This window comes from Vibrio sp. PNB23_22_6 (genome assembly GCF_052877535.1).
In genome coordinates, this window is record NZ_JBNFXP010000008.1 from 1 (window position 1) to 57,671 (window position 57,671).

49 protein-coding genes, 1 tRNA gene, 1 pseudogene and 1 riboswitch (1 of these 52 running past the window's edge) are annotated in these 57,671 nt (G+C 45.4%); of the genes and pseudogenes, 28 read left to right on the plus strand and 23 right to left on the minus strand.

The annotated features are described in order from the left end of the window. Window positions 1-141 precede the first annotated feature (141 nt). Window positions 142-1,467: a Na+/H+ antiporter family protein gene (locus ACVA54_RS08390; protein ID WP_099079485.1), complete on the minus strand. Its 1,326-nt coding sequence runs from the start codon at window positions 1,465-1,467 to the stop codon at window positions 142-144. A 28-nt stretch (window positions 1,468-1,495) separates the two neighbouring features. After that, complete coding sequence (gene rnt / locus ACVA54_RS08395; RefSeq protein WP_099079486.1) at window positions 1,496-2,140, minus strand: ribonuclease T; 645 nt, start codon at window positions 2,138-2,140, stop codon at window positions 1,496-1,498. 337 nt (window positions 2,141-2,477) lie between these two features. Between rnt and motY the strand changes: the two genes are divergently transcribed. Next, window positions 2,478-3,359: a flagellar protein MotY gene (gene motY / locus ACVA54_RS08400; protein WP_099079487.1), complete on the plus strand. Its 882-nt coding sequence runs from the start codon at window positions 2,478-2,480 to the stop codon at window positions 3,357-3,359. 83 nt (window positions 3,360-3,442) lie between these two features. On the opposite strand, the gene gloA is transcribed toward motY, so the two are convergent. The 9 genes from gloA to ACVA54_RS08445 all read right to left on the minus strand — a co-directional run bounded on the left by gloA (window position 3,443) and on the right by ACVA54_RS08445 (window position 11,121). Continuing rightward, entirely contained in the window at window positions 3,443-3,859 is a 417-nt protein-coding gene (gloA, locus tag ACVA54_RS08405; protein ID WP_099079488.1) for a lactoylglutathione lyase, read from the minus strand. Between the two features lie 31 nt (window positions 3,860-3,890). Further along, window positions 3,891-4,532, minus strand: a complete 642-nt coding sequence (gene nth / locus ACVA54_RS08410; RefSeq protein ID WP_446642674.1) for an endonuclease III — start codon at window positions 4,530-4,532, stop codon at window positions 3,891-3,893. 79 nt (window positions 4,533-4,611) lie between these two features. Next, window positions 4,612-5,304 carry an electron transport complex subunit E gene (locus ACVA54_RS08415; RefSeq protein ID WP_099079490.1) on the minus strand — a complete coding sequence of 231 codons (693 nt, stop codon included), beginning with the start codon at window positions 5,302-5,304 and terminating at the stop codon, window positions 4,612-4,614. Continuing rightward, window positions 5,297-5,935, minus strand: coding sequence for an electron transport complex subunit RsxG (rsxG, locus tag ACVA54_RS08420; RefSeq protein WP_099079491.1), 639 nt, complete (start codon window positions 5,933-5,935; stop codon window positions 5,297-5,299). Before rsxG ends, ACVA54_RS08415 begins: the two co-directional genes overlap by 8 nt. Before the next feature lie 7 nt (window positions 5,936-5,942). Next, the gene (gene rsxD / locus ACVA54_RS08425; RefSeq protein WP_446596515.1) at window positions 5,943-6,989 is read right to left on the minus strand and encodes an electron transport complex subunit RsxD; all 1,047 of its coding nucleotides are present in this window, start codon (window positions 6,987-6,989) and stop codon (window positions 5,943-5,945) included. After that, window positions 6,989-9,514, minus strand: a complete 2,526-nt coding sequence (gene rsxC / locus ACVA54_RS08430; protein WP_446649521.1) for an electron transport complex subunit RsxC — start codon at window positions 9,512-9,514, stop codon at window positions 6,989-6,991. The genes rsxD and rsxC overlap by 1 nt, the downstream gene beginning before the upstream one ends. Window positions 9,515-9,522: 8 nt before the next feature. Further along, window positions 9,523-10,116 (minus strand): electron transport complex subunit RsxB, encoded by a 594-nt coding sequence (gene rsxB / locus ACVA54_RS08435; RefSeq protein ID WP_099079494.1) that lies wholly within the window; start codon window positions 10,114-10,116, stop codon window positions 9,523-9,525. Window positions 10,117-10,119: 3 nt separating this feature from the next. Beyond that, window positions 10,120-10,698 carry an electron transport complex subunit RsxA gene (gene rsxA / locus ACVA54_RS08440; protein WP_099079495.1) on the minus strand — a complete coding sequence of 193 codons (579 nt, stop codon included), beginning with the start codon at window positions 10,696-10,698 and terminating at the stop codon, window positions 10,120-10,122. A gap of 347 nt (window positions 10,699-11,045) precedes the next feature. Then, a tRNA-Asn gene (locus tag ACVA54_RS08445) sits at window positions 11,046-11,121 on the minus strand. A 555-nt stretch (window positions 11,122-11,676) separates the two neighbouring features. On the opposite strand from ACVA54_RS08445, the gene uvrB reads away from it, so the two are divergent. The 3 genes from uvrB to luxU all read left to right on the plus strand — a co-directional run bounded on the left by uvrB (window position 11,677) and on the right by luxU (window position 15,765). Beyond that, window positions 11,677-13,707 (plus strand): excinuclease ABC subunit UvrB, encoded by a 2,031-nt coding sequence (gene uvrB / locus ACVA54_RS08450; RefSeq protein ID WP_446619263.1) that lies wholly within the window; start codon window positions 11,677-11,679, stop codon window positions 13,705-13,707. 316 nt (window positions 13,708-14,023) lie between these two features. Then, the gene (luxO, locus tag ACVA54_RS08455) at window positions 14,024-15,427 is read left to right on the plus strand and encodes a quorum-sensing sigma-54 dependent transcriptional regulator LuxO (RefSeq protein ID WP_446649522.1); all 1,404 of its coding nucleotides are present in this window, start codon (window positions 14,024-14,026) and stop codon (window positions 15,425-15,427) included. Beyond that, complete coding sequence (luxU, locus tag ACVA54_RS08460) at window positions 15,424-15,765, plus strand: quorum-sensing phosphorelay protein LuxU (RefSeq protein ID WP_119463638.1); 342 nt, start codon at window positions 15,424-15,426, stop codon at window positions 15,763-15,765. Before luxO ends, luxU begins: the two co-directional genes overlap by 4 nt. Window positions 15,766-15,840: 75 nt before the next feature. Here luxU and ACVA54_RS08465 read toward each other — a convergent pair whose 3' ends face one another. Continuing rightward, window positions 15,841-16,734, minus strand: a complete 894-nt coding sequence (locus tag ACVA54_RS08465) for a YvcK family protein (RefSeq protein WP_099079498.1) — start codon at window positions 16,732-16,734, stop codon at window positions 15,841-15,843. Window positions 16,735-16,909: 175 nt separating this feature from the next. Then, a riboswitch (molybdenum cofactor riboswitch) is annotated at window positions 16,910-17,043 on the plus strand. On the opposite strand from ACVA54_RS08465, the gene moaA reads away from it, so the two are divergent. The 12 genes from moaA to ACVA54_RS08525 all read left to right on the plus strand — a co-directional run bounded on the left by moaA (window position 17,032) and on the right by ACVA54_RS08525 (window position 28,517). Beyond that, a complete protein-coding gene (moaA, locus tag ACVA54_RS08470) occupies window positions 17,032-18,021 on the plus strand; it encodes a GTP 3',8-cyclase MoaA (protein WP_099079499.1) in 990 nt (329 codons plus the stop codon). It overlaps the preceding riboswitch by 12 nt. Window positions 18,022-18,120: 99 nt before the next feature. Next, window positions 18,121-18,633, plus strand: coding sequence for a molybdenum cofactor biosynthesis protein B (gene moaB / locus ACVA54_RS08475; protein WP_099079500.1), 513 nt, complete (start codon window positions 18,121-18,123; stop codon window positions 18,631-18,633). Window positions 18,634-18,659: 26 nt separating this feature from the next. After that, entirely contained in the window at window positions 18,660-19,136 is a 477-nt protein-coding gene (gene moaC, locus ACVA54_RS08480; protein WP_446649523.1) for a cyclic pyranopterin monophosphate synthase MoaC, read from the plus strand. Continuing rightward, entirely contained in the window at window positions 19,136-19,393 is a 258-nt protein-coding gene (gene moaD / locus ACVA54_RS08485) for a molybdopterin synthase sulfur carrier subunit (protein WP_099079502.1), read from the plus strand. Before moaC ends, moaD begins: the two co-directional genes overlap by 1 nt. 1 nt (window position 19,394) lies before the next feature. Further along, window positions 19,395-19,850 (plus strand): molybdopterin synthase catalytic subunit MoaE, encoded by a 456-nt coding sequence (gene moaE, locus ACVA54_RS08490; RefSeq protein WP_099079503.1) that lies wholly within the window; start codon window positions 19,395-19,397, stop codon window positions 19,848-19,850. A 555-nt stretch (window positions 19,851-20,405) separates the two neighbouring features. Continuing rightward, window positions 20,406-22,037, plus strand: a complete 1,632-nt coding sequence (locus tag ACVA54_RS08495) for an ABC transporter substrate-binding protein (RefSeq protein ID WP_099079504.1) — start codon at window positions 20,406-20,408, stop codon at window positions 22,035-22,037. A 107-nt stretch (window positions 22,038-22,144) separates the two neighbouring features. After that, the gene (gene oppB, locus ACVA54_RS08500; RefSeq protein WP_010449365.1) at window positions 22,145-23,065 is read left to right on the plus strand and encodes an oligopeptide ABC transporter permease OppB; all 921 of its coding nucleotides are present in this window, start codon (window positions 22,145-22,147) and stop codon (window positions 23,063-23,065) included. Window positions 23,066-23,080: 15 nt separating this feature from the next. Further along, entirely contained in the window at window positions 23,081-23,983 is a 903-nt protein-coding gene (oppC, locus tag ACVA54_RS08505) for an oligopeptide ABC transporter permease OppC (protein ID WP_119463635.1), read from the plus strand. 31 nt (window positions 23,984-24,014) lie between these two features. Further along, window positions 24,015-24,986, plus strand: coding sequence for an ABC transporter ATP-binding protein (gene oppD, locus ACVA54_RS08510; protein ID WP_172438122.1), 972 nt, complete (start codon window positions 24,015-24,017; stop codon window positions 24,984-24,986). Next, entirely contained in the window at window positions 24,983-25,975 is a 993-nt protein-coding gene (gene oppF, locus ACVA54_RS08515; RefSeq protein ID WP_310648443.1) for a murein tripeptide/oligopeptide ABC transporter ATP binding protein OppF, read from the plus strand. The genes oppD and oppF overlap by 4 nt, the downstream gene beginning before the upstream one ends. Window positions 25,976-26,167: 192 nt before the next feature. Continuing rightward, complete coding sequence (locus tag ACVA54_RS08520; protein WP_446649524.1) at window positions 26,168-27,109, plus strand: glutathione S-transferase family protein; 942 nt, start codon at window positions 26,168-26,170, stop codon at window positions 27,107-27,109. Between the two features lie 133 nt (window positions 27,110-27,242). Further along, window positions 27,243-28,517: an MgtC/SapB family protein gene (locus ACVA54_RS08525; RefSeq protein ID WP_446649525.1), complete on the plus strand. Its 1,275-nt coding sequence runs from the start codon at window positions 27,243-27,245 to the stop codon at window positions 28,515-28,517. Window positions 28,518-28,579: 62 nt separating this feature from the next. Here ACVA54_RS08525 and pta read toward each other — a convergent pair whose 3' ends face one another. Beyond that, window positions 28,580-30,745, minus strand: a complete 2,166-nt coding sequence (gene pta / locus ACVA54_RS08530) for a phosphate acetyltransferase (RefSeq protein ID WP_099079510.1) — start codon at window positions 30,743-30,745, stop codon at window positions 28,580-28,582. Window positions 30,746-30,878: 133 nt separating this feature from the next. Then, window positions 30,879-32,075: an acetate kinase gene (locus ACVA54_RS08535; RefSeq protein ID WP_099079511.1), complete on the minus strand. Its 1,197-nt coding sequence runs from the start codon at window positions 32,073-32,075 to the stop codon at window positions 30,879-30,881. 344 nt (window positions 32,076-32,419) lie between these two features. Between ACVA54_RS08535 and yfbV the strand changes: the two genes are divergently transcribed. The 5 genes and pseudogenes from yfbV to ACVA54_RS08560 form a co-directional block, all read left to right on the plus strand. Beyond that, complete coding sequence (gene yfbV / locus ACVA54_RS08540; protein WP_099079512.1) at window positions 32,420-32,872, plus strand: terminus macrodomain insulation protein YfbV; 453 nt, start codon at window positions 32,420-32,422, stop codon at window positions 32,870-32,872. Between the two features lie 344 nt (window positions 32,873-33,216). Next, window positions 33,217-34,182, plus strand: a complete 966-nt coding sequence (locus ACVA54_RS08545; protein ID WP_099079513.1) for an ABC transporter substrate-binding protein — start codon at window positions 33,217-33,219, stop codon at window positions 34,180-34,182. A 55-nt stretch (window positions 34,183-34,237) separates the two neighbouring features. Beyond that, window positions 34,238-35,173, plus strand: coding sequence for an ABC transporter permease (locus ACVA54_RS08550; protein ID WP_119463631.1), 936 nt, complete (start codon window positions 34,238-34,240; stop codon window positions 35,171-35,173). Next, window positions 35,170-35,964: an ABC transporter ATP-binding protein gene (locus ACVA54_RS08555; RefSeq protein WP_099079515.1), complete on the plus strand. Its 795-nt coding sequence runs from the start codon at window positions 35,170-35,172 to the stop codon at window positions 35,962-35,964. The genes ACVA54_RS08550 and ACVA54_RS08555 overlap by 4 nt, the downstream gene beginning before the upstream one ends. Before the next feature lie 74 nt (window positions 35,965-36,038). After that, window positions 36,039-36,315 (plus strand): annotated as a pseudogene (locus tag ACVA54_RS08560) (diguanylate cyclase); the annotation flags it as partial. Window positions 36,316-36,367: 52 nt separating this feature from the next. On the opposite strand, the gene dusC reads toward ACVA54_RS08560, so the two are convergent. After that, window positions 36,368-37,336: a tRNA dihydrouridine(16) synthase DusC gene (gene dusC, locus ACVA54_RS08565; protein ID WP_119463630.1), complete on the minus strand. Its 969-nt coding sequence runs from the start codon at window positions 37,334-37,336 to the stop codon at window positions 36,368-36,370. 151 nt (window positions 37,337-37,487) lie between these two features. Between dusC and ACVA54_RS08570 the strand changes: the two genes are divergently transcribed. After that, a complete protein-coding gene (locus ACVA54_RS08570) occupies window positions 37,488-38,096 on the plus strand; it encodes an SEC-C metal-binding domain-containing protein (protein ID WP_099079517.1) in 609 nt (202 codons plus the stop codon). Between the two features lie 78 nt (window positions 38,097-38,174). Here the strand turns inward: ACVA54_RS08570 and dsbB are convergent, their stop codons facing one another. Beyond that, window positions 38,175-38,711 (minus strand): disulfide bond formation protein DsbB, encoded by a 537-nt coding sequence (gene dsbB / locus ACVA54_RS08575; protein ID WP_099079518.1) that lies wholly within the window; start codon window positions 38,709-38,711, stop codon window positions 38,175-38,177. Window positions 38,712-38,795: 84 nt separating this feature from the next. Continuing rightward, window positions 38,796-40,382, minus strand: coding sequence for a Na(+)/H(+) antiporter NhaB (gene nhaB, locus ACVA54_RS08580; protein WP_446596521.1), 1,587 nt, complete (start codon window positions 40,380-40,382; stop codon window positions 38,796-38,798). Window positions 40,383-41,022: 640 nt separating this feature from the next. Here nhaB and fadR point away from each other — a divergent pair. After that, window positions 41,023-41,862: a fatty acid metabolism transcriptional regulator FadR gene (gene fadR, locus ACVA54_RS08585; protein WP_099079520.1), complete on the plus strand. Its 840-nt coding sequence runs from the start codon at window positions 41,023-41,025 to the stop codon at window positions 41,860-41,862. A gap of 62 nt (window positions 41,863-41,924) precedes the next feature. Here fadR and ACVA54_RS08590 read toward each other — a convergent pair whose 3' ends face one another. After that, entirely contained in the window at window positions 41,925-42,731 is an 807-nt protein-coding gene (locus ACVA54_RS08590) for a hypothetical protein (RefSeq protein WP_446642669.1), read from the minus strand. A 206-nt stretch (window positions 42,732-42,937) separates the two neighbouring features. Beyond that, on the minus strand, window positions 42,938-44,989 hold the full coding sequence (gene metG / locus ACVA54_RS08595; protein ID WP_099079522.1) for a methionine--tRNA ligase: 2,052 nt from the start codon (window positions 44,987-44,989) through the stop codon (window positions 42,938-42,940). 190 nt (window positions 44,990-45,179) lie between these two features. On the opposite strand from metG, the gene apbC reads away from it, so the two are divergent. The 3 genes from apbC (at window position 45,180) to ACVA54_RS08610 (ending at window position 49,350) form a co-directional block, all read left to right on the plus strand. After that, the gene (gene apbC, locus ACVA54_RS08600) at window positions 45,180-46,256 is read left to right on the plus strand and encodes an iron-sulfur cluster carrier protein ApbC (protein ID WP_099079523.1); all 1,077 of its coding nucleotides are present in this window, start codon (window positions 45,180-45,182) and stop codon (window positions 46,254-46,256) included. Between the two features lie 181 nt (window positions 46,257-46,437). Then, window positions 46,438-47,079 (plus strand): uridine kinase, encoded by a 642-nt coding sequence (udk, locus tag ACVA54_RS08605; protein WP_099079524.1) that lies wholly within the window; start codon window positions 46,438-46,440, stop codon window positions 47,077-47,079. A 183-nt stretch (window positions 47,080-47,262) separates the two neighbouring features. Then, a complete protein-coding gene (locus ACVA54_RS08610; protein WP_446649526.1) occupies window positions 47,263-49,350 on the plus strand; it encodes an AsmA family protein in 2,088 nt (695 codons plus the stop codon). A gap of 99 nt (window positions 49,351-49,449) precedes the next feature. Here ACVA54_RS08610 and cobO read toward each other — a convergent pair whose 3' ends face one another. Continuing rightward, window positions 49,450-50,055 (minus strand): cob(I)yrinic acid a,c-diamide adenosyltransferase, encoded by a 606-nt coding sequence (cobO, locus tag ACVA54_RS08615; protein WP_099079526.1) that lies wholly within the window; start codon window positions 50,053-50,055, stop codon window positions 49,450-49,452. 115 nt (window positions 50,056-50,170) lie between these two features. Between cobO and ACVA54_RS08620 the strand changes: the two genes are divergently transcribed. Next, window positions 50,171-50,623, plus strand: coding sequence for a low molecular weight protein-tyrosine-phosphatase (locus tag ACVA54_RS08620; protein ID WP_099079527.1), 453 nt, complete (start codon window positions 50,171-50,173; stop codon window positions 50,621-50,623). 70 nt (window positions 50,624-50,693) lie between these two features. Here ACVA54_RS08620 and ACVA54_RS08625 read toward each other — a convergent pair whose 3' ends face one another. Both ACVA54_RS08625 and rne read right to left on the minus strand, forming a co-directional pair. Then, entirely contained in the window at window positions 50,694-52,253 is a 1,560-nt protein-coding gene (locus ACVA54_RS08625) for a SulP family inorganic anion transporter (protein WP_099079528.1), read from the minus strand. 314 nt (window positions 52,254-52,567) lie between these two features. Further along, the gene (gene rne, locus ACVA54_RS08630; RefSeq protein WP_446596524.1) at window positions 52,568-55,627 is read right to left on the minus strand and encodes a ribonuclease E; all 3,060 of its coding nucleotides are present in this window, start codon (window positions 55,625-55,627) and stop codon (window positions 52,568-52,570) included. A 634-nt stretch (window positions 55,628-56,261) separates the two neighbouring features. On the opposite strand from rne, the gene rluC reads away from it, so the two are divergent. Continuing rightward, window positions 56,262-57,206, plus strand: a complete 945-nt coding sequence (gene rluC, locus ACVA54_RS08635; RefSeq protein WP_119463751.1) for a 23S rRNA pseudouridine(955/2504/2580) synthase RluC — start codon at window positions 56,262-56,264, stop codon at window positions 57,204-57,206. A 152-nt stretch (window positions 57,207-57,358) separates the two neighbouring features. Here rluC and ACVA54_RS08640 read toward each other — a convergent pair whose 3' ends face one another. Then, on the minus strand, window positions 57,359-57,671 hold the 3' portion of the coding sequence (locus ACVA54_RS08640) for a Maf family protein (RefSeq protein ID WP_099079530.1). Its footprint extends 269 nt past the window's final position; 313 of the gene's 582 nt are visible here — the last part of the coding sequence; its start codon lies beyond the right edge, outside the window — the gene reads right to left on this strand; it ends in the stop codon at window positions 57,359-57,361.

Here is a 57,671-nt window from a genome sequence, read left to right on the forward strand (position 1 = left end):
CCTGGGAGTATTTAGCAAGGTGTGAGAATAGGAAAAACTCTAAGTTAGAGTGCCACTAATCCAGGGAGGGTTACAAGATAACAAAAAGCCGCTGAATTCAGCGGCTTTTTCGTAACTAAGTGCATCAATGTATAGGCAATACTAAAGCACCATTGCGGCAATCCAACCGAAGATGATCAGTGGAATGTTGTAGTGGATAAAGGTTGGCACAACCGTTTCCCAAATATGCTCGTGTTGGCCATCTGCATTTAGGCCTGATGTTGGGCCTAATGTTGAGTCAGAAGCTGGAGAGCCTGCATCACCCAGTGCCGCAGCAGTACCGACTAGCGAAATCGTTGCCATCGGTGAGAAGCCAAACGCCAATGCAAGTGGGACATAGATAGTGGCTAGGATTGGAATGGTTGAGAACGACGAACCGATACCCATTGTGACCAATAGACCAACGACAAGCATAAGCAGTGCAGCAAGCGGTTTATTGTCACCAATACTAGTTGATAGCGATTGAACGAGCGTTTCTACGCCTCCGGTTTGCTTCATTACTGCAGCAAAACCCGCCGCCGCAATCATGATGAAGCCGATCATCGCCATCATGTGAACACCTTTAGTGAACACGTCATGCGTTTCTTTCCACGCAATCACACCACCAAACGTAAACACCATGAACCCAGCTAGTGCACCGATGATCATTGAGCCAGTGTAAAGCTGAACACTAAGAGCCGCGATAATACCGATCGCCGCAACAATAATGTGTTGCTTGTTAATGGCGTGTTCCGTTTCATGTACAACAGTCAATTCATTTTCTTTGTATTCTCTAGGCTTGCGGTAGCTAAAGAAAATTGCCATGAATAAGCCAAATAGCATACCTAAGCCAGGCAATAACATAGCCGTAGGAACTTGGCTCGCGACCACGCTCTCCAAACCATTTTCATGCAGGTTTTTTAGCAAGATATTGTTCAAAAATATACCGCCAAAGCCGACGGGTAGAACCATATACGGTGTGATCAAACCAAACGTCAGTACACAAGCGATCAGACGACGGTCAAGCTTGAGCTTGGCGAAGACACCAAGAAGAGGCGGGATCAAAATGGGAATAAAGGCGATGTGGACAGGAATTACGTTCTGAGAGGACATGGTGACTAATACTAGCGCCACCAATACTGCGTATTTCAAACCAGTGGTCGATGTCGAACTGTCTTTACCATTTATGCGTTTGATAACGTCCTTAGCCAGTAAGTCGGTGATACCAGATTTGGATATCGCAACGGCAAATGCACCGAGCATTGCGTAGCTTAGTGCAATCGTCGCACCACCACCAAGGCCACTTTCAAATGCAGCAACGGTGTCCCCAAGGCTCATTCCAGCAACAAGGCCACCAATAATGGCACTAAACGTGAGGGCGACCACCACGTTTACGCGCATCAATGCTAATACCAACATGACGCACACAGATATAACGACAGGATTCATACTTTTCCCAATATGTTGTGTTTATTTATTATTTTTCGTCAACAAGCGGCCAACCGCCTAGGGCCTTCCATTTATTGACAATGCCACAGAATAACTCTGCTGTCTTTTGTGTATCGTAAAGTGCTGAGTGCGCTTCACGATTATCGAATTCCATCTCAGCGGTTTTACAAGCTTTAGCGAGAACGGTTTGGCCATAAGCTAGTCCACTTAACGTTGCGGTGTCAAAAGTGGCAAATGGATGGAAAGGGATTCTTTTTAGTTTGCAACGCTCGTTTGCGGCATTAACAAAGCTTAAGTCGAACGCGGCATTATGAGCAACCATGATTGCACGAGAGCAATCTGCCGTTTTTTGCTCTTTACGGATCAACTTATAAATTTCTTTCAGTGCTTCTTGTTCAGAAACGGCACCACGAAGTGGGCTGAATGGGTCACGGATGCCATTGAATTCCAGCGCTTCTTTTTCTAAATTCGCGCCTTCGAAAGGTTCGATATGAAAATGAATGGTGGAGGCCGGATGTAGAACACCGTCTTCATCCATGCGAAGTGTTACTGCGCAGATTTCTAAAAGTGCGTCAGTTTGAGCATTGAAACCTGCGGTCTCAACATCAACTACCACTGGGAAATAACCACGAAAACGTTTTTTCAAGGTTAGAGCTTCATTTTCTATTGTCATGTTGGCTTATTTTAGTGTGACGAAGGCTGCATTATTGCAGATTCTGACGATGAGAAAAACTGCAATGTAGGAGAAAAATTGAATTCTGTATTGCTATTTGCCAATTACTGTTATGACCAAAAGAAGGCAATGGTCTCCTGCTATTCCTGTGATGTTATCTACCATTTTACACGCTTGCCATATCTTTATAACCAAGCATTTCGAGGTTACTTGGGTGTATCTAAGGCTATTAATCATGATGAAATCGGTATGTTGGCGGGTTTTTTGCATCTGTTCGCTTGTTTTTAATTGATTCAGAATAGCGGCAATTGACTGCCGTTTGAGAGATAGTACCTAGATGAATAAATGGCTAATAACCAGCGGTGTCATACTGTCATTACTTAGTGCAAGCAGTTTTGCGACAATGAGTAAGCGTTATGTCGCGATGCCGCAGCAGTCACAATGGGAAATGGTGGTAAACACGCCGCTTGAGTGTCAACTTGTACACCCAATCCCAAGTTTTGGTGACGCGGTATTTTTATCTCGTGCAAATAAGAAGATCAATTTGGATTTTGAGTTGAAAATGCGTCGCCCGATGGGAGAGACCCGTGATGTCAGTTTGGTGTCTATGCCACCACCTTGGCGCCCAGGTGATAATGCTGATCGTATTACTAATCTTAAGTTCTTCAAGCAGTTTGATGGCTACGTTGGCGGTCAAACCGCTTGGGGTATTTTATCTGAATTAGAAAAGGGACGTTACCCAACGTTCAGTTATCAAGATTGGCAGAGTCGCGATCAACGAATAGAAGTGGCACTTTCATCGGTACTGTTTCAGAGTAAGTTCAATGCATTTAGTGACTGCATTGCGAATCTACTGAAATACAGCTTTGAAGATATTGCATTTACGATTCTGCATTATGAACGACAAAGTGATCAATTGACAAAAGCGTCAAAGAAGCGCTTATCCCAAATTGCTGATTACGTTCGCCATAATCAAGACATTGATTTGGTGTTAGTGGCGACTTACACCGATTCCACTGACAGTAAGAGTGCAAGTCAAAGTTTGTCAGAGCGAAGAGCGGAGTCGCTTCGAACTTATTTTGAGTCGTTAGGTTTGCCTGAAGATCGTATTCAAGTGCAAGGATATGGCAAGCGCAGACCAATAGCGGATAACGGTTCACCAATTGGCAAAGATAAGAACCGACGAGTGGTGATTTCGCTTGGGCGCTCTCAGGTTTAATCTGAGAGGATTGATTGATAAACAAAAGGCAGGTATCAGACCTGCCTACAATAAAATGGCCTGTTTCAGAGGAGAGGAAGTACCTAGCCTTCTAGGCCCGAAGAAGCTTGCTTGTTCTGAATTAGCTCAATCATGTAACCATCTGGGTCTTTAACAAAGGCGATGTGAGTTGTCCCGCCTTTGACAGGACCTGGTTCACGAGTTACGTTACCACCTGCCGCTTTGATCGTGTCACAAGTCGAGTAGATGTTATCGACGCCAATCGCAATATGACCAAATGCAGAACCTAGGTCATACGCCGTGGTTCCCCAGTTGTACGTGAGTTCGATCACTGAGCCTTGAGACTCGTCACCGTAGCCAAGAAACGCGAGTGTGTATTTGTACTCTTTGTTTTCGTTAGTACGAAGTAGCTGCATGCCCATGACTTCAGTGTAGAACTTGATGGATTTGTCTAGATCACCCACGCGCAGCATGGTGTGAAGAATTCGACCGTTTGACATTTTTTGCTCCTAGCTATTGTTTCAGAAGAGGTTATTCGTCTGGATACACTTTTTCTTTAAATTCACATAGATCTTCAATAATGCAGCTACCGCAGCGTGGTTTTCTTGCCACACAGGTGTAGCGACCATGAAGGATCAGCCAGTGGTGTACATCAAGCTTAAACTCTTTTGGCACCACTTTAAGAAGTTTTTCTTCAACGTCGTCGACGGTTTTACCCATCGCAAACTTTGTACGGTTAGAAACACGGTAGATGTGCGTATCTACCGCGATGGTTGGCCATCCGAATGCGGTATTCAGTACCACGTTTGCGGTTTTACGACCCACACCTGGTAAGGCTTCTAGTGCGGCACGATCTTCTGGTACCTCACCGTTGTGTTTCTCTAGCAAGATTTTACAAGTTTTAATGGTGTTTTCTGCTTTTGAATTAAACAGACCGATGGTTTTGATGTATTCCTTTAAGCCATCCACACCCAAGTTAAGAATGCTTTGTGGCGTATTGGCAACGGGGTAGAGCTTGTCTGTTGCTTTGTTTACGCTGACATCCGTTGCCTGCGCTGAAAGCAGGACGGCTATGAGTAATTCAAACGGTGTGCTCCAGTTAAGCTCCGTCTGAGGATTGGGATTGTTTTCTCGTAGTCGTTCGAGAATTTCAATTCTTTTGACTTTGTTCATTGCTGACTTCCAAACCCGTCTTTGCGGTTTATGAAAAAGGCCCTACGAGTGGTAGAGCCTTGATTTTAGGATTCTTATATTATGCGTTAGTGACGCGAGCGCGCTCAATGGCTGGTTTTTCTTCTTTTGGCTGACGTGCCTGAATTGAGCTGTCGATAACGTTTTTCAACGCAATCAAAAGCCCGACGCCAATGAAAGCACCCGGTGGCAACAATGCCAATAAGAAGCTGCTATCGAAGTGGAAAACTTGAATACGCAGTGCGGCAGCCCAGTCGCCTAAGAGTAGGTCTGCACCATCAAACAGCGTACCGTTACCGACAAGTTCACGCATGGCACCAAGTACAACCAATACGGTTGTCATACCAAGGCCCATCCAGAAACCATCTAGCGCTGCTGGCAGTGGATCATTCTTAGACGCGTAAGCTTCTGCTCGGCCGATGATAATACAGTTGGTCACGATCAGTGGAATGAAGATACCTAATGATAGGTACAAGCCGTACGCGTAAGCGTTCATCAAGAGTTGAACACAAGTTACCAAGGCTGCGATGATCATAACGAAAACCGGAATACGAATTTCTTTAGGTACGTAGTTACGGATCAGTGAAACCGTCACGTTTGAGCCCACGAGAACCAACAAAGTCGCGATACCTAAGCCGAGCGCGTTAGTGATGGTGGAAGAAACCGCAAGTAGAGGACACAAACCCAGAAGTTGCACTAGGGCAGGGTTGTTGCTCCACATACCGTTTTTCATTAGCAGTTTATTGTCACTCATGGTTGCCTCCGGCACAGTCTAGGGGCTGATTCAAAATCTCATCACGAGACTTGTTTACATAGTTTACTGTGTTTTTGACCGCTTTCACTACCGCTCGAGGGGTAATGGTTGCGCCAGTGAACTGATCGAAATCGCCGCCGTCTTTGCGTACTCGCCAAGAATTCCAGTTATCTTCGGTGACTTGCTTATCTGTGAAGCTTAAGATCCAGTCTGTCACGCGCAAATCAATCTTATCACCTAAGCCTGGTGTTTCTTGATGGCTTAAGATACGAGTGCCCAGAATTTTCCCTTGGTTGTCGATACCTGTGATGATTTTGATTTCACCGTTGTAGCCATCTGGGGCGATGGACTCAATCGCCATTGCGGTCGGTTGACCATTTTTGGTCGCGATGTAAGTTGGCATTGAGCGAACCGTACCGAGGTCAGGAGCCGTTACCATAGTACACGCCGCAACAAGGTTGTTGTCATGCATTTCTTCAGGAATTACTTGGTTAAGAACCGACAGCAATTGTTTTTGTTCCTGAAGTTTAATTTGATCTTTTGTTAGGTACTGAGTCAGTGCCACAAGACCGGTTGTTGCACAGGCGAAGATCGCCAGTGTCAGACCATTTTTTCTAATAGCGGTTAACATGTTTACCTCAGTGACCGTAAGTTCTTGGTTTGGTGTAGTAGTCGATCAACGGTACACACATATTGGCAAGCAGAACAGCGAACGCAACGCCATCTGGGAATCCACCCCAACTACGAATAATGAATACCAACGCACCAATCACAGCGCCGAAAATCAAGCGACCTTTTACAGTCGTTGACGCTGAAACAGGATCGGTAGCGATAAAGAACGCGCCTAACATCGTTGCACCTGAAAGTAGGTGGAAGATTGGTGATGCGGTTTCTCCCGGCATGATCAAGTTAAATACGGTGCTAAACAGTGCCAAGCTACCTAGGAAACCAACAGGAATGTACCATTGGATGATGTGTTTCTTGATCATCACTAGGCCACCAACCAAGTAAGCTAGGTTTACCCATTGCCAACCGATACCTGCAAGTCCACCAAACATTGGTAACGCCAGCACCTCACTTGGCGTTGCACCGGTATGAATACCGGTTTTGAATGCATCTAATGGGGTTGCCATTGTCACGCCATCCACGCCGGCACGAACTTGTTGCAGCGACAAACCATCAAAATCATAACCAGTGAAGATCAAAGACAACGCGTCTGCAAAAGTAACGTGCTCAGACATCAATGAAACAGGCGCGCTCCAACTTGTCATCTGGACAGGGAAGGAGATGAGCAATACAACGTAAGCGACCATCGCTGGGTTAAATAAGTTTTGACCAATACCACCGTATAAGTGCTTCGCAATAACGATGGCAAAAATTAAACCGATGACCATGATCCACCAAGGGGACCATGGTGGGATCGCAACGGCTAATAGCCATGCGGTCACGATGGCACTGTTATCACGCAGTGCACGCATTGGTGAACGCTTACGCACAAGCATGACTAATGCTTCAAGTGACACTGCGATCGCAATCGCGAATACGAGTTGAATGATGGTGCCCCAACCAAAGAAGTAGGTTTGAGCCACTAAGCCAGGAATAGCACACAGGGCTACCCATTTCATCAAATCAGGCGTGCTGCGACGGCTGTGCGCGTGTGGTGAACTGGCAATAAAAAACGACATTACTCGTTCTCCTCAGTATTGTTCTTATTCGCTTCTTGCTGAGCTTTACGTGCTTTAGCGCGAGCAATGGCTGCGGCAACAGCGGCTTTCTTTGGATCCACTTCTGGTTCTTCAGAGGGTGCTTCCGCCTCTACAGATTCTGTTTGCGCTTCTTGCTGATCTTTGCGTGCTTTGGCGCGAGCAATCGCAGCAGCCACAGCGGCTTTCTTTGGATCCACTTCTGGCTCTTTAGTAGGCGCTTCTTCAACAGATTCTGTTAGTGCTTCTTGCTGAGCTTTACGCGCTTTGGCACGAGCAATCGCAGCGGCAACAGCGGCTTTCTTTGGATCTTCAGTTTGCTCAGCAGGTGTTTCCGTTTCTACAGATTCTGTTAGTGCTTCTTGCTGAGCTTTACGTGCTTTGGCACGAGCAATGGCAGCGGCAACAGCGGCTTTCTTTGGATCTTCAGTTTGCTCAGCAGGTGTTTCCGCTTCTACAGGTTCGGATGAGCCTTCTTGCTGAGCTTTACGTGCTTTGGCACGAGCAATGGCAGCGGCAACAGCGGCTTTCTTTGAATCTTCAGTTTGCTCAGCAGGTGTTTCCGCTTCTACAGGTTCGGATGAGCCTTCTTGCTGAGCTTTGCGCGCTTTCGCACGAGCAATCGCAGCAGCGACCGCAGCTTTCTTTGGATCGTCAGCTTGCTGTGTAGACGTTTCTGATTCGATAGATTCGGTTGAATCTTCTTGTTGAGCTTTCTTCGCCTTAGCACGGGCAATCGCTGCTGCCACTGTTGATTTTTTATCATCAGCATTATCCGCAGAACCATCGCCTTGTTCTTTTTGCGTTTTGCGCTCGCGAGCAAGACGTTTACGCTCTTCGCGTAGTTTAGCCATTTCTGAGTTATCAGGCTCGGCTGCACCAGATTGAGCCGCAGCAGCTTGTTTGGCTTTTGCTTTGGCAATCGCGGCCGCAACCGCTGGTTTCACTGTTGGCTCGGTTTTCGCTTCAGCATTCTCTTTTTGTGCTTTCACACGAGCGATCGCTGCGGCAATCGCATCGTCACCGCCAGATGCTTTCATGTCTTTACGACGCTCATCCGCGGCTTTCTTAAAGCGATTCTCACGTTCTGCTTTTTCGCGTTCCATACGCGCTTTCTTCTCTTCAAAGCGCAGCTTAGCTCGTTCAGCTGCTGCCGCTTCTTGAGCGCGAGTACGGATTTCAGCTTTCGCTTGACGGTAGTATTGAACCAGTGGAATTTCGCTTGGACACACAAATGCGCACGCGCCACATTCAATACAGTCTTTTAGGTTCAGCTCTTCTAGCTTTTCGTATTCTTGGCTTTTCGCGTACCACTGAAGTTGCTGCGGCAATAGCGATGCGGGACACGCTTCCGCACATTGGCTACAACGGATACATTCCATTTCGTATTGGTCAGAAGCGATCTCACGACGCTTCGGTGCCAAAATACAGTTTGTCGTTTTAGTGATAGGGACCTGAGCGTGGGGTAGGGTAAAGCCCATCATTGGACCACCCATGATTAGGCGTTGCAGTTTCTTATCTGCTTTGTAGCCAAACTCATCCAAAAGCGCTTGTACAGGCGTACCAAGTAGCGCCCAAACGTTGCGCGGTTGCTTGAAGGTTTTACCCGTCAGAGTCACGATGCGATTCACCATAGGTTCGCCGTCGATCACTGCCCGTTTAATTGAGTAGAGAGAACCAACGTTTTGGACCAAGATGCCAATATCCGCAGGGATAGCGCCGCTTGGAACTTCTTTATTGGTCAAAATCTTGATGAGCTGCTTCTCACCACCTGAAGGGTATTTGGTTGGGATAACGCGGATCACGATGTCTTTGTTCATCGCCGCTTGTTCCAGTGCTTTGATTGCTGCTGGCTTGTTATCTTCAATACCGATGATGGTCAGTTTTGGCTTGAGGATATGCTCAACAATCTCGATCCCTTGGAGCAGTTCGTCCGCATGCTCCTGCATGAGTTTGTCATCGGCGGTGATGTAAGGTTCACATTCTGCCGCGTTAACGATAAGAATTTCGGTGCGCGCAATACCCGATTGGATCTTCTTCGCCGTTGGGAAGCCTGCGCCACCCATGCCGGAAATGCCAGCAAGGCGAATCACATCGATCAATGCATCAGCGGATTCTTGAGTGTAATCGGCAACCGGCGTTTTTTCACACCAAGTATCGTTACCATCAGGCGTAATCACTGAGCACAGTTCGCTTAAACCCGATGGGTGAGCAACGGTTCGTGGTTCAATAGCCGTCACTTGACCAGAAGTTGGTGCATGAACAGGAACGGTGAAACCACTGTCTGAAGCTGTTAGCTGTTGACCTTTCAACACAGTGTCACCAACAGCAATCAATAAATTACCCGCTTTGCCAATGTGTTGTTTCAGAGGTAGGACGATTTCCGACGGAATGGCGGCATGAACCAATTCAGTTTTGTTGGATTGCTTTTTGTTTTCTGCCGGATGCACGCCGCCTGGGAAATCCCATAGCGAACCAGTACGAATTTGTTCAATCAAAGACAACATACGAAACCTTATTTAATTGAATCAGTCACGTTCGCTGCGTTGGCAGCATCCGTAATGTTAACTACTGGAATAGCGTTAAGCTTCCACTTCCAGCTCTCTGTGGTGGTTTCCACAGGAATCATCTCAATACAGTCAGTTGGACAAGGAGCAACACACAAGTCACAACCGGTACACTCGTCTTTGATAACGGTATGAAGTGCTTTGGTACCACCGACAATCGCATCCACCGGACACGCTTGAATACACTTGGTACATCCGATACACATGTCTTCATGGATGAAAGCAACGGTTTTGACTTTGTTATCGAGATCGTGTGCTGATTCTTCCGCTTCAACGCCCATCAGATCCGCCAGTTTTTCAATGGTTGCTTGACCACCAGGAGGACACTTATTGATTTTATCGCCGTTAGCGATCGCTTCAGCGTATGGACGACAGCCTGGGTAGCCACATTGACCACACTGAGTTTGCGGAAGAATAGAGTCAATTTGATCGACAATCGGATCCGCTTCGACTTTGAAGCGAATCGATGCAAAACCAAGGATGGCTCCGAAGACAGCGGCAAGAGCAGCAAGAACGATGATCGCAATTAAAATGGTACTCATCGTTTACTTCACCAAACCTGTAAAGCCCATAAAGGCAAGAGACATAAGGCCTGCGGTGATCATCGCAATCGACGCGCCTTTAAAAGGCACAGGCACATCAGCGGCCGCAATACGTTCGCGCATTGATGCAAATAGGATCAGTACGAAAGAGAAGCCAACGGCAGCGCCAAAGCCGTAAATGATCGATTCGATAAAGTTGTGGTTCTCGTTGATGTTAAGCAGAGCAACACCCAGAACCGCACAGTTTGTGGTGATCAATGGCAGGAAGATACCCAACAGACGGTAAAGTGTCGGGCTGGTTTTGTGCACAACCATTTCGGTGAACTGTACAACAACAGCGATCACCAAAATAAAGCTCATGGTTCGTAAATATTCGATGCCTAGTGGACGCAATACATAGCTTTCCACTAGGTATGCACACACAGACGCGAGCGTTAGTACAAAAGTTGTCGCTAAGCCCATGCCAATGGCTGTTTCCAGTTTTTTAGACACGCCCATAAAAGGACACAAGCCTAAAAACTTTACCAGTACAAAGTTGTTCACCAACACAGTGCCGACTAACAACAAAATATATTCGGTCATAGTTCATACGTTCTTAAAATCCGATCTCAATATTATCGTGTTTTGTGACACCAATAACAACCAGTGAACGATGTGGTTTTATGCACACGATGGAAAATTATACGTGTATGTGATGTGAGCGGATGAATTAATAAGAAATTGAAAAGTCTGATGAATGATTGTTAACAAAGAAAAACGCCATTACCACTGCTGATTTAACACGTAATTGTTTTGGTGTATTTGATAGGAAGAGCTAATGAAGTAAGTAAGACGGTGTGACAATTCGGTCTGCAGTCGTCTCTTGGAAAAGTCAGCCACCGCTAGATACGAAAAAAGCCGTGTCATATGACACGGCTCTATCGGGAATTTGGCTCCTCCTGCTGGGCTCGAACCAGCGACCTGCGGATTAACAGTCCGTCGCTCTACCAACTGAGCTAAGGAGGAATTGCTTTGCTTGAAAGCGGGACGAATCTTACCGAGGTGATACTAGGGTGTCAATACTAAAAAACATAATTTGATGAGAAAAAAATGAATTTCGGTCTTTACTTTTTCGCACTCATTGGCAGTAAAGGGCTAGTGATAGTTATCCACTAAAATTGTGGATAACTATGTTGATGAATTCTGAGTAACCTTGCTTATTATGCAGCTTGTTTTATTTACTCTGATGTTTCAGGTAAATGAATGTGTATAATAACTAGCTAAAACAATGATTTATTTTAATTGTGTCAAATTTATTCGAAGTGAATAAAAAACAGTTTTTTGGGGATAAAGATAGTTTTTGGGTATTTCTGGGGAAAAGGTGTGGACACTATAATGTGATGAGTTTGGGGATTCATCAACTAGGGCGGAGGACTATATCAGAGCCGCATGAAGAAGGCTAGAATAAAGTCAACAAAGTGCAAAATTTCATAACAATTGGCGATAAAACATAGCCTGGGATAGATTTCGCCTACAAAGGTGTATATATACAGACCAAGTGCAGTAGTTTCGAGGAAGGGTATGAGTAAAGTGTATGAACTGGTTTCTGATTATCAGCCATCAGGTGATCAACCAGCTGCCATTAAGCAGTTGCTAGAAGGGATAGATGCGGGCCTCGCTCACCAAACCCTTTTGGGTGTAACGGGGTCGGGCAAAACGTTCACGTTAGCAAATGTGATTGCTGAGTCTCAGCGACCGGTCATCTTGCTTGCCCCCAACAAAACGCTTGCTGCACAGCTGTATGGAGAAATGAAGTCATTCTTTCCTAATAACGCCGTGGAGTACTTCGTCTCTTACTACGACTATTATCAACCAGAAGCTTATGTTCCGACCACCGACACCTTCATTGAGAAAGATGCGTCGGTTAATGCACATATAGAGCAGATGCGCTTGTCGGCAACCAAAGCACTATTAGAACGTAAAGACGCCATTATTGTTGCTTCTGTTTCTGCTATCTATGGTCTGGGCGACCCAGAAGCTTACTTGCAGATGATGCTTCATTTGCGTCGTGGTGATGTGATCGATCAGCGTGATATGTTACGTCGTCTCGCAGAGCTACAATACTCGCGCAATGACGTGACGTTTGAGCGCGGTCAGTTCCGTGTTCGAGGGGAAGTGATTGATATCTTCCCGGCAGAATCAGATCAAGATGCAGTACGTATTGAGATGTTTGATGATGAGGTGGATTGTATCAGCGTATTCGATCCACTGACTGGCGTGGTCAAACAGCGTGATTTACCGCGTTATACGATTTATCCCAAAACGCACTATGTTACTCCACGAGATCGCGTACTTGAAGCGATCGAAAAAATCAAAGTTGAACTTGAAATGCGTAAAAAGCAATTGTTGGATAACAACAAGCTTTTGGAAGAGCAACGGATTAGCCAGCGTACCCAATTTGATATTGAAATGATGAACGAACTCGGCTTTTGTTCGGGCATTGAGAACTACTCTCGTTATTTGAGTGGGCGTGCTGAAGGTGAGCCGCCACCGACACTGTTTGATTATTTACCTCACGATGGCTTACTTATCATTGATGAGTCCCACGTGACCGTACCGCAGATTGGCGCGATGTATAAAGGGGATCGTTCACGTAAAGAGACGCTGGTAGAATTTGGTTTTCGTCTTCCGTCTGCGCTTGATAACCGCCCAATGAAATTTGAAGAATTTGAGTCAATCTCCCCACAGACCATATTCGTTTCTGCGACGCCGGGGAATTATGAACTTGAAAAGTCTGCGGGTGAAATTGCTGATCAGGTGGTTCGTCCGACAGGCCTGTTGGATCCTGAGCTGGAAGTTCGCTCCGTGACTACACAGGTCGATGACTTGTTGTCAGAGATCCGCATTCGTGCCGCGAAAGATGAGCGTGTTCTAGTCACTACATTAACTAAACGCATGGCGGAGGATTTAACTGAATATCTGCATGAGCATGATGTTCGTGTGCGTTACCTCCACTCTGATATTGATACAGTTGAACGTGTAGAAATCATCCGCGATCTACGTTTGGGTGAATTTGATGTGTTGGTGGGTATTAACTTGCTACGAGAAGGTTTGGATATGCCAGAAGTCTCGCTAGTAGCGATTCTTGATGCGGATAAAGAGGGCTTTTTACGTTCTGAACGTTCGCTGATTCAGACCATTGGCCGTGCAGCGCGAAACATTAGTGGTAAGGCAATTCTTTATGCCGATTCGATTACCAAATCAATGAAGAAAGCAATGGAGGAAACTGATCGTCGTCGTGAAAAACAAAAAGCCTATAACGCAGAGATGGGGATTGAGCCACAGGCGCTGAAACGGAATATTAAAGACATCCTGGAGCTGGGTGATATCACTAAGTCCAAGCGTCAGCGCAACAACAAGCAAGTGCCATTGTCAAAAGTGGCAGAGGATGCTCAGAATTACGAGGTCATGTCGCCCCAGCAACTTGAAAAAGAGATCAGTCGTTTGGAAGCCGCCATGTACCAGCATGCTCAGGATCTTGAGTTTGAACTAGCGGCACAAAAACGCGATGAGATAGAGAAACTTCGTGCACAGTTTATTGCAAATAGTTAACCCAATAGCTCACTCTTTACCCAAGCGCTAAGATGTGCTTGGGTATTTTCCACCAACAAAGTAGATAAAAAATAAGCCAATAGGGAGTAAGCTCTATTGGCTTGTTTTGTGAACAGCTTGTTGCGTTCACGAACAACGTCAGTTGGCGAGGTGACCCGAAGGGTCAATATACGCTCAGCATCGACTGTGCCAGTTTATAAACGCTTGATACTTAGATTCTTATGTTGATGTAGCCATATTATGAATTACGTGGATTTGCAAAATGCAATGCGCAATGCGATTATTGTGTGAAACACAACAAAAAGTTAGCTAGCATATGCAACAAAACCAATCTGGTCCGAAGTCACGTTACCTTTTGATGGTTGAAGATACCGCATCCGTTGCGGCACTGTACCGCTCTTACCTAACGCCATTAGGTATAGATATCCACATTGTTGGAACAGGTAGAGACGCAATTGAAAGCCTAAAACACCGGATTCCCGATCTCATTCTGCTTGACCTTCGTTTACCTGACATGACGGGCATGAACGTATTACATGAGGTCAAGGAAAGTCATCCAGACGTCCCGATCATTTTCATGACGGCTCATGGATCTATTGATACAGCAGTAGAGGCGATGCGTCATGGTTCGCAAGATTTCCTTATCAAACCTTGTGAAGCGGATCGTCTACGCGTTACTGTAAATAATGCGATTCGTAAAGCAACAAAAATGAAAAATGAATCGGATAATCCGGGCAACCTGAACTATCAAGGCTTCATTGGCAGTAGCCAAACGATGCAACAGGTTTATCGTACTATTGATTCAGCGGCCAGCAGTAAAGCGAGTATTTTTATTACTGGTGAAAGTGGCACTGGTAAAGAGGTGTGTGCAGAAGCGATTCATGCAGCAAGCAAGCGCGGAGATAAACCGTTTATCGCCATTAACTGTGCCGCTATCCCTAAAGATCTGATAGAGAGTGAGTTGTTTGGCCATGTGAAAGGTGCGTTTACGGGCGCCGCGAATGATCGCCAAGGGGCGGCTGAGTTGGCCGACGGCGGCACTCTGTTTCTGGATGAATTATGTGAAATGGATTTGGAACTGCAAACCAAATTGTTACGTTTCATCCAGACTGGTACATTTCAAAAAGTGGGCTCTTCGAAAATGAAGAGTGTGGATGTTCGCTTTGTGTGTGCCACCAATCGTGACCCATGGAAGGAAGTTCAAGAAGGTCGTTTTCGTGAGGACCTATACTATCGCCTGTATGTGATTCCATTACATTTACCACCATTGCGTGAGCGTGGGGAAGACGTGATTGAGATTGCTTATTCGTTATTAGGGTACATGTCTCACGAAGAGGGGAAGAGTTTTGCTCGTTTCTCGCCAGATGTCATCGATAAATTTAATCGTTACGAGTGGCCGGGTAACGTTCGTCAGTTACAAAACGTGTTGCGTAATATTGTGGTGTTGAACAACGGTAAAGAAATTACGCTGGACATGCTGCCACCACCATTGAACCAATCATTTGTAAGTCAATCGATGATAAGTGCTGTTCATCCAAAATCAATGACGACCTCAGATATTATGCCGTTATGGATGAGTGAAAAAATGGCAATTGAACAAGCGATACAAGCTTGTGATGGAAATATTCCCCGAGCTGCTGGTTATTTGGATGTCAGCCCATCAACCATTTATCGTAAGTTGCAAGCTTGGAATAGCAAGGTGGAAAGACAAAACGCATGAGCATGGGCGTATTAAATCAGCAAAAGATAGACGAACTTGCAGCCGAAATTGGTAGAGATAACGTACCGGTATTGCTTGAAATTTTCCTAGGGGAAATGGATAGCTATATCGTTCATTTATCTCAGAATCACCATACAGAACAGTTGGTGTATTTGAAAGAGATCAGTCATGCGTTGAAAAGCAGCGCTGCGAGTTTTGGTGCGGATCGGTTATGCGCTTTAGCCACTGATATCGATAAGAAAGCGAAAGCTGATGAACTAGGTGAAGACTGTGAAGAGATAGCGATGATGTTAGATTTGTTGCGCGTTACACGTGATGCTTATTGCTTGTGGACGTAATCATTTCGGATCCTCGCGTATAAAAATTCGAAGCCCTTCACGTTGGTGAAAGGCTTTTGCATGCAAGGAGGGGGCTTATTTTGCAAGTAATTGATTTTCAATCGCCAACTTCAGTTTTTCGCGGTCATGGCGCCAATCGCGATTGGTTGACGCTAGAGATTCAGTGACCACGTTCCACTTATCTAAAACTTGTGGTTCGGCTTCTTCTGCAAGTACGACATCGATTTTTCTTCCTTGGCACGCGCGTTCACACCACTCCAGTTTTTGCTTCATGGTCATACGACCTGCCGGACCGTATTCAGGGCTGAGATTGGCAACAAAAATCACTTTTGCTCTCTGATTTGCGGCAATCGCTTTTCCCAACTCTGGTAATAGTAATGGAGGCATAATGCTGGTTAGAAAGCTACCAGGACCAAGAATAATCGCATCGGCTTCGGCGAGCGCAGTTATTGCTTCTTTCGTAGCGGGCACTTCTGGAGAAAGGTCCAAACGGCGTAAATCGGTATCCATATCATCAATGTTGGTTTCACCGGTGACTAACTGACCGTTAACGGAAAGTGCAGTCAGATCCGATGGGTGCTCAGACATTGGCAGAATATTCACATCAACTTTCAACATATTGCGGATCAGGTTAATGGCGTCGAGTGGGCGGACCGATAGGTTGTCTAGCGCAGTAAGCATCAAGTTACCAAGGTTATGCCCGTCTAGTTCACCTGCTCCCTTAAAGCGATATTCGAACATCATGGAGCTGATCGAAGGGTCAGTAATGAGCTGGTTAATACAGTTACGAGTGTCTCCCCACGCAATACCACCTTGGCAGTGGCGAATACGCCCAGTAGAGCCTCCATTGTCGGTTGTTGCGACAATGCCAGTTGCGTTACCAGAAAAATCTTTGAGGGCCGCCAACATTCGGCCCAAACCGTGACCACCGCCAACGGCGACGAGTTTCTTATCGGTGTAGATATTCATTACGTTCTTCTAATCATTTGCTATAAAACGGCTACAATTTAACTTAATGATGGCGGTAAGGGTACTTAATAAGCGGTAAATTGTGTTTATAAAGCGTTTTTTTATGGCTTAAGTCTGGATTCCATTACGAATATTAAGTATTTTACTCAGCAAAGCTATCAGAGAGGCTTCTCTCTGGTTGCCATAACTCCGAGCTCACTATGCTAAGTCGAAGGATAGGCGTTTTGAGCCAGTGACATACTGTCACAAGGGCATGATTGGAAATGAGCATGCCTCCCGTGTTTGGAAAGGTGTTCCGTGGCGCAACAATTCGAAGACAAATTTCATCGTAAGTTCTATTACTTGCGTCTGTCTGTGACTGATGTATGTAATTTCAAATGTACCTATTGTCTTCCTGATGGTTATAAACCTTCGGGCAGTAAAAACTCGTCTTTTTTATCGCTTCCAGAGATCAAACGCGTCGTGAGAGCGTTTGCCGATTGTGGTACCTCAAAAGTACGTATTACAGGCGGTGAGCCGAGTTTGCGTAAGGACTTTACTGACATTATCCACTCTGTCGCAACCACGCCAGGTATCAAAAAAGTCGCAACAACGACCAATGGTTACCGCATGGCGAAGCAAGTTGCTGATTGGCGTGACGCTGGTCTGACACACATTAATGTCAGTGTGGATAGCCTTGACCCTCGCATGTTCCACCAAATCACTGGTGAAAATAAGTTCAAGGAAGTGATGAATGGTATCGAGCGCGCATTTGAAGTGGGTTATGAACAAGTCAAAGTTAACGTGGTACTGATGAAAGATCTCAACCACAACGAGCTGCCTGCTTTTCTTCACTGGATTAAAAATCGTCCAATCCAATTGCGTTTTATCGAATTAATGCAGACGGGAGAAATGGATGAGTTGTTTGCGAAGCACCATGTCTCTGGTGTCGCTATCCGAAATCAATTAATCGCTAACGGTTGGTTACTTAAAGTTCGCTCTCACAACGATGGCCCGGCACAGGTCTTCGTTCATCCGGATTACAAGGGTGAAATTGGCTTGATCATGCCGTATGAAAAAGACTTCTGTGAGAGCTGTAACCGACTTCGTGTATCGGCTATGGGTAAACTGCATTTATGTCTGTTCGGTGAACATGGCGTGGAATTACGTGATCTATTAGAACGTGACGAGCAAGAGAATGAATTGATTGAGCGTATTCAAGCGCAACTGCAAACGAAATCCGTTAGTCACTTCTTGCACGACGGCAATACCGGTATGACGCCTCATCTTGCGTCTATCGGCGGTTAATTCCAATCAGATTTTACACCGGGAGCTGACGTGGCTTCTAGTGATTTTTCCAGAATTGATACCTTGCGTATCAAAGCAAATTAGAGAATAGGTGAACAAATGGGTCACGCTGAAAGCAAATTCCAAGCTGCAAACATTGCCGTTCTTACGGTATCTGACACTCGTACTGAAGAAAACGATACTTCGGGTGGCTATTTAGTTGAGCATGCGAAAGAAGCGGGTCATAACGTAGTAGACAAGCAGATCGTGATTGATGATATGTACAAGATCCGTGCGATTGTTTCTCAGTGGATTGCGGACGAAAACGTACAAGCAATCATGATCACTGGCGGTACGGGTTTTACTTCACGTGACAGCACGCCAGAAGCTCTTAAGCCTCTATTCGACAAAGAAGTGGAAGGTTTTGGTGAACTATTCCGTATGGTTTCTTTTGAGGAGATCGGTACTTCAACGATTCAATCTCGCGCGATTGCCGGTTTTGCTAACCACACGGTTATCTTTGCTATGCCTGGTTCTACAGGTGCATGCCGCACAGGTTGGACGAAAATCATCAAGCAGCAGTTGGATGCAAGCCACCGCCCTTGTAACTTTATGCCACATCTATCTGTATAACCTTTCCTAAAAGCGAAGGAAAAACAATGACCCAATTTACACATATCAATGCGTCTGGCGAAGCAAACATGGTCGACGTATCTGCCAAAGCGGAAACCGTTCGTGAAGCACGTGCCGAAGCATTTGTACACATGGCGCCAGCAACACTGCAACTGATCGTATCTGGTCAACACCACAAAGGTGATGTGTTTGCGACTGCTCGTATCGCGGGTATCCAAGCGGCGAAGAAAACATGGGATTTGATCCCACTTTGCCACCCACTATTGCTTTCTAAAGTTGAAGTACAATTGGAAGCGATCATAGCGGAAAACAAAATACGTATCGAGTCTGTGTGTAAACTGGCAGGCAAAACCGGAGTTGAGATGGAAGCGCTAACGGCTGCTTCTGTGGCGGCGCTAACGATTTACGATATGTGTAAAGCCGTGCAAAAAGACATGGTTATTGGTCAAGTTCGTCTGCTTGAGAAGACAGGCGGTAAATCGGGTCACTTCAAGGCGGAATAATGATTAAAGTACTTTTCTTTGCCCAAACACGTGAGCTTGTTGGTATTGATGGTCTTGAGCTAGAAGGTCAGTTCAACAGTGTTGAAGCGATTCGTGCTCATCTTGTAGAGAATGGCGCGGCTAAAGAAGGCAAGTGGGACTTAGCGCTTGAGCCAGGCAAGTTACTGGCTGCGGTAAATCAATCTATCGTTCCGCTAGACACTGAAGTGAAAGCGGGTGATGAAGTCGCATTTTTTCCGCCAGTAACGGGAGGCTAAAATGGATCCTCGCGTATCTGTGCAGGCAGAAGATTTCTCTGTTGATCAAGAATACCTACGTCTATCAGAAGGGACGGCTTCGGGGGCGGTGGTGACTTTTATCGGTAAAGTTCGTGACATGAACCTTGGCGATAATGTGATTGGACTGCATCTGGAACATTATCCTGGAATGACAGAGAAAAGCCTGATTGATATCTGCAATGAAGCAGAATCTCGTTGGCCATTACTGGGTATTCGTGTGATTCACCGTGTAGGCGATCTCGATACTGGCGATCAAATTGTTTTCGTTGGTGTCTCTAGTGCACACCGTGGTGCGGCATTTGATGCTTGTGAGTTCATCATGGACTTCCTAAAGACCAAGGCGCCATTCTGGAAAAAAGAACGCACGACCAGTGAAAATCGCTGGATTGAATCACGTGATACCGATCACCAAGCGGCACAGCGTTGGGAAAAGTAGGGCAGTTTTTTATTCTGCTAACCAATCTTCCAAAGCCAGGTGTTAATAGCGCCTGGTTTTTTTTAAGGGCAAAAAATGCCTGTATTTGTTCCATGATTCCCCTTAAAAATCAACATCTTTTCTTTGTTTCTCCTCTCGATGATCTTGTTCACAATAAAAAATATCTAACGGAATATATGCAAGCATTTATTAGATTCAATGTGTCATAAATGTTAACTTTTTTACATGTATCTAGCATAAGATGCTATTGATAGGTTTGAAGTTAGATTTATCGAAAGTTTCACCTGCCAAATAAGAGTTCGAATCCGTATTTCTCTATTTAATGCTTTTATGGTGGTATTTATTACTAGTTTTACGTGCTATTTACAAAATTATTGTTTTTTTTGCTACCTCTTTGTGGCAAATTACTTCAATGGTTGCTAATGTGTGCCGCAGTCTTTGTAAGGCTTTAGAATTTTGTGCTCAAAAAGTGCACTAAAAACTTCTAAAATACTGACCGTACCAGTCCCTTGCAGAGAAGTCATGGATGCTAATGAAAAACTTGGAGTTTTACGCATGTACAAGAATAAAATCACCAAAGCCCTTCTTTTAGGCGCTGGTCTGGCAGTGGCTGCCTCTTCTACTACCGCTTTCGCTGCTGACGTTCCAGCAGGCACTAAACTCGCTGACAAACAAGAAATCGTTCGTGGTAACGGTACTGAAGTTGCAACAATTGACCCGCATAAATCTCAAGGTGTTCCAGAATCACATGTGATTCGTGATCTTCTTGAAGGCTTAGTGAACCAAAATGCAGACGGCGACACTATCCCTGGTGTAGCAGAGAGCTGGGAAACCTCAGACAACAAAACTTTCACTTTCCACCTACGTAAAGACGCTAAATGGTCTAACGGCGATCCTGTAACAGCACAAGACTTCGTATACAGCTGGCAGCGTGCCGTCGATCCTGCAACCGCTTCGCCATACTCTTGGTACATGGAATACACCAAGATGAAAAACGCGAAAGACATCGTTGCAGGTAAGAAAGACAAGAGCGAGCTAGGTGTTAAAGCGACTGACGACCACACATTAGTGGTTGAACTAGACACAGCGGTTCCTTACTTTGTAATGATGGCTGGTCACACAACAATGAAACCAGTACACAAAGCGACAGTTGAGAAGTTTGGTGATCAATGGACGAAACCAGAAAACTTTGTAGGTAACGGCGCTTATGTGGTAAACAACTGGGTTGTGAACGAGCGTCTAGAGCTTGTTCGTAACAACGAATACTGGGATAACGATAAGACAGTTATCAACAAAGTAACGTACCTTCCAATCGAGAACGGCGTTGCTGAAATGAACCGTTTCTTATCTGGTGAAATCGACTTCACGTCTAAACTGCCGACTGAGCACTTTAAGCGTCTGAAGAAAGAATACCCTGAGTCAGTATCGGTTGAAGGCAGCCTATGCACTTACTACTACTCATTCAACACTAATAAAGAGCCGTTCAACGACGTTCGCATTCGTAAAGCGATTTCTTACGCGATTGACCGTAACATCGTGGCAAATGCAATTCTTGGCCAAGGCCAAAAACCAGCTTACTTCCTAACGCCTGAAATCACAGCGCACTTTAACCCTGAGCTTCCAACTTACGGTAAGATGACGCAAAAAGAGCGTAACGAAGAGGCGGCACGCCTATTGGCAGAAGCAGGTTACGGTAAAGACAACCCGCTTAAGTTCTCTCTTCTATACAACACAGATGAGAACCACAAGAAACTAGCGGTAGCGCTGGGTTCTATGTGGAAGAAAACTCTAGGTCTAGACGTAACGCTAGAAAACCAAGAGTGGAAAACTTACCTATCTACTAAAGACCAAGGTGATTTCGAAGTCGCGCGTGCTGGTTGGTGTGGCGACTACAACGAAGCATCTTCATTCCTAACCCTTATGGTTAGCTCGAACACCACTGGTGGCCAGCACTGGGGTAACAAAGAGTACGATGCTCTGATCGACAAAGCGATCAAATCGACTTCAGAAGAAGAGCGTACCAAGATCTACCTAGAAGCTGAGCAACTGATGGCGAAAGATATGCCTATCGCGCCTATTTACCAGTATGTTCGTTCTCGTCTACTAAACCCGCACGTTGGTGGTTTCCCTGCTAACAACGCGGAAGAAAAGATCTACACCAAAGATCTTTACATCAAAGCAGACTAATTAAAGTCGCTTCAAGACTATAAGAATAAGGCCCACACGTCCCATTAAGGGACGTGCGGTGCCTATCATCAATTTTTTTAACTGTCACAGACTGAAAGAGTGAGTTTATGCTTAAATTCATCGCAAAAAGGATATTTGAGGCGATCCCAACAATGTTGGTTTTGATCACCGTATCTTTCTTTCTTATGCGTTTCGCACCGGGTAACCCATTCTCGAGCGAGCGTCCATTACCGCCAGAAGTTATGGCCAACATTGAAGCTAAATACGGCCTAGATAAGCCAGTGTTTGAGCAGTACACCACGTACTTGACTAACGTTATCCAAGGTGACTTTGGTCCTTCATTTAAATACTTAGATTACACAGTAAACGAGCTAATCTCGGTAGCGCTACCCGTATCGGCGAAGGTGGGTTTCATTGCCTTTATCTTCACGGTAATTCTGGGGGTGACGATCGGGACTATAGCCGCGCTCAAACAAAACTCGTGGCTTGATTACACCATTATGTCGACGGCGATGCTCGGGGTCGTAATGCCATCGTTTGTGTTGGCACCAGCTTTGATTTACTTGTTCTCGCTCCACTGGAATTTATTCCCTGCGGGTGGTTGGCATGATGGCTCATGGCAATATTTGGTGCTTCCTGTGATTGCTATGTCACTGCTTTATGTCGCCACGTTTGCTCGTATCACTCGTGGTTCAATGATTGAGACATTGAACAGTAACTTTATCCGTACAGCTCGTGCGAAAGGTCTAAGTTACCGTTACATCATCCTGAAGCACGCATTAAAACCAGCTCTACTTCCAGTTGTGTCCTACATGGGACCAGCGTTTGTCGGCATTATTACCGGCTCGGTGGTTGTTGAGACCATCTTTGGTCTACCTGGCATCGGTAAGCTGTTCGTAAATGCAGCCTTTAACCGTGACTATTCGTTAGTAATGGGAGTCACCATCCTTATTGGTTTCCTATTCATTCTGTTCAATGCGATCGTTGATATTCTGCTAGCAATGATTGACCCGAAAATTCGCTACTAACAGGGAAGTATGGTTATGTTAACGAAAAAAGAGAATCTTCAAGCGGTCGAGCAATTTGCAGAAAGCCTAGAAGTTGAAGGTCGTAGCTTATGGCAAGATGCCCGCATCCGCTTTATGCGCAACAAAGCGGCAATGGTTAGCTTGTTTATCCTTACATTGATGACCCTTGCGGTTATCTTCTTGCCGATGATGGCTCCTTACGCATTCGATGATACCGATTGGTACGCGATGCACGTTGGTCCAAACGCGGATCACTGGTTTGGTACGGACAGTTTAGGTCGTGATCTTTACGTTCGTACGCTGATTGGCGGCCGTATCTCTCTGATGGTCGGTGTTTTGGGTGCATTGGTTGCGGTTGTGATTGGTACGCTTTACGGTGCAGCTTCTGGCTTCATTGGCGGTAAAGTTGACCGTATCATGATGCGTATTCTTGAAATCCTATACGCCGTTCCGTTCATGTTCCTGGTTATCGTGCTAGTAACATTCTTCGGCCGTAACATCGTTCTTATCTTCGTCGCTATCGGTGCTATCGCATGGCTAGATATGGCTCGTATCGTACGTGGTCAAACGCTAAGCCTACGTAGTAAAGAGTTTATTGAAGCGGCACACGTTTGTGGTGTGAGCAAGTGGAAGATCATCACTCGCCATATCGTGCCAAACGTACTGGGCATCGTAGCGGTTTACTCAACCCTACTTATCCCAAGCATGATTCTGACTGAATCATTCCTTTCATTCCTTGGTCTTGGTGTACAGGAACCAATGACAAGTTGGGGCGCACTTCTACAAGAAGGTTCGCAAACAATGGAAGTGGCAATCTGGCAGCTGGCTTTCCCAGCAGCATTCATGGTTGTGACTCTATTCTGCTTCAACTACGTTGGTGACGGTCTGCGCGATGCGCTGGATCCAAAAGACAGATAATTAAAAAATAGAAAGAATAAAGGAAGCAATGATGAGTTTATTAGATGTCAAAGATCTGCGCGTCGAATTTACCACGCAAGATGGTATCGTAACCGCAGTAAACGATTTGAACTTCGCTCTGAATCAAGGTGAGACACTAGGTATCGTAGGCGAGTCTGGTTCAGGTAAGTCACAAACTGTATTCGCGATCATGGGTCTACTGGCTAAGAACGGTATTATCTCTGGTAGCGCGAAATTTGAAGGTCGAGAAATCCTTAACCTTCCAGAAAAAGAGCTGAACAAGGTTCGTGCTGAACAGATCGCAATGATCTTCCAAGACCCGATGACGTCTCTTAACCCATACATGAAAGTCAGTGATCAGTTGATGGAAGTACTGATGCTGCACAAAGGTATGGGCAAAGCAGAAGCGTTCGAAGAGTCTGTTCGCATGCTTGAAGCGGTAAAAATCCCAGAAGCTCGTAAGCGTATCACCATGTACCCACACGAGTTCTCAGGCGGTATGCGTCAGCGTGTAATGATCGCAATGGCGCTGCTGTGTCGTCCAAAGCTGCTTATTGCGGATGAGCCAACGACGGCATTGGACGTAACGGTTCAAGCGCAGATCATGGACCTGCTGAACGAACTTAAATCTGAGTTCAACACGGCAATCATCATGATCACGCATGATCTTGGTGTCGTAGCGGGTTCTTGTGACAAAGTACTTGTCATGTACGCGGGTCGTACCATGGAGTACGGCACAGTGAACGAAATCTTCTACAACCCAAGTCACCCTTACGCGGAAGGTCTGTTGAAGGCTATCCCTCGTCTGGATACAGAAGGCGAGATTCTGCCAACGATTCCAGGCAATCCACCAAACTTGCTTCGCCTACCACCTGGCTGTCCTTACCAAGATCGCTGCCACCGTGTGATGGATCGTTGTAAACGTGAAGCACCAATTCTGACACCATTTGGTGATGGCCGTCAGCGTGCATGTTTTTCTGAATGGGAGGCTTGGAGCAAATGAGTACAGATAAAAAACTAATTCTGGATGTATCTGATCTGAAAGTTCACTTCAGTATTGCATCAAAATCCGCATGGCCGTGGTCAAAGCCTTCCAGCCTAAAAGCAGTTGATGGCGTAAACGTACGCCTGTACGAAGGTGAAACGCTGGGGGTAGTAGGTGAGTCTGGCTGTGGTAAGTCGACGTTCGCTCGTGCCATTATCGGTCTAGTTGAAGCGACGGATGGCCAAGTAGTTTGGATGGGACAAGATCTCACCAAGATGAAAGAAGTGCAACGCCGTGAAACGCGCAAAGAAATCCAAATGATTTTCCAAGATCCTTTGGCTTCTTTGAACCCGCGTATGACAGTGGGCGACATCATCGCAGAGCCACTAGAAACGTTCTTCCCAGAACTGACTAAGCAAGAAGTGAAAGACCGCGTTAAAGAGATGATGGCGAAGGTAGGTCTACTGCCAAACGTTATCAACCGCTACCCACACGAGTTCTCTGGTGGTCAGTGTCAACGTATTGGTATTGCACGTGCCCTGATTTTAAAGCCTAAGATGATCATCTGTGACGAACCGGTATCAGCACTGGACGTATCGATTCAGGCTCAGGTTGTTAACCTTCTGAAAGAGCTGCAAAAAGAGTTGGGTCTTTCACTGGTATTTATCGCGCACGATTTGTCAGTCGTGAAACACATCTCTGACCGTGTACTGGTTATGTACCTAGGTAACGCGGTTGAACTGGGGGAAGCGGAAGCGCTGTTTGCGGATCCAAAGCACCCATACACACGTGCATTGATGTCTGCTGTTCCGATCCCAGATCCGGAAATTGAACGCAGCAAGAAGATTCAGATGTTAGAAGGTGATCTGCCTTCTCCAATCAGCCCACCATCGGGTTGTGTATTCCGTACTCGCTGTCCTCAAGCAACGGATGAGTGTGCAAAGACAAAACCAAATATCCAAGGTTCTGATATTCATGCAGTCTCTTGTTTGCACGTAGCGGTGTAATTAAATTCGGCCTGTGACGGGCTTAAGCGCGGCTCCTTTTATAGGGTTGCGCTTTTTTTATGCCTGCGATTTCTGTTTGCTTTGGTTCATTCAAAATTCTTGAACAAGATGGACTAAATGCTCGGATTCTAAGCTGTGCATGAATCTCTAATATACTTATATAGTTGAAAACAGAATATCAGGGGAGCAGCCATGGGTAAGTTAGTTGAAGGTGTTTGGCACGATGTATGGTACGAAACAAAATCAAACGGTGGTAAGTTCGTTCGTGAAAACGCAGGTTTTCGCAACTGGATAAAGAACAAACCCGATGCGACGTTCCAGCCTGAGTCGGGTCGCTACCATTTATATGTTTCACTCGCTTGTCCGTGGGCGCATCGCACACTGATCTTCCGTAAACTCAAAGGCCTAGAAAAACACATCGATGTTACCGTGGTATGCCCAGATATGCTAAGTGAAGGCTGGCAGATGTTACCAGAACCACTATTCGGCCACACCCGCATGCACCAAATCTACACTCAAGCCAAGTCCGATTACACAGGTCGCGTTACCGTTCCTGTTCTATGGGATAAGAAGACCAATACGATTGTGTCGAATGAGTCCTCAGAGATCATCCGCATGTTCAACTCTGAGTTTAACGACCTAACGGGCAATCATGACGATTACTACCCAGGGAAACTTCAGAGCGTGATAGATGAATGGAACGACTACATTTATCCGAACATCAATAATGGTGTGTACCGTTGTGGTTTTGCAACCACGCAAGAGGCGTACGAGGAAGCGTTTGACTCTCTCTTTGCTGCGTTAGATAAAGTCGACGTACATTTGGCTACGCATCGCTACTTGGCAGGTAATCAAATCACTGAGGCAGATTGGCGTTTGTTTACGACGCTTGTGCGTTTTGATGCCGTGTACGTAGGCCATTTCAAGTGTAATAAACAGCGTATTGCCGATTACCCAAACATACAGGGCTATTTGAAAGAGTTGTACCAAGTAGAAGGGGTGGCAGAGACAACCGACTTCTATCATATAAAGCGTCATTATTACTTTAGCCACACTGGTATTAATCCAACTCAGATTGTGCCCAAAGGTCCAGATTTGGATTTAGAGTCGCCGCATGGTCGAGAATCTATCTAAGTTTGAAACCTCTGAGAAGCGCCAATTGATGTGGCGCTTTTCTTTTTTCTCAATATCTTCTCACCATCACAGCTTCTTCCTACCGATAACATAAACTAATGATATAACAACCGATCTTGAACTGAGGTGGGGTATGGATATCAATGAGTTCGTCAGTGGTGAGCACCTTATTTGGAATCTGCTCATTGCTTTGTTACTCGGTGCGATCGTAGGTACTCAGCGTGGTTGGGTGATGCGCAATAGTGTGGAAGGGAGCCGTGTTGCGGGGATTCGGACTTTTTCACTGGTAGGTTTACTTGGTGGATTGGTTGGGATACTCGCGGAGCGCTATTCTCCCTTATTGCTTGGGTTTGCTCTGATTGCGCTTGTGGTGCTGGCCTGTATTGCTTTTGTCATCCAACAGAAGAAGAGTGAAGACATCAGTATTACTGGTGTTGTAAGCCTTCTCATCACTTTTGTTTTAGGTAGCCTCGCTGTCTTCGGTGATGTAGTACTTGCGGCAGCAGCAGCAGTGATCACCGCGATTGTGTTGGATAATAAAAAAGAACTTCACCAAGCCCTGCAGCGGTTGCAAGAGTATGAATTGGATGCCGCTTTGCGTTTGCTACTGATTTCAATTGTTCTACTGCCATTGCTTCCAAACCAAGCCTATGGCCCTTGGAAAGCCCTCAACCCCTATGAGATTTGGTGGATGGTGGTATTGATTGCCAGTATCTCTTTTGTCGGCTATTTCGCGATTAAAATTGGTGGTGCGAAGCGAGGTATTTTGTTTACCTCGGTTTTTGCAGGCTTGAGCTCTTCTACTGCGTTAACCCTGCAGTTTTCTCACCTCTCTCGTGAGCAAGCCAATATAAGCCCGCTATTGGCGAGTGGAATTTTACTTAGCTGTGGCACGATGTTTCCACGTTTACTAATTGTCTTATCGGTGATTAATCCTCAATTAGTGGCACTGCTTTGGCCGATTGTGATTGCGATGATGGTTGCACTGTACTTACCCGCATGGTGGATTTGGCGTAAGAGTGACGTCGAGAAAGTGGAACAGTCCAATAAGCAGACCAACCCATTAGCGCTCCAATCTGCGTTATTATTTGGTGTCGTACTCGCCGTGATCATGTTGCTCTCCCATGCGCTTTCAGGTTGGTTAGGTAACACGGGGGTATTAATTTTGGCCGCCTTGTCGGGGATCACTGATGTTGATGCCATCTCATTGGCGCTCGGGCGTCAAAGTACGCAGACGTTGAGTGTTACTACTGCCGCTCTGGGAATTTTGATTGCCGCTTCCGTTAATACCATTGTGAAGATGGGGATGGTGGTGGCGATTGGAGATAAAGCGTTGTGGTCTAAAGTTGCGCCTGTTATGACTGGGTGTGTGCTGTTAGGTGCCAGTTTGTTCTTTGCTTTTTACTGATTCGAAAATAAAAAAAACCCTCGCAATCGCAAGGGTTTTGAATTTATTGGGAAGCGAGGTTATTAGTTAACCACTTTCTCACGAGCTTGATCAGCTTGATCCGCCTGGATCGCAGTTAGAGCAACGGTGTACACGATATCGTCTACTAGTGCACCACGAGATAGGTCGTTTACAGGCTTACGCATGCCCTGAAGCATTGGACCGATAGATACTAGATCTGCAGAACGCTGTACCGCTTTGTAAGTCGTGTTACCCGTGTTTAGGTCTGGGAATACGAATACTGTCGCTTTACCTGCAACTGGAGAGTTTGGCGCTTTAGAAGCCGCAACGTTTTCCATGATAGCCGCATCGTACTGCAGAGGACCGTCGATGATGAGATCTGGACGTTTCTCTTGAGCAATCTTAGTGGCTTCACGTACTTTATCTACGTCTGCACCCTTACCAGATTCACCAGTAGAGTAAGAGATCATCGCTACACGTGGTTCAATACCGAATGCTGCAGCAGAATCTGCAGATTGGATAGCGATTTCAGCGAGCTGTTCTGCCGTTGGATCTGGGTTGATCGCACAGTCACCGTAAACCAGTACTTGGTCAGGTAATAGCATGAAGAATACAGATGATACGATAGACGCATCAGGTGCAGTCTTGATGATTTGGAACGGAGGAACGATGGTGTTTGCTGTTGTGTGAACCGCACCAGAAACGAGACCGTCAACTTCGTCGTTCTCAAGCATCATTGTGCCTAGGAATACTGAATCTTGTAGCTTCTCACGAGCAACAACTTCAGTCATGCCTTTCGCGCCACGTAGCTCAACTAGACGAGCAACGTAGTTTTCTCGAACTTCATCAGAGTTGATGATCGTTACACCAGCACCTAACTCAACGCCTTGTTGTGCTGCAACGCGACGGATTTCTTCAGGGTTACCTAGAAGCACACATTCCGCGATGCCACGCTCAGCACAGATAGCCGCCGCCTTCACTGTACGTGGCTCATCGCCTTCAGGAAGAACGATACGCTTAGCCGCTTTACGAGCAAACTCAGTTAGTTGGTAACGGAATGCTGGTGGGCTTAGACGACGAGATTTCTCAGTACCTTCTGTCATTGACTCGATCCAGTTACCGTCGATGTGACCCGCAACATGCTCGTTGATGAACTCGATACGCTCTTTATCGTCAGCTGGCACTTCTAGGCTGAAGCTTTGCAGGTTCAGAGAAGTCTGCCAAGTGTTTCCTTGCGCTTTGAAGATTGGTAAACCAGTATCAAATGCTGGCTTACATAGGCCTTCAATCTCTTTAGGGATATCGTAACCGCCAGTCAGAAGAACTGCGCCGATTTCAACACCGTTCATTGCCGCAAGTGCCGCTGCAACGATAACGTCTGGGCGATCTGCTGAAGTAACAAGTAGAGAACCTGGTTTGAAGTGCTCAATCATGTTTGGCAGAGAACGTGCACAGAACGTGATGCTCTTAATACGACGAGTCGCGATGTCACCTTCATTGATGATGGCAGCGTTTAGGTGCTGAGCCATGTCAACAGCACGAGTAGCGATTAGATCGATGCTCCATGGCACACAACCTAGTACACGAATTGGAGAAGTGTTGAAGATTTCCATCACTTTCATTTCGTTTTGCTTCGCGCTATCTGCATCATCAAAGATTTCAGATAGGTCAGGACGAGTACGACCAGCTTCATCAACAGGTGCGTTTAGCTTGTTGATGATAACGCCAGAGATGTTCTTGTTCTTAGTACCACCGAAGTTAGAACATGCTACTTCGATGCGTTCTTTAAGCTGGGCAGGGTTATCGGTGCCAGGCGTTGCAACAAGAACGATTTCCGCACCGAGTGTTGCTGCGATTTCTGCGTTCACTTGGTTAGCGAATGGGTGCTTACGAGTCGGTACTAGACCTTCGATAAGTGTTACGTCAGCATCTTTGTTGATTTGGTTGTAACGCTCAACAATAGTTTCTAGCAGTTCGTCCATGTTGTCGTTACCGATTAGGCTTTCAGCAACAGACATCGCTAATGGATGACCGATCTTCATATCGCTGTTGTAGCCAACGATAGTTGAAGTTAGATCAGGTTGATCACCGCCAGAACGTGGCTGTGCAATTGGTTTGTAGAAAGAAACCTTAACGCCTTTGCGCTCCATTGCGCGAAGAACACCCATGCTTACGCTAGTTAGACCAACACCAGCACTTGCAGGGATAAGCATAATAGTACGAGACATTCGTAGAGTACCTTTAGCTATTGGGGGATAAAAGCTCAATTCTTATTCCATGAGGTTCAGAGAATAGGAGTTGAGCCCTAATGAATTCTTTGGAAGAAAAACTGGCTAGCCGATCGGCTAGCCAGTTTAATCATTAAAGACCTGCTAGACGTGCAGTGTCTTCAGCGATAACTAGCTCTTCGTTAGTAGAGATAACCATTGCTGGGATACGGCTGTTTGCAGTAGTGATAGTACCTTCACCACCGAAACGCGCTTTAAGGTTAGCTTCACCATCAACTTCGATGCCGAAGATAGCTAGACGGTTAAGAACCATTTCACGGATAGGGCCAGAGTTCTCACCGATACCGCCAGTGAAAGTGATTGCGTCTAGACGACCTTCCATAGAAGCTGTGTAACCTGCTACGTATTTAGCTAGACGGTGACAGAACACATCCATTGCACGCGTTGCTTCTTCTTTCTCACCGTAGTGGTCTTCAACGAAACGACAGTCAGAAGTCACTTCAGTTAGACCAGCAAGACCAGACTCTTTAGTTAGCATGTTGTTGATTTGCTCAACAGAGTAACCTAGAGCGTCGTGCAGGTGGAAGATGATAGCAGGGTCGATATCGCCACAACGAGTACCCATTACTAGGCCTTCAAGAGGAGTTAGACCCATAGAAGTGTCTACAGATTTACCGTTCTTGATTGCACATACAGAAGCGCCGTTACCTAGGTGACAGTTGATGATGTTTACTTCTTCAACAGGCTTGTCTAGTAGGTTAGCAACTTCACGAGTGATGAATAGGTGTGAAGTACCGTGCATGCCGTAGCGACGGATGCCGTGCTCTTTGTATAGGTTGTATGGAAGAGCGTATAGGTAAGACTCTTCTGGCATTGTTTGGTGGAATGCCGTGTCAAAAACTGCAACGTTCTTAAGCTCTGGGAAGTTGTGCTTAGCAGCTTCGATACCGATTAGGTGAGCTGGGTTGTGAAGCGGTGCGAAAGTCGCAGCGTCTTTGATACCTTTAAGAACTTCATCACAGATAAGAGCTGATTGAGTGAAGTGCTCGCCACCGTGTACGATACGATGACCGATAGCGCCAAGGTTAGCTTTAAGCTCTGGCTTAGAAGCAAGAATAGTTTCAACCATGAACGCTAGAGCTTCTTCGTGAGCTGCGCCTGCGCCTAGTTGAGCTTCGTGCTTGCCATCCAATTTCCATTTGATGCGAGCTTCTGGAAGGTGAAGACACTCAGCAAGACCGGTTAGATGCTCTGCACCTGTTTCCGCATCAACAATAGCGAACTTAAGAGAAGAACTACCACAGTTTAAAACTAAAACTAGCTTAGACATGTATGACTACCTGTTATTCGTCTGATAAAAATCAGTTAAGGATGAAAATTAATCACAAGAATAGACGATAGCAGCGAGGCTGCGTACTATTCCTGGTCAAAAATTGTTCTAAATCCATATAAAGAAATAGTGATGAACCCATTCATCACTAAGCAGCGATCCGTGCAGATAGGTCATCTCGGAGTTGCTTAAATTGTAAATAACGGCAACAATGAGATTGAGGGTCTGCAAAGGATAGCGATAATGGGCAATGATAACAAAAATATTTTGAAAGAATATTAACTTTCATCAATTTTTTGCGCCTTCAGTTGATATGTTCAACTATTTTTTAGTGAGAGAGTGGTATGAGTAATAAAGTCGGATTGTTCCATAGCCTGAAAGATGGTCAAATTTACATGGAGATCTGGCCGGTTCGCAAAGAGCTGAACGCCATTTTTCCCGAACAACGCATTATCAAGGCTACGCGTTTTGGCATTAAGGTGATGCCAGCGGTGGCGGCGATCAGCGTACTTACTCAAATGGCTTTTAATAATTACGATGCGCTACCTCAAGCCATTGTGGTTGCACTGTTTGCGGTCAGTATGCCGCTACAAGGTATGTGGTGGTTAGGAAGCCGTTCTAATACCAAGCTTCCACCAACATTAGCGTCTTGGTATCGTGAGTTGCATCAGAAGATCGTTGAAACTGGCTTCGCACTGGAGCCTGCTAAAGCGAAACCGAGATATAAAGAACTGGCTGTGATTTTGAACCGCGCGTTCCGTCAGTTAGACAAAAGCGCTTTGGAGCGTTGGCTCTAATTCGTCAATTTTTAAATGTAACCCTTGTGAGAATGGAGTGAGTGTTAAGCCACTCCATTTTTTATCAAGCTATTTGGCTTTAACGGCTTATCTTGCTCGTTCCAACACTTTTCTTTTCCTCTTCTACTTCATACGTTGTGCGCAAAAAATAGCGACTGCGCGATCACAAATGTTGCCTTGATGTTAAATCTGCCTTTTCTTTTCTAAAAAATCACGGTAATAATGACAAAGAGATGCACAAAAAATGCACAAATAATCAAGCTGTTCTCTTATGGTTTTGGAGGGTGTTTCGGCACTTTTAAGGCGCTCGGGCAGCAAGGATGAAGACACATCAAGGAGTCATGATGAATACTAAACGTTTACTCGCTACTGCCGTATTAACCGCTACTACTGCTTTTTTACCTACCACTGTTCTCGCTAGCACGGCAACGGTTGCGGTTTCTCAAATCGTTGAGCACCCAGCACTCGATGCGGCAAGGCAAGGCCTACTAGATGGTTTGAAAGCCAAGGGCTACGAAGAGGGCAAGAACCTAGAGTTTGATTATAAGACCGCGCAAGGGAACCCCGCTATTGCGGTGCAAATCGCACGCCAGTACGTGGGTGAAAACCCTGATGTGTTGGTAGGAATAGCGACGCCATCAGCCCAGGCTTTGGTCTCTGCGACTCGTTCCATTCCCGTGGTGTTTACAGCGGTAACGGATCCCGTGGGTGCAAAATTGATTCAATCCATGGAACAGCCTGGTAAAAACGTGACGGGCTTGTCTGATTTATCGCCTGTCGCGCAACACGTCGATTTAATTAAAGAAATTCTGCCAGCGGCTAAAACGATTGGTGTTGTTTATAACCCTGGTGAAGCAAACGCTGTAACGTTAGTTCAGTTGCTTAAAGAGAGTGCTCAAGCAAAAGGGCTGCAAGTGGTAGAAGCAACGGCGCTTAAAAGTGCGGATGTTCAATCTGCAACGCAAGCTATTTCAGAAAAATCGGATGTCATTTATGCGCCGACAGACAATACAGTAGCAAGTGCGATTGAAGGTATGATCGTCGCCGCTAATCAAGCTAAGAAGCCTGTATTTGGTGGTGCGACGTCGTACGTTGAAAAAGGTGCAATTGCAGGTTTAGGTTTTGATTATTATCAAGTGGGTGTGCAGACGGCTGACTATGTAGCGGCGATTTTAGAAGGGCAAGACCCGGGTAAGTTAGACGCTAAAGTCGCGACTGGGTCTGACTTAGTGGTAAACGAAAAGGCGGCAAGCAAGCTTGGTATTGCATTACCAAGCTCTGTAGTGAAACGTGCGACGAGCATGCAGTAAGAGTGGTTTTTAGGTCGGCATAATGTCGACCTAATTTGTGCAGAAAGGAGCAGTTATGTCTGCATTTGCATTTTTTGGTGCGCTCGAGATAGGCCTTATCTATGGTTTGGTTGCCTTGGGCGTTTACCTTACGTTTCGTGTTCTCGATTTCCCTGACTTAAGTGTCGATGGCAGTTTCCCTATGGGGGCTGCGGTCGCGGCTACGGCCATTATCGCGGGCATCAATCCTTGGCTTGCAACCGGTATGGCGATTATTGCTGGTGGCATGACAGGGTGGGTAACGGCTTTCCTTGCCGTCCGTTGTGGCATTTTACATCTACTGGCATCCATTCTTACTATGATTGCGGCGTTCTCCATCAACATTCGCATCATGGGGAAACCCAACGTGGCGCTTTTGGGCGAAGAGACGATCCTAACACCATTTGAAGCTATAGGAGATCCTATCTACATCCGACCTCTGGTCGTGGGGGTGTTGATTTTACTTTCCGCACTGTTTGTTGTACGTCTTCTAAACAGCGACTTCGGCTTGGGTTTAAGAGCGACCGGGGTGAACGCTCGAATGGTGGCAGCGCAAGGTGCGAGTACAGGCTTTTATACCTACTTTGGTTTGGCGCTATCCAACGGTTTTGTTGGTTTTGCTGGTGCTTTGTTTGCTCAAACCAACAGTTTTGCTGATGTGACCTCCGGCGTTGGCACCATTGTCGTTGGTCTTGCTGCGGTTATTTTAGGGCAGACTTTAATTCCTGGCAGAAAGATTTGGGTTGCGGTATGCGCCGTAATTATAGGCTCGATCTTATACCGACTCGCTGTCGCATTTGCGTTGAGTTCGGGTATGTTTGGCTTGCAAGCATCCGACCTTAATCTAGTGACTGCTGTGTTGGTTGCGGTGGCGTTGATTGTCCCCAAACTTAAACAGAGTATGAAAGCCAGACAACGAGTGTCGGATGCGAAACAATCGGCATCTAAAAACGAGTCCGGGGAGGCACTATGATCGAGCTTAACAATATTCAAGTGACTTTCAATCCAGGCACCATTTTGGAAAATCGTGCATTAAAAGGCGTATCATTGGTAGTGCCTGAGCATCAGTTTTTGACCGTGATTGGTTCAAATGGTGCGGGTAAATCTACCTTGCTAGGCGCGGTCACAGGTGAAACGCCGATGATTGGCGGGCAGGTGATCATTGATGGTCAAGATGTGACGCGAAGAACCGTGTTTCAACGAGCCACCCAATGCGCTCGTGTTTTTCAAGACCCACTTGCAGGAACCTGTGGTGATTTATCCATCGAAGAGAACATGGCGCTGGCTTATATGCGAGGTAAACATCGTGGCTGGGGGATGGCATTGTCGGCTAAACGACGCAAAGTGTTCCAAGAACGAATTAGCATTCTTGGGCTTGGTTTAGAAGATCGATTAGGCGACAGTATTGGTTTACTTTCTGGTGGTCAACGACAAGCGGTAAGCCTAGTCATGGCGACCTTATCAGATAGTAAACTTTTACTGCTTGATGAGCACACAGCGGCACTCGATCCTCGTATGGCAGCATTTGTTATCGATCTAACCAAGCGCATAGTGAATGAGTTCGACCTGACGGTGATGATGGTGACGCACTCGATGAAAGACGCGTTAGCATGTGGAGACCGAACCGTGATGCTCCACCAAGGCGAAATTGTGCTCGATGTGGCGGGAGAGTCACGAGCCAATATGGAAGTCTCGGACTTGTTGGAAATGTTCTCTAAAGTCCGAGGGGAAGAGCTCGCTGACGACAGTCTGTTGTTAAACTAGGCCGAGTCAAAACACGAACGACGCCTACCAAGTGATCCTCCTTAAGAAAAGTTCTGATACGGTAATTTCGTAAGGAGGATTTATCGGCAAAAGATCCCATGACAGGGTTGCTTAACCGACGAGGAATGCAAACCGTCTGGCGCAACAAAATAACCAAGAAAAATATTGCTCTGGCTGTCTCAATCGATTGTATTGAGTTCAACAAAGGTTATCGAGCTAGGTTTTACGGTTTCTGGTGGTGTTGCCTTTAAGTCATCTAGCAAGCTTGAGCATTTTGATGAACTGTTCAAAATTGCGGACAAAAAACTTTATCAAGCCAAAACGACGGGTAAGAATAAAATTTGTTTCTAAGTAAAACTGTTCAGTAAAAGGGCGATTCAATCGCCCTTTTTTATGTATTCAATTACGCCGTGCAGTTTACGCTAGCATGGAGACGATCACGGTAATGTTGGATGTGTTCTACAATAGGTGCGGCTTTGTTGAAAATGCGAATTTCACGGAACAGTTCATTGGCTTCTGGGTACGCTTGACGTAAGTAAGAGAACCACTGTTTTACGCGATTCGGATAATACAAGCCTTTGTCGCCTTTCATTTCAAACTGAGAGTAGTAAATCAGCAAATCAACGACTTCTGACCAAGGCATTGGCTGGTGGTTGTATTTCACTATATTGCCAAGGTTAGGAATGTTGAATGCACCACGGCATACCATCAAAGAATCGACACCTGTGGTTTCAATACAGCGTTGACCATCTTCGTAGCTCCAAATCTCGCCATTCGCAATCAGTGGGATACTGAAGCGTTCGCGGATCTGCGTAATGTATTCCCACTTGATTTCAGATGCTTTATACCCACCTTGCTTAGTACGAGCATGGACAGTTAGCTCATTCGCACCAGCGGATTGAATGGCATCGACAATCTCAAAACAGTCGTCAGGATTTTCCCAACCTAAGCGGATTTTAGCCGTAACTGGGATATCACTTGGCACCGCATCACGGCACGCTTTTACGATGTTATGAATGAGTGCTGGATGTTGCAATAGCGCAGCACCCCCCTTGCTTTTATTTACCAAGCGGGCTGGGCAACCAAAGTTCAGGTCAACACCACGAGCACCAAGTTCGGCTGCTTTGATGGCGTTCTCTGCCATCCAGTTCGGGTCTTGACCAAGCAGTTGAACATGCACGGGAACACCTGGTACAGTTTGCGAGCCTTGTAGGAGTTCTGGGCATAAACGATGAAATACGTGATCAGGCAGAAGTTGGTCAACTACTCGAACAAATTCTGTCACACACAGGTCATAGTCGTTTATTTCGGTCAGGATTTGGCGCATCAAATGATCCAAAACGCCTTCCATCGGGCCTAATACAACTCGCATAGCTTGCCTAATACCGTTTGATAATTAAAGAGGGGGGCGATTGTAGCGATGTCCACTAAGTTTGTCATTAACTACAGGTGACGCCTTCAGAATCTGGTATCTGAAATCGACTGAGGTATAATGCCGCCAAATTCAGGGGAAACCAGACGTCATGCAATACACATTGATTGAGAAAAGAGAAGTTCAACTAGAGGTATCTTCACTGTTTATGGAAGGTGCAGTACTTGCTGCTAATCTGACAACGAAGCCTTTGACTCCGGAAACTTGGTTAGAGCCACTGTTAGGTGACCGTTTTAAAGCGATTCAGCCTGCGGTGGAAGCGCAGATTCACAAACAGCATAACTATATTTTATGCAATGAATACTCGATTCTTGCTTTGACGGAAAGCCGTACGGACCAATTGGCAGACTTTGCTGAAGGCTTTATGTCGGTTTGGTCAATGATTGAAGAACAGTGGCAAGGCGTCGAGCTTAATGATGGATTGCAACGCATGCTGCAAGCGCTGTTGACGACCATGATGCTGGCTATCGATGAAGACCAGACTCAACAGCAGATGCGAGATGCAGGCATTGAAATACCGCCAACGCTAGCTGATTTGGTTGACCAGCTGGATTTGATGATTAATGAAGTTGCACTCGGTGCCGATGAGTTGATGGTAGGCAAAAAATCAAAGAGCTTGAATCCATTTAAAGAGGTCGGTCGCAACGACCTTTGTCCTTGCGAAAGTGGCAAGAAGTTCAAGCAGTGTTGCGGTAAGTGACCGAATACAAAATAAAAAGCCGACCTAGTGGTCGGCTTTTGCTATTCTTTGGTTGGCGTTTTATCGTCAACGGCTGATTTACTGAATTGGATTTTTACGTTTGTTACTAAAGAACTGAGCAATCAAAATAAACGCAAGAGCAACCAAGTTACCAGCAAAGATCACTACTAACCATTGAGGCATCGAAAGACCTAAGAATTGCCAAACGATCTTCGAACAGTCACCGTAGGCTTCAAACATCCAAGGAACCCATTGGTTGAGAGGAGCCCAGCTTGGGAAAGTTACGAACAGGTCACAAGTCGCGAACGGGGATGGGTTAAACTGATAGTCCACATGCTGTAATGCTAGCTGTAGGCCTTTGTATGCGCTTGCTCCCCATGCCGCTAATCCCAACCAACGGATTATTGGATTGTTAGGTGCGATAAGACCAATCAGCGCTGCTGCGCTAATTCCCATCATTGCCACGCGCTCATAAATACACATCACGCATGGTGATAACATCATCACATGTTGGAAAAACAGGGCGCAGACTTCAAAAAATAAGATAGCGAGAAGAAGGAGCAACCAAGATAAGCGTCTCTTTGAAAACTGATTCAGTGCTGTAAAAATCGTCACGGTTTTATTCCTGTTTGAAATAGAAAAAAGCTCTGATTACTCAGAGCTTTTTATCGTGGATAAGTTTCCTTATCAACTTATATTTTAGTGACCGCCTGACAAAGCGGGCGTTAGATCACCTGTGCTCGGCATAATCCAACCTGCTTCGTAGAAGAAAGCAGTGGCAGGTTCAAGGAAGAAAATGATGCCCATCATGCCAACGAGTGCCAGTACGATCGTATATGGTAGCGCCATGATGACCATGCGTCCGTAAGATAGACGAACCAGAGGAGCCAACGTTGACGTTAGTAGGAATAGGAATGCCGCTTGACCGTTTGGCGTTGCAACCGATGGTAGGTTTGTTCCTGTATTGATTGCTACTGCCAGCAAGTCAAACTGATCACGTGTAATTTGACCTTCAATTAGCGCCGTTTTCACTTCGTTGATGTAAACCGTACCAACGAATACGTTGTCAGATACCATTGAAAGTAAGCCGTTAGCCACATAGAACATCGCTAACTGAGTACCTTTGTCCTCTACGGCAAGTACCGCATCGATAACCGGTTTAAACAGTTCCTGGTCGATGATCACTGCAACGATAGCAAAGAATACGGCAAGAAGTGCGGTAAATGGCAGAGCTTCTTCAAATGCTTTGCCCATTGAATGCTCTTCGATGATTCCAGTAAAGGCTGTCGCCAGTACGATAACCGATAGACCGATCAACCCAACGGCAGCCAGGTGAAGTGCTAATGCCGTAATCAACCAAACAGCGATGATGCCTTGTACCCACAGTTTAGCGACGTCTTGGTTAGTACGCGTCGTGCGTTCTTCAAGGTCAAAGTCCATTAGGATCTTGCGTACGTTATCAGGCAATTTTGCACCGTAACCAAATACATTAAGTTTCTCAACGAAAGCACAAGTAAGTAGGCCACAGAAGAATACAGGCAGTGTTACTGGTGACATTCGAATTAGGAACTCACCAAAGTTCCAACCTGCTTGGCTAGCGATGATCAAGTTTTGTGGTTCACCAACCATGGTGGTTACCCCACCTAGAGCAGTACCTACACCCGCATGCATAAGCAATGAACGTAGAAACGCACGGTAGTTTTCTAAATCGTCGCGAGTCAGTTCAGTGATGGTGTCATCTTTAGTGTGGTCGTGATCGCCTATAGGGTTACCAGAAGCAACCTTGTGGTAAATTGCATAAAAGCCTACCGCTACGCTGATCACAACGGCAATCACTGTCAACGCATCTAAAAAGGCGGACAAAAATGCAGCAGCAAAACAGAATGCAAGTGAAAGCAGAGTTTTTGAACGAATGCCAAGCAGAATTTTTGTGAAGATAAATAGCAAGAGGTTCTTCATGAAGTAGATGCCGGCTACCATGAATACCAACAATAGTAAGACTTCAATGTTGGCAACAAGCTCGTGCTTTACCTGCTCCGCACTTGTCATACCAATTGCTACGGCTTCAATCGCCAGCAGGCCACCTGGCTGAAGTGGATAACATTTCAGCGCCATTGCCAGTGTGAAGATGAATTCAGCAACAAGCAACCAACCCGCCAAAAATGGGTCAATTAGGAAGAAAACAATCGGGTTAACAATAAGAAAGGCGATAATGGCAACTTTGTACCAATCAGGCGCTTTACCAAGGAAATTCTTGATAAAGGCATTTCCGAGCGATATCGGCATGATAATTCTCTTTATAACAAAATTATGAATAGACACTAAAAAATAGTGCTCAAGCATCTGTTTATTAGACTTATTGGTTAGTCCTTTAAAACAATAACTTAGAAAAACAACAATTCATTGAATTTTTGTAGTCTTGCCAAGTTACTTCCCCTGAACCTGAGCACCGCTCATTTTTGACCGCAACTCTACACTCGGACGCTTATTAGTCAATAACAAACCTTAATGCAACAGACTAAACTGGTTTTTCATTGTAATAACGCGATCAAAACGGCGTTACTATACCATGAAAAGGTGGGAAATAAGCACTTTGAATTGCAAACGCAACCCAATTGCGAAAAATGATAAATTAAAAAATAATATTAATCGTTTTACACAATTTTATTTTGCAAATGGTGAGTATTAAAATGTGACAGAGTAAACTCTATTTTTCTTGAGATTGTAGCTTGTGTTGAGTTGGTAAAATATAGATTTTGCCAACTTGGTTCCAAATAGGCGGAATTTCAATTCGAACTAATATATAGAGCATTAACTCTATATTGGCAAAGCGTTTCATTAATGGATCGTTAATTTTCTCAAATCGTTAAGTAGTGGTATGATGAGTCGTATCGACCCTTAGAAATCAATACTGGATAAATATAGAATGGTCATTAAGGCTAAGAGCCCTGCAGGATTCGCAGAAAAATACATAATCGAGAGCATTTGGAACGGCCGTTTTCCTCCTGGCTCAATTTTACCCGCTGAACGTGAGCTGTCTGAACTTATTGGTGTTACACGTACGACTCTACGTGAAGTATTACAGCGTCTAGCACGTGATGGATGGCTGACAATCCAACACGGAAAACCAACAAAAGTGAATCAATTTATGGAGACCTCTGGTCTGCACATTTTGGATACACTGATGACTTTGGATGTCGACAACGCAACCAACATTGTAGAGGACCTACTTGCTGCGCGTACTAACATCAGTCCTATTTTTATGCGCTATGCGTTTAAAGCAAACAAAGAGAGCTCAGAGCGTACCATTAAGAACGTTATCGAGTCTTGTGAAGCTTTGGTTAATGCTTCGTCTTGGGAAGCGTTTATCGCGAGCTCACCTTATGCAGACAAAATTCTGCAAACAGTGAAAGAAGACAACGAAAAGGACGAAGCAAAGCGCGAAGAAATTCTGATTGCTAAAACGTTTAACTACTACGATTATATGTTGTTTCAACGCTTAGCGTTTCATTCTGGAAACCAGATCTACGGTTTGATCTTTAATGGATTGAGAAAACTGTACGATCGTGTCGGTAGTTACTACTTCTCAAACCCGATATCTCGTGAACTCGCGTTGAAGTTTTATCGTCAATTACTGGAGACGTGCGAAACCGGTGAGCGTGATCAGCTACCAATCGTCATTCGCCACTACGGAATGGAAAGTGCGCAAATCTGGAATGAGATGAAAATGCAACTGCCAACCAACTTTACAGAAGACGACTGTTAAGTTTCTCTTATTTAGTTTTCAGAAACCGCAGGTGTGAAAGCCTGCGGTTTTTTATTTCGTGTTTATGCTAAGGACAGCTTGGGTAACGGTAGATATAGGGTTTCGATGATATCTGAAAGCATCTGTTCGTAAGCATTAAATATAACCAAGGATAGTTCGGACGTTATGTCGTATAACGCTTCTTCATTGAGTGATACTTCTTCGCTGTTCAGATGATCAGTGAGTACTTGTATGGATTTTGTCGATTTAGGTGAACCGATGATTAACGGACTAATGACTGCAAGCTGATTGAGCCTTCTGACCATTATTGACGCATCGTTTTTTATTCTCATTGCGCCCCCTGGAGTATGAATATCTTGAATGCTGATACGCATCTGGGTGAGCGTCTCTAAACTGTCCATGACCGTTTGCCAATTCATCTGATATTCGTCGTAGAGGTCATCTCTTTGCAAGACAGCAAGCCAGGCTATAGTGACCTCATCCATCAAAAATAAGGTGTGGCGAATGAGTTTTCCATGCTCTAATTGATTGCGAGCTAACGAGTATCCTTGCCATTGTTTCAGCAACTGCTCAATTTTTATCTGAAGCATTCGATAGATAGGTTTATTTTCAAAACGAGCAGTCTCTATTAATTGATGCAGCTTGCTATTTAATTCTTGATTGATCGCAGCGATCTCATTGTGATGATTTTGCTGACCTTGGAAAGAGTAGTGGGTCACCGCTCGGTGGCGACGAAGTAGACAAGTGACATCCCGTAATAGAATGAGTAATCGGTACTTGCGAACCTGCTGCTTTTCTCGCTTATTAGCTAAGTGGTAGATTCCCACCAGAATAGCAACGGAGATCAAAGTAGAAATCAAAACAAACATAACCAACTCCTTGTTAGTGCTTTTGACCTAGCAATTAAGTAAGAGCAGCTTTAATGCCAGAAATAGAAGCCATAAAAAACAGTAGGTTATGTTATTTTCCTTGGGCTAAGCGTACAAATTTGGTGCGGGGTTTCCCCAAAAGTGTGAACGTAAAAAAATCCCCGCCATATTTGGCAGGGATTTTTTGGAAAGCGTAAAATAACGAATTACATTACACGCATGCCAGGTTGAGCACCTTCGTGTGGTTCAAGAATCCAAAGGTCTTTCCCGCCAGGGCCTGCAGCTAGGATCATGCCTTCAGACATGCCGAATTTCATCTTGCGTGGTTTCAAGTTTGCTACTACAACAGTGTATTTACCGACAAGATCTTCAGGCTGGTACGCTGCTTTGATACCAGAGAATACTTGGCGCATTTCACCACCGATATCCAGTTGGAATTTCAGCAGTTTGTCTGCTTTTGGCACTGATTCGCAAGACACGATCTTAGCGATACGTAGATCCACTTTTGCGAAATCATCGAATTCGATCTCGTCAGCGATTGGATCTTTGCTTAGCTCGGTTTCGTTCGATGCGGCTTCAGCTTTCTCTTTTGCTGCCATTTCTGCTGCAGCATCTTCTTTCGATGCTTCGATCATAGCTTCGATGTTCTTAGGATCGATACGGTTGAACAGCGCTTTGAACTTAGTGATCTCGTGACCAGTAAGTGGTGCAGCGATGCTTTCCCAAGTTAGCTCTCCGTTAAGGAACGCTTCAGTACGCGCAGCTAATGCAGGCATCACTGGTTTCAGGTAAGTCATCAGAACGCGGAACAGGTTAATACCGACAGAACAGATTTCTTGCAGTTCCTGATCTTTGCCTTCTTCTTTTGCTACGACCCACGGTGCTTTTTCGTCAACGTATTGGTTTGCTTTGTCTGCGAGTGCCGTGATTTCACGGATAGCACGACCAAACTCGCGAGTTTCGTAAAGCTCTGCAATACGCTCTGCTGCTGCAACGAATTCGTTGTATAGCTCAGGTTCTGCAAAGTTTTCAGCGAGCTTGCCGTCAAAACGCTTAGAGATGAAGCCTGCGTTACGAGACGCTAGGTTAACGATCTTGTTCACTACATCGGCGTTGACACGTTGCGTGAAGTCCTCAAGATTTAGGTCTAGGTCGTCGATACGGCTATTTAGCTTAGCGGCATAGTAGTAACGAAGACATTCAGGATCTAGGTGGTCTAGGTAAGTGCTTGCTTTAACAAACGTACCTTTAGATTTAGACATCTTCGCGCCGTTTACCGTTACGTAACCGTGTACGAATACGTTGTTTGGCTTACGGAAGCCAGAGCCTTCTAACATTGCAGGCCAGAATAGAGAGTGGAAGTAAACGATGTCTTTACCGATGAAGTGGTAAAGCTCTGTCGAGCTGTCTTTCTTCCAGTACTCTTCGAAGTCTAGACCTTCAGTTTTGTCACATAGGTTCTTGAACGAAGCCATGTAGCCAACGGGTGCGTCTAGCCAAACGTAGAAGAATTTGTTCTTCTCGCCAGGGATCTCGAAACCGAAGTAAGGCGCATCACGTGAGATATCCCATTGCTGCAGACCAGACTCGAACCACTCTTGCATTTTGTTCGCTGTCTCAGATTGCAGAGAACCAGAACGTGTCCACTCTTTTAGCATGCTTTCGAACTGAGGTAGGTCGAAGAAGAAGTGCTCAGAGTCTTTCATGATTGGCGTTGCGCCAGAAACCGCTGATTTCGGGTTGATCAGTTCGGTTGGGCTGTACGTTTCACCACAGTTATCACAGTTGTCACCGTATTGGTCTTCTGACTTACACTTAGGACAAGTACCTTTTACGAAACGGTCTGGTAGGAACATTTCTTTCTCAGGATCGAACAGCTGAGAAATTGTGCGGCTAGAGATAAAGCCGTTCTTCTTCAGCTCAAGATAGATGTGAGAAGCTAGCTCACGGTTCTCATCTGAGTGTGTGCTGTGGTAGTTATCAAAGCTAATATCAAAGCCAGCGAAGTCTTTTTGATGCTCTTCACTAACTGCAGCGATCATCTCTTCTGGTGTAATACCCATCTGTTGTGCTTTTAGCATGATTGGTGTGCCGTGAGCATCGTCAGCACAGATGAAGTTTACAGTGTTGCCACGTAGGCGTTGGTAGCGAACCCAGATGTCAGCTTGAATGTGCTCAAGCATGTGACCTAAGTGAATCGAACCATTAGCGTACGGAAGGGCACAAGTTACCAGCAGTTTTCTTGGATCGTTTGCCATACTTAATAATCGCTTTTTGATAGGTATAAAAAATAGAGAGTAATACTACCCCATGAGCCTTCTAACGCCAAGGTATCAAACCATGGATTGCCTTAGTTTTTTTGGGGTTCTGAATCTTGCTTCAGGGTGCTACGATTAGAGGCACTGTACCCAAGCGCATTTAGGTGACTTGAGTATATAAGGAGACCTTATGCATCAGTTCACTTCAAAACAAGATTTTTGTCATTGGCTTAACCAATTCCAGCATCCACAGTTGGTGGAAAACTGGGCAGATATTCACGGCATTGTCGCGATTCCAGCGCAAGGTGGCATTCAAATTACGTTGCCATTTGCGAGTAATGAACTCCAAGCAGTACTCAGTGATTGGATTAAGGAGCAGCAAGCGTCAGGCACGGTTCCTGAGTTTGCGTTCCATATCGAACTTGGTGTGAAAGCACTGGAAACTCAAGTCGAAAACGCAGTTAAGGGAGTGAAAAACATCATCGCAGTTAGCTCAGCGAAAGGTGGAGTAGGAAAATCAACCACGGCGGTCAATCTCGCTCTTGCAATCGCGCAGTCTGGCGCGAAAGTCGGTCTGTTGGATGCAGACATCTATGGGCCGTCTGTACCGATGATGCTTGGACAAGAAGATACGAAGCCAGAAGTTCGTGATGCTAAGTGGATGAAACCCATTTTTGCCCATGGCATCTATACTCATTCTATTGGCTATTTGGTGGATAAATCCGAAGCGGCGATTTGGCGTGGTCCAATGGCATCAAAGGCGTTGGCCCAATTATTAACCGAAACAGAATGGCCAGATTTGGATTATTTGGTTATTGATATGCCGCCAGGTACAGGGGATATTCAACTGACCTTGTCACAACAGATTCCGGTGACAGGCACGGTATTAGTGACAACGCCACAAGATCTAGCACTCGCCGATGCTCGTAAAGGGGCGGCGATGTTCCATAAAGTTAATGTGCCAGTGGTGGGCGTCGTTGAGAACATGAGCTATCACATTTGTAGCCAATGTGGTGCCGTAGAGCACATTTTTGGTACGGGTGGTGCAGAGAAAATATCGCAAGAATTTGGGTTAGCGTTACTTGGACAGATCCCACTTCATATCGCCATGCGAGAAGATATCGACGCCGGAATACCAACAGTGGCGAGACGTCCAGATAGTGAGCATGCAGGTTACTACAAACAGATCGCCGATCGCGTTTGTGGCACGATGTATTGGCAAGGCAAAGCCAAATCAGACACAATCAGTTTCACAATGGTGAACTGAGTGCATACCCTGGTTTGGTTGAAAATCATACACGCCAACGTTTGCTTTAGGGTTCATTCTCTACGCAGAAAGAAACTTATAACTAAACCCTAATTCCAGCTAGTATCTAAGGGGTGAACTCCCTATAATCAGGCAGTTTATCTATTTATGTGACTAGAAAATCATCATCGGGTGCAAACTAATGTCTGATAATAATCAATGCGTCATCGTAGGTATTGCTGGCGCTTCTGCTTCTGGAAAAAGTCTGATCGCGAGCACGATTTACAATGAGCTTCGCGAGAAAGTGGGCGATCATCAAATCGGTGTTATCACGGAAGATTGCTACTACAACGACCAAAGCCACCTAAGCATGGAAGATCGAGTAAAGACTAACTACGACCACCCGAGCGCGTTAGACCACGACCTACTTTGTGAACACTTAGAGAAATTGGTACGTGGCGAAGCGGTAGAAGTACCAGAGTACAGCTACACTGAGCATACTCGTACAAGCAATACCACAGCAATGACACCTAAAAAGGTCATCATTCTTGAAGGTATTTTGCTTTTAACGGACCCACGTTTACGTGATCTAATGCACGCGACAGTATTTATGGATACGCCTTTGGATATCTGTCTGCTTCGCCGTGTTAAGCGTGATGTTGAAGAGCGTGGTCGAACAATGGAATCAGTTCTTAAGCAATACCAACAGACTGTTCGTCCGATGTTCATGCAATTTATTGAACCTTCTAAGCAATACGCGGATATTATTGTTCCTCGTGGTGGAAAAAACCGTATCGCGATTGACGTTTTGAAAGCTCACATTGCAAGACTTTTGAAAGCTTAAGCCTTTAGATGGCTATATTGCTTTATTTTTGTGAAAAGAAGTGGCACTTTAAGTGCCACTTCTTTTTTTTGTTTTTAAATTAGCCAGTTGCAAAGTAAAGCCGGACAATTTTCATGCTGTTGTGAAATGATCAGTGCGAGCTTAGGTATATAATTTAAAAACTCACGAGCAAGGAAAAAGCACATGAAGAAACTGCTCTTAGTTATAGCCATACCTGTTGTAGTTATTTTAGCTGCGGTGCTAGCGCTAACCGTCTTCGTCAATCCGAATCAATTTAAGCCGTTAATTGTGGAACAAGTACAGAAGCAAACGGGTTTAGAGTTGGTGATTGAAGGGGACATCAGTTGGCAGTTCTTTCCATCGATTGGCTTCGAACTGGGTCGCACTGAACTGAGAAACCCGCAAGGCTTTAGTCAACCAAATCTATTCAAAGTTGACACGGTCGGTGTTGATGTCTCGGTCATGCCTCTGCTTAGCAAGCAACTCGAAATTGGCAACGTCACATTAGATGGTGCTGAGGTCTACCTTGAAACGCTGAAAGATGGTAGCAAGAACATTGATGCGCTGACCAAAGCACAATCTCAACAAGCTGAGCAATTTACTGAGCCAACTTCAGTACAAACGGAAGGTACGCAAAGCTCAGCTTCTGATTGGACGATCAACCTTGCAGGAGTGACTATTTCTAACGGTTATGTTGAAATCCAAGATAAGCAAACCGGCAGCGACACCAAGCTTTCTGATATCTCCTTAAACCTATCACAGTTTGCTTTTGATCACTGGACGACAGCTGACTTCGGTGTGAAAGGTGAAATGAACGATCAAACGTTCACCGCGCAAGGCAAAGCGGACTTTAAATTGGCAAAAGGTCTTGCAAGCTACGCGTTGAAAAACATCAACTTTGATGCAACCTACGCTGACGAAGCAAACAAAATTGAATCTGCGACCATCGGTTTAGACACGTTTGAGTTTGATAAAGTAAACCGCCTAAGCTATGCGTTGAAAGGCGACGCGGGCGGCATGAAGCTAGACATGCAAGGCGGTGGTGAACTGATTGTTGATAAAGCGATCAGCAAGGTTCAATTGAACAAACTGACGTTAAAATCGACTTTTGAAGGTGCTGCACTTCCACAATCACCAATGAAAGTGGATATGGCCTCTGACCTATCGTTCGACTTAACGAAGAGTCACTTGAGTTTTGTGCTGGAAAATCTCACCGCAAATGCGATTGTGTTAGACGGGAAAGCGGATGTGACATTAGGTGATATCCCTAAAATTCGTTTCGCACTGCACAGCCCTAACATCGATGCAGATGAATTTTTGGGCTTGAATAAGCAAGCGCCTTCAAGTGATAAGTCAGCATCAGGTGGCGAAAGTGCGCCAGTTGGCCAAGAGGGTGAGCCAGACTTATCAGCTTTAAAAGTACTGGATGTGAAAGGTGATATCAAGATCGATAAGTTCAAAGCCGCGAATGCGAAGATGGAAGCAGTCAAAGCAGACTTCTCCATCAATCGTGGTGTGTTTGACCTAACGTCATTCAACTCTAAACTTTATCAGGGCACAATCACCGCAACGGCGAAGTTAGATGCTCGTAAATCGCCAGCAACTTATAGCGCGAAGCAGTCGATTAAAGGTGTCCATGTTCAGCCACTGCTAATTGATGTCGCTAACAGTGATAAGTTGGAAGGGACCGGTAATATCGATGTGAACGTTAGCGGTAAGAGCTTAACGCCAACAGGCATGAAGAAGAACCTAGTGGGTACGGTCGCGATTAACTTTACAGACGGTGCAGTTAATGGCATCAATGTCGCTCAATTGATTCGTGAAAACTATGCGCGATTTAAAGGCCAAAGCTTAGAAGGCACAGATGAAGTCAAGAAAACTGACTTTAGCGCAATGACGGCAACAATGAGATTAAACAAAGGCGTTGTTTATACGGATAATCTTCAAGCTCAATCCCCATTATTGCGTTTGCGTGGTAAAGGCAGTGCAAACTACCTCAATGAAACGGTCGATTTTACTATCAGTACGTCTATTGTAGGTTCACTGGAAGGGCAGGGCGGAAAAAATATCGATGAGCTGAAAGATATTACGATTCCAATCAATGTTTCCGGCAAGTGGGCGGAGCCAAAATTCAAGCTAGTATTTGATGATGTTCTGAAACAGAAAGCACAGAAAGAAATAGACCGAGGCGTTGAAAAGCTAACGGACAAAATTAAAGATGAGAAAACGAAAGAAGCGGTAGACAGTTTGTTGAAGAACTTGTTTAACTAATTTTAGAGTTCGCTTTATTTTTACAAAGCAAAGGGTTGGCACTGAGCCAACCCTTTTTTATACCCAAGTAACCTAGGGATGCTTGGTTCAGTGAGAAGATTACCAATCCACCCCTTTCAGTGCTTTTACGCCGGATTCAAAGGCGTGCTTTACATTCTTCACTTCCGAGACGGTGTCTGCCATTTCAATCAATGAACGATGAGCAGCACGACCGGTGATCACGACTGATTGCATTTTCGGGCGGTTATTCAGTGCTTCAACGACTTCCTCTAAGTCGATGTACCCATAGCTCACCATATACGTCAGCTCATCAAACAGAATCACATCAATCGATTCGTCTTTCAGCATGCGCTTACATTCTTGCCACACAAGTTGAGCGGCTTCTGTATCGGCGGTTTTATTTTGCGTTTCCCAAGTAAAACCCGTTGCCATGACTTGGAATTCCACGCCGAGGTTTTCTAGCAGGTTACGCTCTCCATTATCCCACGTGCCCTTGATGAACTGAGCAACAGAACATTTTAAGCCATGACCAAGTGCGCGAGCGATGGTGCCAAAACCGGAGGTCGATTTACCTTTACCGTTGCCAGTAATGATGAGTAATAAACCCTTTTCTTCTTGAGCGGCGGCGATCTTTGCGTCTACTTGTTCTTTTACTTTTTGCTGGCGAGCCTTATGGCGTGCCTCTTTGTTCTCTTCGATAGACATTCTCTTTCCTTAATTCTATCTACAAGCCAGTGTGCTGACTTGGGTAAAGCAAATTATCTCGCTATGATAGTTCAACAGCAGGTAAAGAAAAACCATCGAGAATACAGGGAATAAAATGAAGAAAGTACTCGTTGTTTGTATGGGAAACATTTGTCGCTCACCTACGGGAGAGGCCGTATTAAAATCGAAAGCACAGGCGCTAGGAGTGCCACTACAGGTAGAATCTGCAGGTACCATTGGTTATCACGTAGGAAGCCGTCCGGATGCGCGTGCCATGCAAGCAGGTCAGTTACGTGGTTATTCATTCAAAGGTATGAAAGCACGTAAGGTGGTTGTTGGGGACTTTTCCGCGTTTGATATGGTGTTGGCGGCGGATAAAGCCAATTTAGCGGATTTATTGGATCTCTGTCCGGATGAGTATCGACATAAAGTGTCTTTGTTTCTGAGTCATGGAGATTCTCGCTACGACGAAATCCCTGATCCATACTACGGGGGGGAGAACGGTTTCGAACTGGTATTAGACCTTATTGAAGAGGCATCAGACGCCATTCTAAAAAAGCTGATATAAAACAGCGAGTCGTTTTCACGACACAATTGAAGAACAAAAGGGATGAGCTCAGCTCATCCCTTTTGGTTTGTTAGCCAGCTAGGATGTCGGTGGCAACTTTATAGCTTGGGTCTTCTTTCACATTAATTTCTACCAAGCTACCCGCTTTATCGAGAAGCTTACGGCAGTCAGGGCTTAGGTGACGTAGGTGAAGTGTTTTGTCTAACGTTGCGTAGCGTTCTGCAAGCGTTTCTATCGCTTCAATAGCAGAGTGGTCGGTTACGCGTGAATCAGCGAAGTCAACAATGATATCTTTAGGATCATCTTGCGCATTGAACAACTCAAGGAAGTTCGCTGCCGAGCCGAAGAAAATAGGGCCGTGAATCTTGTACTCTTTTGAGCCTTCTTCGTTTAGGCGGGTATCCGCATAGATGTGCTTAGCATGCTGCCATGCAAACATTAGAGCAGAGGCAATGACACCAACCGCTACGGCTACGGCAAGGTCAGTCAGAACCGTCACTACTGTAACGAGAACGATAACAAAGAAATCTTGCTTTGGTACACGGCGCGCCAATTTAAACGTTGCCCATTCAAATGTTCCGATTACTACCATGAACATCACACCAACAAGCGCTGCAAGCGGGATCATTTCAATAAGTGATGATGCGAACAGGATGAAGATCAGTAGTGCGCTTGCGGCAACAATACCAGACAGACGGCCACGACCACCTGAGTTTACGTTGATCATAGATTGGCCAATCATCGCACAACCACCCATGGCACCGAATACCGAGCAGGTCATGTTTGCCATACCTTGACCGATACATTCACGGTTAGATTGACCACGAGTGTTGGTCATCTCATCAAGTACCGTTAGCGTCAGTAGCGATTCGATCAGACCGATGGCTGCAAGGATTATCGCGTAGGGCAGGATGATTTGAATGGTTTCCAGTGTAAATGGTACTACCGGAATTGAGAAAGTCGGCAGAGAACCAGCCAATGTCGCAGCCTCATCACCAGACATTGTGCGTAGGAAATCTACAACCGTACGTGTTTCAAGATCTAAGCCCACCACAAGTGCTGTTACGGTTACGATGGCAACAAGTGATGAAGGCACTGCGGTGGTTAGCTTTGGTAAGAAGTGGATGATTGCCATTGTTAGCGCAACGAGACCTAGCATAAGCAGCATTTGGTCTTGTGGTAGCCAAGTAAGCATACCGTTGACATCAGGTGCCTTAAATTGACCAAGCTGAGCTAAGAAGATAACAATTGCTAGGCCGTTCACGAAACCAATCATTACCGGATGTGGAACGATTCGAATGAACTTGCCTAGCTTGAATAGACCAGCTGCGATTTGCAGGATACCGGCTAGCATGATGGCAGCGAATAGGTACTGAACCCCATGAGTCGCCACCAGTGAGACCATAACGACGGCCATCGCACCAGTCGCGCCTGAAATCATACCAGGACGGCCACCGAAGATAGAAGTGATTAGGCCTACGATGAACGCAGCATACAGACCAACCATAGGGTCAACACCAGCAACGAATGCAAATGCTACGGCTTCAGGAACCAATGCTAGCGCAACGGTTAAACCTGATAGCACATCGTTTTTTACTGAGTGCTTAGAAAATTGAGGAAATTCGAACATGTGTAATATAGGGCTCTTTTGGCAATGAAATATCTCCCGACATATATTCGTGTTTGCATAAGCGCTAATAGGTGAAGTTATGTTCACGCCTATCAGTTCAAACTGTAGTGAAAAAGAGCTGCATCAGAATGGTGTCGAAAACTTGAGTCGACGAATGCTACCGAAAAGTGTGATTAAGTTCAAGAATGATAAGGAGAATGAGCCACAAATGTGATCAGTCATTGATATTAATGTGAACAATAATATTCAACATTGCGTTAAACAAAAAAGGCTGCCAAATGGCAGCCTTTCAATTACTTATAGTGACGACAAACTTAGTTGAAGTTTGGTTTTGTCATTCCTGCAGATGCACGGTTTATTGCTACTTGGCTGCCTGCGCCTTTCGGTGCGTAGCGCTCGGCTTTAAACGGTGCTGCTGAAATCGTAATTTCACGAAGCTCTTGAGGACCCGGTGCTTTCGTCATCGGTGCGCTAGCGCGTGGCTTAGTGGCAACGTTGATAACTTCAACTTCAGATACTGGTGCTGCTGCCGGTGATTTAACTGTAATTTCTTCTACAGTTTCTTCTACCGCTTCAGCCACTGGCTCTGGAGTAAGTGTAGTTTCTACAACTGTTTCAGTCACTTCAGCTACAGGTGCATCAACGATAAGCTCTACTGGTGCTGTTTCAACAACTGTAGACTCAGTTTTCTCAGCAACTGGTGCTTTAACGAATGGAGCTTCCATTTTCGCCTCTACAGGTTCTTGAACTTTTGATTCAACAACTGGCGCGTCAACGACGGCATGGTGCTCACGACGGATGATAATTTTACCCATCGCCATTTCTGGACAAGCAAAACCACCTTGGATTGCAGATACTGCCGTCGCTGCTGCTTCTTCTTGAACTCGCTCTTCCTTCTTCGGCGCTGGTTTTTGAATGTAGCGTGGCATCACTTTACCCATTGCCATCTCAGGAGAAGCTACGCCACCCTTACGTAGACGGAATGGGTTAGGGCGACGATCGCGACCACGACGACGGCGTTGACCACTTGCACGTAGGTGACGTGGAGAACGACGATTGCGACGCTGTTTAGATTCTGCTTGAAGGTTGTCTTGTTGTGCTTCTGCGATTGCCTCAACTGGCTTTTCAACAGGAGCTTCAACTGGCAACTCAACGAGTTGTTCAGCCGCTTGCTGGTCCTTAACGCGCACAGATTTGTTTAGTTTGCGACGTTGACGGCGCTCTTTCACTTTCTCTGCTTTGGTGTTTGTCTTCGCTTTGATTTCTTCTGGTTTAGCTTCAGAACGCGCTTCTGCGGCGAGCTGCAGACCTTTTTCCGCTACTTTTACGTTTGCTTTTTGCTCTTGTGATTTCTCAGCTTGTTGAGGTTTTGGCTTACGCTTTTGATTACGGTTTTGTGGTTTGCTTAACTGCTGAACATCGCTTTGTTCAGTCGCTTGTTCATCACGAGGCTTGCGACGGCGCTTGTTATCGCGGTTATCACGGTTATCGCGGTTATCACGGTTATCGCGAGTCTCACGATTATCGCGTTGGTTACCACGACGACGGTCGTTACGATCACGTCGGTTGCGTTTGTTATCGCGGTTCGGTTTCTTTTCTTCTTGTTTCGGCGCTTCTTTTGCTTCTTCAGAACCACCAAATAGGAAGCTACCTAAGGCTTTGAACAGACGGCTAAATAGCCCAGGTTTTTCTTCTTGTACGACTTCTTTCTTCTTCGCTGCTGGAGCAGGCTTAGATGCAGGAGTTGGCGCTGGTGCAGTTTGAGTCGGCGCAGCAAAACCTTTAAGAACAGGCTCTTCAATTCGCTTAGACTTAATTTCAACTTCTGTTGTTTCTTTGCCTTCCGCTTCTTTCATTGCTTCCAGTTTCTTAGGAAGTAAGTAAGAAAGTAGATCAAATTCTTCGCCTTCACGCACGCGGATTACTTCGAAGTGTGGTGTTTCCATATCTGAGTTTGGAACAACCGTGATTTTCACTTCTTGATTGCGTTCGATGTGGTTTACTGAGCGACGCTTTTCGTTCAATAGATAAGAAGCAATTGGAACAGGGACAACCGCCAAAACTTGAGCGGTGTTGTCTTTCAATGCTTCCTCTTCAATTAGACGAAGAACAGACAGTGCTAGAGATTCGTTGTCACGAACAACACCCGTGCCCGTACAACGAGGACAGATGTGGTGGCTTGCTTCTGCAAGAGAAGGGCTCAAGCGTTGACGAGACATCTCTAGTAGACCAAAGCGAGAAATACGGCCGATTTGGACGCGAGCACGATCTAAACGAACAGCTTCACGCAGACGGTTTTCTACTTCGCGTTGGTGGCGTACAGGTGTCATATCAATGAAGTCAATAACAACCAGACCACCTAGGTCACGTAGACGCAATTGACGAGCGATCTCATCAGCGGCTTCTAGGTTTGTGTTCAGTGCCGTTTCTTCGATATCGCCACCCTTTGTTGCACGAGCTGAGTTGATATCGATAGAGGTTAGCGCTTCTGTTGGGTCGATAACGATAGAACCGCCAGAAGGTAAGCGCACTTCACGTTGGAACGCTGATTCAATTTGGCTTTCGATTTGGTAGTGGCTAAATAGCGGAACTTCGCCTTCGTATTTCTTAACACGGTTAATGAAATCAGGGCGAACCAAGCTGATGTGCTCTTTAGCACGTTCATAAATGGTGTTGCTATCAATTAGGATTTCACCAATGTCGCGACGTAGGTAATCACGGATTGCACGAACGATAACGTTACTTTCTTGGTGGATTAAGAATGGGGCAAGGTTAGAGTCTGCCGCGTCCTTAATCGCACTCCAGTGATTAAGTAGTACGTTCAAATCCCATTCAAGCTCTTCAGCGCTCTTTCCAACCCCAGCGGTACGAACGATTAGCCCCATGCCTTGTGGCAGTTCTAAAGTGCTTAACGCTGCTTTTAGCTGAGTGCGCTCGTCACCTTCGATACGGCGTGAAATACCGCCAGCACGTGGGTTGTTAGGCATCAGGACTAGATAGCTACCTGCAAGAGAAATGAAAGTAGTCAGAGCTGCGCCCTTGCTACCACGTTCCTCTTTTTCCACTTGTACGATTACTTCTTGCCCTTCGCTTAGCACTTCTTTAATGCTTGGACGACCTTGGTAAGTGTAACCTTCAGGGAAGTATTCGCGGGCAATTTCTTTGAGAGGGAGGAAACCGTGACGCTCAGCACCGTAATCAACAAATGCGGCTTCTAGGCTTGGTTCGACACGTGTAATACGGCCTTTGTAGATATTCGCCTTCTTAGATTCATGTCCTGGACTCTCGATATCAAGATCGAAAAGTCGCTGGCCATCAACCAGAGCGACACGCAACTCTTCTTTTTGAGTTGCGTTAATTAACATTCTTTTCATTGAAAATTCTCGTTGTCTTCTCTTTTATCTTTCTCGTTTTCTTACCACTTTTTTTCGCTCTTTCACGGTGCCTGATCCCATGGCTTATATATTGCAGCCTCCCGGCTGGAAGGGGATGCTCTTGGGCACGTCAGTTATCACAAATCTCTTAGGGTTTCGGTTAGAAACGAAAAACTTGTGACCCGCTATTCGGGCGGTAGATACTCAACGTGAATATGCGAGGAGTAGAGTGGTAAGTGTTTTGAATTCAAAGAGTCTTACGCCAATGCTGCACCTGATCTTCAATAGTCTACTCACATTGCTTGGGATAGATGATTGGTAATGAACAAAATGTAACCAAACCTTCCTTAGCAGCTGTGAACTATAGCAGCGCGAGTGGATATCAGCAATCGGCTTTCACGCAAACGATAGAAAAATCGGCGCTAATTCAATTTTTCAAATTCATAACTGGCTGTTTAATAAGCACTTGGCTGTTGAAAATAACAAAGATGTAAAACAAACCGCCAACTTGGTGGTGGGTTTTAATAATTTAAACAAAAGCTTGGCGCATTTTGGCTCAATTTATGCCAACAAGTATTTCTTTCGTCGCAAGAATAATGTGAAGTCATACAGATTTGCGTTTACAATAGCGCACATGAGCGAAATAAGAACACAAGTCCAGTTTGTCGATATAGACGAAGATATGGCGGGTCAGCGTATTGATAATTTCTTACGCAACCAATTAAAAGATGTCCCAAAAAGCATGATTTATCGAATCGTGCGTAAGGGCGAAGTGCGCGTAAATAAAAAGCGAGTTAAGGCTGAGTATAAACTGAAAGCGGGTGACCTCGTTCGTATTCCACCAGTAACGGTAGAGAAGAAAGAAGACGACGTAGCGCCAAGCACTAAGTTGAATAAAGTCGCTGAGCTTGAAGATATGATCATTTTTGAAGATGATCATATGTTGATTCTTAATAAACCGTCCGGCACAGCGGTGCATGGTGGTAGTGGTTTGAAGTTTGGCGCTATCGAAGCACTACGTGCGTTACGACCACAAGCTCGTTTCCTTGAACTTGTACATCGTATTGACCGAGATACCTCAGGCATTTTATTGGTCGCAAAAAAACGTTCAGCGCTTCGTCATTTGCAAGCACAGTTCCGTGAAAAAACAGTGAAAAAGTTTTACTTCGCATTGGTGATGGGACAGTGGAAGAGCAGCTGTAAAGTGGTTAATGCACCATTACTGAAAAATGAAGTGAACAGCATCGTGCGCGTTAACCCGAATGGTAAGCCTTCTGAAACACGTTTTAAAATTCTGGAAAAGTTTGAGCAAGCGACGTTGATTCAAGCGAGCCCAATTACTGGCCGTACTCACCAAATTCGAGTGCATACTCAATACACCGGCCATCCTATTGCGTGGGATGACCGCTATGGTGACCGACGCTTTGATGCTTACACCGGACAGGTTGGCCTTGACCGTTTGTTTCTCCATGCGGCAAATATTAAGTTCCAACATCCATCAAACGATGAATGGATGGAAATTAATGCGCCGATGGGACCTAAACTAGAAAAAGTGTTAGTGGGTTTGAGAAAAAGCTAATCCAGCACATGAGTTTAAAGGTATCACCAAGGGAGCATAGCGCTCCCTTTTTAATGTTACCAATTCAACTATCCCTTAAACTGACAAAGAGAGGGGGAAGGAATCTTTACCGTAAAGGCTCATTTTGTCTTTAAGATATATGCCATAGAACATTACAAAACGTCAAAACCTTGCGTTTGTAACATATCAATCAAGTCGATAAGTGGCAGCCCTACTAAGGTATTCGGGTCTTTGCCTACTAACTTATTAAACAGACAAATACCCATTCCTTCACTCTTAAAACTGCCCGCGCAGTAAAAGGGTTCTTCTCTATCGACGTAGCGTTCAATCTGCTCACGACTCAACACCCTGAAGTGAACTTCAAAAGTATCGAAGCCAACTTCAGTATGGTTTGTTGCGGTGTTGTGCACGGCGAGTCCAGTATAAAAAGTGATGACTTTGCCGCTTTGGGCAAGTAGTTGAGCA

Coding starts and splice junctions, on each gene's coding strand:
- metG (WP_099079522.1), bottom strand. CDS start 44,989: ATGGCAAACGATCCAAGAAAACTGCTGGTAACTTGTGCCCTTCCGTAC.
- apbC (WP_099079523.1), top strand. CDS start 45,180: ATGCATCAGTTCACTTCAAAACAAGATTTTTGTCATTGGCTTAACCAA.
- rsxG (WP_099079491.1), bottom strand. CDS start 5,935: ATGTTAACCGCTATTAGAAAAAATGGTCTGACACTGGCGATCTTCGCC.
- rne (WP_446596524.1), bottom strand. CDS start 55,627: ATGAAAAGAATGTTAATTAACGCAACTCAAAAAGAAGAGTTGCGTGTC.
- rsxD (WP_446596515.1), bottom strand. CDS start 6,989: ATGTCGTTTTTTATTGCCAGTTCACCACACGCGCACAGCCGTCGCAGC.
- rnt (WP_099079486.1), bottom strand. CDS start 2,140: ATGACAATAGAAAATGAAGCTCTAACCTTGAAAAAACGTTTTCGTGGT.
- moaC (WP_446649523.1), top strand. CDS start 18,660: ATGACCCAATTTACACATATCAATGCGTCTGGCGAAGCAAACATGGTC.
- ACVA54_RS08390 (WP_099079485.1), bottom strand. CDS start 1,467: ATGAATCCTGTCGTTATATCTGTGTGCGTCATGTTGGTATTAGCATTG.
- uvrB (WP_446619263.1), top strand. CDS start 11,677: ATGAGTAAAGTGTATGAACTGGTTTCTGATTATCAGCCATCAGGTGAT.
- dusC (WP_119463630.1), bottom strand. CDS start 37,336: ATGCGAGTTGTATTAGGCCCGATGGAAGGCGTTTTGGATCATTTGATG.
- rsxA (WP_099079495.1), bottom strand. CDS start 10,698: ATGACCGAATATATTTTGTTGTTAGTCGGCACTGTGTTGGTGAACAAC.
- ACVA54_RS08520 (WP_446649524.1), top strand. CDS start 26,168: ATGGGTAAGTTAGTTGAAGGTGTTTGGCACGATGTATGGTACGAAACA.
- motY (WP_099079487.1), top strand. CDS start 2,478: ATGAATAAATGGCTAATAACCAGCGGTGTCATACTGTCATTACTTAGT.
- nth (WP_446642674.1), bottom strand. CDS start 4,532: ATGAACAAAGTCAAAAGAATTGAAATTCTCGAACGACTACGAGAAAAC.
- oppD (WP_172438122.1), top strand. CDS start 24,015: ATGAGTTTATTAGATGTCAAAGATCTGCGCGTCGAATTTACCACGCAA.
- rsxB (WP_099079494.1), bottom strand. CDS start 10,116: ATGAGTACCATTTTAATTGCGATCATCGTTCTTGCTGCTCTTGCCGCT.
- ACVA54_RS08415 (WP_099079490.1), bottom strand. CDS start 5,304: ATGAGTGACAATAAACTGCTAATGAAAAACGGTATGTGGAGCAACAAC.
- oppB (WP_010449365.1), top strand. CDS start 22,145: ATGCTTAAATTCATCGCAAAAAGGATATTTGAGGCGATCCCAACAATG.
- ACVA54_RS08495 (WP_099079504.1), top strand. CDS start 20,406: ATGTACAAGAATAAAATCACCAAAGCCCTTCTTTTAGGCGCTGGTCTG.
- yfbV (WP_099079512.1), top strand. CDS start 32,420: ATGAGTAATAAAGTCGGATTGTTCCATAGCCTGAAAGATGGTCAAATT.
- ACVA54_RS08570 (WP_099079517.1), top strand. CDS start 37,488: ATGCAATACACATTGATTGAGAAAAGAGAAGTTCAACTAGAGGTATCT.
- ACVA54_RS08465 (WP_099079498.1), bottom strand. CDS start 16,734: ATGAATATCTACACCGATAAGAAACTCGTCGCCGTTGGCGGTGGTCAC.
- rluC (WP_119463751.1), top strand. CDS start 56,262: ATGAGCGAAATAAGAACACAAGTCCAGTTTGTCGATATAGACGAAGAT.
- moaE (WP_099079503.1), top strand. CDS start 19,395: ATGGATCCTCGCGTATCTGTGCAGGCAGAAGATTTCTCTGTTGATCAA.
- luxU (WP_119463638.1), top strand. CDS start 15,424: ATGAGCATGGGCGTATTAAATCAGCAAAAGATAGACGAACTTGCAGCC.
- ACVA54_RS08525 (WP_446649525.1), top strand. CDS start 27,243: ATGGATATCAATGAGTTCGTCAGTGGTGAGCACCTTATTTGGAATCTG.
- nhaB (WP_446596521.1), bottom strand. CDS start 40,382: ATGCCGATATCGCTCGGAAATGCCTTTATCAAGAATTTCCTTGGTAAA.
- oppF (WP_310648443.1), top strand. CDS start 24,983: ATGAGTACAGATAAAAAACTAATTCTGGATGTATCTGATCTGAAAGTT.
- gloA (WP_099079488.1), bottom strand. CDS start 3,859: ATGTCAAACGGTCGAATTCTTCACACCATGCTGCGCGTGGGTGATCTA.
- luxO (WP_446649522.1), top strand. CDS start 14,024: ATGCAACAAAACCAATCTGGTCCGAAGTCACGTTACCTTTTGATGGTT.
- moaD (WP_099079502.1), top strand. CDS start 19,136: ATGATTAAAGTACTTTTCTTTGCCCAAACACGTGAGCTTGTTGGTATT.
- pta (WP_099079510.1), bottom strand. CDS start 30,745: ATGTCTCGTACTATTATGCTTATCCCTGCAAGTGCTGGTGTTGGTCTA.
- udk (WP_099079524.1), top strand. CDS start 46,438: ATGTCTGATAATAATCAATGCGTCATCGTAGGTATTGCTGGCGCTTCT.
- rsxC (WP_446649521.1), bottom strand. CDS start 9,514: ATGTTGTCTTTGATTGAACAAATTCGTACTGGTTCGCTATGGGATTTC.
- ACVA54_RS08590 (WP_446642669.1), bottom strand. CDS start 42,731: ATGTTTGTTTTGATTTCTACTTTGATCTCCGTTGCTATTCTGGTGGGA.
- ACVA54_RS08550 (WP_119463631.1), top strand. CDS start 34,238: ATGTCTGCATTTGCATTTTTTGGTGCGCTCGAGATAGGCCTTATCTAT.
- ACVA54_RS08535 (WP_099079511.1), bottom strand. CDS start 32,075: ATGTCTAAGCTAGTTTTAGTTTTAAACTGTGGTAGTTCTTCTCTTAAG.
- ACVA54_RS08610 (WP_446649526.1), top strand. CDS start 47,263: ATGAAGAAACTGCTCTTAGTTATAGCCATACCTGTTGTAGTTATTTTA.
- ACVA54_RS08555 (WP_099079515.1), top strand. CDS start 35,170: ATGATCGAGCTTAACAATATTCAAGTGACTTTCAATCCAGGCACCATT.
- cobO (WP_099079526.1), bottom strand. CDS start 50,055: ATGTCTATCGAAGAGAACAAAGAGGCACGCCATAAGGCTCGCCAGCAA.
- ACVA54_RS08545 (WP_099079513.1), top strand. CDS start 33,217: ATGAATACTAAACGTTTACTCGCTACTGCCGTATTAACCGCTACTACT.
- ACVA54_RS08620 (WP_099079527.1), top strand. CDS start 50,171: ATGAAGAAAGTACTCGTTGTTTGTATGGGAAACATTTGTCGCTCACCT.
- oppC (WP_119463635.1), top strand. CDS start 23,081: ATGTTAACGAAAAAAGAGAATCTTCAAGCGGTCGAGCAATTTGCAGAA.
- ACVA54_RS08625 (WP_099079528.1), bottom strand. CDS start 52,253: ATGTTCGAATTTCCTCAATTTTCTAAGCACTCAGTAAAAAACGATGTG.
- moaB (WP_099079500.1), top strand. CDS start 18,121: ATGGGTCACGCTGAAAGCAAATTCCAAGCTGCAAACATTGCCGTTCTT.
- fadR (WP_099079520.1), top strand. CDS start 41,023: ATGGTCATTAAGGCTAAGAGCCCTGCAGGATTCGCAGAAAAATACATA.